This window comes from Phytobacter palmae, assembly GCF_039409775.1.
Classification (GTDB): Bacteria; Pseudomonadota; Gammaproteobacteria; order Enterobacterales; family Enterobacteriaceae; genus Phytobacter; species Phytobacter palmae.
In genome coordinates this window covers 115,343-173,013 of record NZ_JBCIVJ010000007.1, presented here as the reverse complement: position 1 = coordinate 173,013, position 57,671 = coordinate 115,343, and the positions used below count along the sequence as shown (strand labels likewise).

54 protein-coding genes (2 of these 54 running past the window's edge) are annotated in these 57,671 nt (G+C 53.1%); 26 read left to right on the top strand and 28 right to left on the bottom strand.

The features are described from left to right. Together AAIG39_RS11135 and AAIG39_RS11130 are read left to right on the top strand one after the other, a co-directional pair. Positions 1-534, top strand: the final stretch of a protein-coding gene (locus AAIG39_RS11135) for a cobalamin-independent methionine synthase II family protein (protein ID WP_090084157.1). The gene continues 570 nt to the left of window position 1, outside the view; only the last 534 of its 1,104 coding nucleotides appear in the window; its start codon lies off the left edge, out of view; the stop codon is at positions 532-534. Positions 535-688: 154 nt separating this feature from the next. Continuing rightward, entirely contained in the window at positions 689-1,924 is a 1,236-nt protein-coding gene (locus AAIG39_RS11130; protein ID WP_343193895.1) for an MFS transporter, read from the top strand. Between the two features lie 6 nt (positions 1,925-1,930). Here AAIG39_RS11130 and ydeE read toward each other — a convergent pair whose 3' ends face one another. Next, a complete protein-coding gene (gene ydeE / locus AAIG39_RS11125) occupies positions 1,931-3,118 on the bottom strand; it encodes an efflux MFS transporter YdeE (RefSeq protein ID WP_090084159.1) in 1,188 nt (395 codons plus the stop codon). Between the two features lie 195 nt (positions 3,119-3,313). Between ydeE and eamA the strand changes: the two genes are divergently transcribed. Beyond that, entirely contained in the window at positions 3,314-4,207 is an 894-nt protein-coding gene (gene eamA, locus AAIG39_RS11120) for an O-acetylserine/cysteine exporter (RefSeq protein WP_090084160.1), read from the top strand. 36 nt (positions 4,208-4,243) lie between these two features. Here eamA and marB read toward each other — a convergent pair whose 3' ends face one another. The 3 genes from marB to marR are packed head-to-tail and all read right to left on the bottom strand — an operon-like array spanning position 4,244 to position 5,328. Further along, positions 4,244-4,459 (bottom strand): multiple antibiotic resistance protein MarB, encoded by a 216-nt coding sequence (gene marB / locus AAIG39_RS11115; protein WP_047370225.1) that lies wholly within the window; start codon positions 4,457-4,459, stop codon positions 4,244-4,246. Positions 4,460-4,490: 31 nt separating this feature from the next. After that, positions 4,491-4,874: an MDR efflux pump AcrAB transcriptional activator MarA gene (marA, locus tag AAIG39_RS11110; protein WP_139153698.1), complete on the bottom strand. Its 384-nt coding sequence runs from the start codon at positions 4,872-4,874 to the stop codon at positions 4,491-4,493. A gap of 19 nt (positions 4,875-4,893) precedes the next feature. Continuing rightward, positions 4,894-5,328, bottom strand: coding sequence for a multiple antibiotic resistance transcriptional regulator MarR (gene marR, locus AAIG39_RS11105; RefSeq protein ID WP_039078921.1), 435 nt, complete (start codon positions 5,326-5,328; stop codon positions 4,894-4,896). A 239-nt stretch (positions 5,329-5,567) separates the two neighbouring features. Here marR and AAIG39_RS11100 point away from each other — a divergent pair, with 239 nt between their 5' ends. Continuing rightward, on the top strand, positions 5,568-6,242 hold the full coding sequence (locus tag AAIG39_RS11100; protein WP_090084162.1) for a MarC family NAAT transporter: 675 nt from the start codon (positions 5,568-5,570) through the stop codon (positions 6,240-6,242). Between the two features lie 115 nt (positions 6,243-6,357). Here AAIG39_RS11100 and AAIG39_RS11095 read toward each other — a convergent pair whose 3' ends face one another. Then, the gene (locus tag AAIG39_RS11095) at positions 6,358-7,560 is read right to left on the bottom strand and encodes a sugar transporter (protein WP_090084164.1); all 1,203 of its coding nucleotides are present in this window, start codon (positions 7,558-7,560) and stop codon (positions 6,358-6,360) included. A gap of 170 nt (positions 7,561-7,730) precedes the next feature. On the opposite strand from AAIG39_RS11095, the gene AAIG39_RS11090 reads away from it, so the two are divergent. Then, positions 7,731-8,522: a PhzF family phenazine biosynthesis protein gene (locus AAIG39_RS11090; RefSeq protein ID WP_343193862.1), complete on the top strand. Its 792-nt coding sequence runs from the start codon at positions 7,731-7,733 to the stop codon at positions 8,520-8,522. Between the two features lie 49 nt (positions 8,523-8,571). On the opposite strand, the gene AAIG39_RS11085 is transcribed toward AAIG39_RS11090, so the two are convergent. The 4 genes from AAIG39_RS11085 to AAIG39_RS11070 all read right to left on the bottom strand — a co-directional run bounded on the left by AAIG39_RS11085 (position 8,572) and on the right by AAIG39_RS11070 (position 12,998). Further along, positions 8,572-9,888, bottom strand: a complete 1,317-nt coding sequence (locus AAIG39_RS11085; RefSeq protein WP_343193861.1) for an MFS transporter — start codon at positions 9,886-9,888, stop codon at positions 8,572-8,574. 63 nt (positions 9,889-9,951) lie between these two features. Continuing rightward, a complete protein-coding gene (locus AAIG39_RS11080) occupies positions 9,952-10,902 on the bottom strand; it encodes a phosphoglycerate dehydrogenase (RefSeq protein ID WP_249572275.1) in 951 nt (316 codons plus the stop codon). Positions 10,903-10,950: 48 nt separating this feature from the next. Continuing rightward, the gene (locus tag AAIG39_RS11075; protein ID WP_249572274.1) at positions 10,951-11,835 is read right to left on the bottom strand and encodes a dihydrodipicolinate synthase family protein; all 885 of its coding nucleotides are present in this window, start codon (positions 11,833-11,835) and stop codon (positions 10,951-10,953) included. 17 nt (positions 11,836-11,852) lie between these two features. Beyond that, positions 11,853-12,998, bottom strand: coding sequence for an iron-containing alcohol dehydrogenase (locus AAIG39_RS11070; RefSeq protein ID WP_249572273.1), 1,146 nt, complete (start codon positions 12,996-12,998; stop codon positions 11,853-11,855). Between the two features lie 176 nt (positions 12,999-13,174). Here AAIG39_RS11070 and dtnK point away from each other — a divergent pair, with 176 nt between their 5' ends. The 3 genes from dtnK to AAIG39_RS11055 are packed head-to-tail and all read left to right on the top strand — an operon-like array spanning position 13,175 to position 16,152. Continuing rightward, positions 13,175-14,410 (top strand): D-threonate kinase, encoded by a 1,236-nt coding sequence (gene dtnK, locus AAIG39_RS11065; RefSeq protein WP_249572272.1) that lies wholly within the window; start codon positions 13,175-13,177, stop codon positions 14,408-14,410. Beyond that, positions 14,403-15,389: a D-threonate 4-phosphate dehydrogenase gene (locus AAIG39_RS11060; RefSeq protein WP_343193860.1), complete on the top strand. Its 987-nt coding sequence runs from the start codon at positions 14,403-14,405 to the stop codon at positions 15,387-15,389. Before dtnK ends, AAIG39_RS11060 begins: the two co-directional genes overlap by 8 nt. Before the next feature lies 1 nt (position 15,390). After that, entirely contained in the window at positions 15,391-16,152 is a 762-nt protein-coding gene (locus AAIG39_RS11055) for a DeoR/GlpR family DNA-binding transcription regulator (protein WP_343193859.1), read from the top strand. Between the two features lie 392 nt (positions 16,153-16,544). Here AAIG39_RS11055 and AAIG39_RS11050 read toward each other — a convergent pair whose 3' ends face one another. Next, the gene (locus tag AAIG39_RS11050) at positions 16,545-17,489 is read right to left on the bottom strand and encodes an L-lactate dehydrogenase (protein WP_090084169.1); all 945 of its coding nucleotides are present in this window, start codon (positions 17,487-17,489) and stop codon (positions 16,545-16,547) included. A gap of 147 nt (positions 17,490-17,636) precedes the next feature. Here AAIG39_RS11050 and AAIG39_RS11045 point away from each other — a divergent pair, with 147 nt between their 5' ends. Further along, the gene (locus tag AAIG39_RS11045) at positions 17,637-18,119 is read left to right on the top strand and encodes a GNAT family N-acetyltransferase (RefSeq protein ID WP_343193858.1); all 483 of its coding nucleotides are present in this window, start codon (positions 17,637-17,639) and stop codon (positions 18,117-18,119) included. On the opposite strand, the gene ptrR is transcribed toward AAIG39_RS11045, so the two are convergent. Then, positions 18,073-18,951 (bottom strand): putrescine utilization regulator PtrR, encoded by an 879-nt coding sequence (gene ptrR / locus AAIG39_RS11040; protein ID WP_047370239.1) that lies wholly within the window; start codon positions 18,949-18,951, stop codon positions 18,073-18,075. The two genes, AAIG39_RS11045 and ptrR, sit on opposite strands and share 47 nt — an antisense overlap. 104 nt (positions 18,952-19,055) lie before the next feature. On the opposite strand from ptrR, the gene sad reads away from it, so the two are divergent. From sad to AAIG39_RS11000, 8 genes are all read left to right on the top strand, one after another. Beyond that, the gene (sad, locus tag AAIG39_RS11035) at positions 19,056-20,444 is read left to right on the top strand and encodes a succinate-semialdehyde dehydrogenase (protein ID WP_090084172.1); all 1,389 of its coding nucleotides are present in this window, start codon (positions 19,056-19,058) and stop codon (positions 20,442-20,444) included. A gap of 101 nt (positions 20,445-20,545) precedes the next feature. Further along, the gene (locus AAIG39_RS11030) at positions 20,546-22,135 is read left to right on the top strand and encodes a methyl-accepting chemotaxis protein (protein ID WP_343193857.1); all 1,590 of its coding nucleotides are present in this window, start codon (positions 20,546-20,548) and stop codon (positions 22,133-22,135) included. A 49-nt stretch (positions 22,136-22,184) separates the two neighbouring features. Beyond that, positions 22,185-23,111, top strand: coding sequence for a glutaminase B (glsB, locus tag AAIG39_RS11025; protein WP_343193856.1), 927 nt, complete (start codon positions 22,185-22,187; stop codon positions 23,109-23,111). After that, on the top strand, positions 23,111-23,467 hold the full coding sequence (locus AAIG39_RS11020; RefSeq protein ID WP_090084177.1) for a DUF4186 domain-containing protein: 357 nt from the start codon (positions 23,111-23,113) through the stop codon (positions 23,465-23,467). Before glsB ends, AAIG39_RS11020 begins: the two co-directional genes overlap by 1 nt. A 124-nt stretch (positions 23,468-23,591) precedes the next feature. Next, a complete protein-coding gene (locus AAIG39_RS11015) occupies positions 23,592-25,037 on the top strand; it encodes a GGDEF domain-containing protein (RefSeq protein WP_343193855.1) in 1,446 nt (481 codons plus the stop codon). A gap of 212 nt (positions 25,038-25,249) precedes the next feature. After that, positions 25,250-26,242: a sensor domain-containing diguanylate cyclase gene (locus AAIG39_RS11010; RefSeq protein WP_090084180.1), complete on the top strand. Its 993-nt coding sequence runs from the start codon at positions 25,250-25,252 to the stop codon at positions 26,240-26,242. A 110-nt stretch (positions 26,243-26,352) separates the two neighbouring features. Continuing rightward, positions 26,353-27,321, top strand: coding sequence for a sensor domain-containing diguanylate cyclase (locus tag AAIG39_RS11005; protein ID WP_090084182.1), 969 nt, complete (start codon positions 26,353-26,355; stop codon positions 27,319-27,321). Positions 27,322-27,716: 395 nt separating this feature from the next. Then, on the top strand, positions 27,717-29,168 hold the full coding sequence (locus tag AAIG39_RS11000) for a tagaturonate reductase (RefSeq protein ID WP_343193854.1): 1,452 nt from the start codon (positions 27,717-27,719) through the stop codon (positions 29,166-29,168). A 384-nt stretch (positions 29,169-29,552) separates the two neighbouring features. Here the strand turns inward: AAIG39_RS11000 and pdxR are convergent, their stop codons facing one another. Beyond that, complete coding sequence (gene pdxR, locus AAIG39_RS10995) at positions 29,553-30,950, bottom strand: MocR-like pyridoxine biosynthesis transcription factor PdxR (RefSeq protein WP_343193853.1); 1,398 nt, start codon at positions 30,948-30,950, stop codon at positions 29,553-29,555. Between the two features lie 92 nt (positions 30,951-31,042). Between pdxR and AAIG39_RS10990 the strand changes: the two genes are divergently transcribed. Next, positions 31,043-31,522: a carboxymuconolactone decarboxylase family protein gene (locus AAIG39_RS10990; RefSeq protein ID WP_343193852.1), complete on the top strand. Its 480-nt coding sequence runs from the start codon at positions 31,043-31,045 to the stop codon at positions 31,520-31,522. Here the strand turns inward: AAIG39_RS10990 and AAIG39_RS10985 are convergent. Further along, positions 31,514-32,416, bottom strand: coding sequence for a LysR family transcriptional regulator (locus AAIG39_RS10985; RefSeq protein ID WP_343193851.1), 903 nt, complete (start codon positions 32,414-32,416; stop codon positions 31,514-31,516). The two genes, AAIG39_RS10990 and AAIG39_RS10985, sit on opposite strands and share 9 nt — an antisense overlap. Before the next feature lie 98 nt (positions 32,417-32,514). Between AAIG39_RS10985 and AAIG39_RS10980 the strand changes: the two genes are divergently transcribed. Then, entirely contained in the window at positions 32,515-33,930 is a 1,416-nt protein-coding gene (locus tag AAIG39_RS10980) for an aldehyde dehydrogenase family protein (protein WP_343193850.1), read from the top strand. A 34-nt stretch (positions 33,931-33,964) separates the two neighbouring features. Here the strand turns inward: AAIG39_RS10980 and AAIG39_RS10975 are convergent, their stop codons facing one another. The 6 genes from AAIG39_RS10975 to nifL all read right to left on the bottom strand — a co-directional run bounded on the left by AAIG39_RS10975 (position 33,965) and on the right by nifL (position 42,375). Beyond that, positions 33,965-35,542 carry a methyl-accepting chemotaxis protein gene (locus AAIG39_RS10975; protein ID WP_343193849.1) on the bottom strand — a complete coding sequence of 526 codons (1,578 nt, stop codon included), beginning with the start codon at positions 35,540-35,542 and terminating at the stop codon, positions 33,965-33,967. Between the two features lie 265 nt (positions 35,543-35,807). Continuing rightward, entirely contained in the window at positions 35,808-36,965 is a 1,158-nt protein-coding gene (locus AAIG39_RS10970; protein ID WP_343193848.1) for an EAL and HDOD domain-containing protein, read from the bottom strand. A gap of 274 nt (positions 36,966-37,239) precedes the next feature. Next, a complete protein-coding gene (locus AAIG39_RS10965; RefSeq protein WP_343193847.1) occupies positions 37,240-37,755 on the bottom strand; it encodes a nitrogen fixation protein NifQ in 516 nt (171 codons plus the stop codon). Further along, on the bottom strand, positions 37,752-39,152 hold the full coding sequence (gene nifB, locus AAIG39_RS10960; RefSeq protein ID WP_343193846.1) for a nitrogenase cofactor biosynthesis protein NifB: 1,401 nt from the start codon (positions 39,150-39,152) through the stop codon (positions 37,752-37,754). Before nifB ends, AAIG39_RS10965 begins: the two co-directional genes overlap by 4 nt. A 167-nt stretch (positions 39,153-39,319) precedes the next feature. Beyond that, a complete protein-coding gene (gene nifA, locus AAIG39_RS10955) occupies positions 39,320-40,891 on the bottom strand; it encodes a nif-specific transcriptional activator NifA (RefSeq protein ID WP_343193845.1) in 1,572 nt (523 codons plus the stop codon). Beyond that, entirely contained in the window at positions 40,888-42,375 is a 1,488-nt protein-coding gene (nifL, locus tag AAIG39_RS10950) for a nitrogen fixation negative regulator NifL (RefSeq protein WP_343193844.1), read from the bottom strand. The genes nifA and nifL overlap by 4 nt, the downstream gene beginning before the upstream one ends. A gap of 358 nt (positions 42,376-42,733) precedes the next feature. Here nifL and AAIG39_RS10945 point away from each other — a divergent pair, with 358 nt between their 5' ends. Beyond that, on the top strand, positions 42,734-43,264 hold the full coding sequence (locus AAIG39_RS10945; RefSeq protein WP_343193843.1) for a flavodoxin: 531 nt from the start codon (positions 42,734-42,736) through the stop codon (positions 43,262-43,264). 76 nt (positions 43,265-43,340) lie between these two features. Here the strand turns inward: AAIG39_RS10945 and AAIG39_RS10940 are convergent, their stop codons facing one another. From AAIG39_RS10940 to AAIG39_RS10920, 5 genes are read right to left on the bottom strand one after another with little or no spacing between them, the layout of a single operon-like run. After that, on the bottom strand, positions 43,341-44,000 hold the full coding sequence (locus tag AAIG39_RS10940) for an O-methyltransferase (RefSeq protein ID WP_343193842.1): 660 nt from the start codon (positions 43,998-44,000) through the stop codon (positions 43,341-43,343). Positions 44,001-44,015: 15 nt separating this feature from the next. Then, positions 44,016-45,404, bottom strand: a complete 1,389-nt coding sequence (locus tag AAIG39_RS10935) for an efflux transporter outer membrane subunit (protein WP_343193841.1) — start codon at positions 45,402-45,404, stop codon at positions 44,016-44,018. After that, on the bottom strand, positions 45,401-46,483 hold the full coding sequence (locus AAIG39_RS10930; RefSeq protein ID WP_343193840.1) for an HlyD family secretion protein: 1,083 nt from the start codon (positions 46,481-46,483) through the stop codon (positions 45,401-45,403). Before AAIG39_RS10930 ends, AAIG39_RS10935 begins: the two co-directional genes overlap by 4 nt. Positions 46,484-46,508: 25 nt before the next feature. Then, positions 46,509-48,164 (bottom strand): MFS transporter, encoded by a 1,656-nt coding sequence (locus tag AAIG39_RS10925; protein WP_090084205.1) that lies wholly within the window; start codon positions 48,162-48,164, stop codon positions 46,509-46,511. Continuing rightward, complete coding sequence (locus AAIG39_RS10920; protein WP_090084207.1) at positions 48,164-48,595, bottom strand: MarR family winged helix-turn-helix transcriptional regulator; 432 nt, start codon at positions 48,593-48,595, stop codon at positions 48,164-48,166. The genes AAIG39_RS10925 and AAIG39_RS10920 overlap by 1 nt, the downstream gene beginning before the upstream one ends. Positions 48,596-48,810: 215 nt before the next feature. On the opposite strand from AAIG39_RS10920, the gene AAIG39_RS10915 reads away from it, so the two are divergent. Next, positions 48,811-49,608 carry a YdcF family protein gene (locus tag AAIG39_RS10915; protein ID WP_343193839.1) on the top strand — a complete coding sequence of 266 codons (798 nt, stop codon included), beginning with the start codon at positions 48,811-48,813 and terminating at the stop codon, positions 49,606-49,608. A 198-nt stretch (positions 49,609-49,806) separates the two neighbouring features. Beyond that, complete coding sequence (aldA, locus tag AAIG39_RS10910) at positions 49,807-51,246, top strand: aldehyde dehydrogenase (RefSeq protein ID WP_343193838.1); 1,440 nt, start codon at positions 49,807-49,809, stop codon at positions 51,244-51,246. Between the two features lie 135 nt (positions 51,247-51,381). On the opposite strand, the gene AAIG39_RS10905 is transcribed toward aldA, so the two are convergent. Continuing rightward, positions 51,382-52,272: an alpha/beta hydrolase gene (locus AAIG39_RS10905; protein WP_425503302.1), complete on the bottom strand. Its 891-nt coding sequence runs from the start codon at positions 52,270-52,272 to the stop codon at positions 51,382-51,384. Between the two features lie 139 nt (positions 52,273-52,411). Beyond that, positions 52,412-53,413 carry a type I glyceraldehyde-3-phosphate dehydrogenase gene (gene gap / locus AAIG39_RS10900; RefSeq protein ID WP_090084213.1) on the bottom strand — a complete coding sequence of 334 codons (1,002 nt, stop codon included), beginning with the start codon at positions 53,411-53,413 and terminating at the stop codon, positions 52,412-52,414. A gap of 181 nt (positions 53,414-53,594) precedes the next feature. Here gap and cybB point away from each other — a divergent pair, with 181 nt between their 5' ends. The 3 genes from cybB to AAIG39_RS10885 all read left to right on the top strand — a co-directional run bounded on the left by cybB (position 53,595) and on the right by AAIG39_RS10885 (position 56,266). Beyond that, the gene (gene cybB / locus AAIG39_RS10895) at positions 53,595-54,125 is read left to right on the top strand and encodes a cytochrome b561 (RefSeq protein WP_343193835.1); all 531 of its coding nucleotides are present in this window, start codon (positions 53,595-53,597) and stop codon (positions 54,123-54,125) included. 214 nt (positions 54,126-54,339) lie between these two features. Further along, complete coding sequence (locus tag AAIG39_RS10890; protein ID WP_090084217.1) at positions 54,340-55,665, top strand: MFS transporter; 1,326 nt, start codon at positions 54,340-54,342, stop codon at positions 55,663-55,665. Between the two features lie 364 nt (positions 55,666-56,029). After that, positions 56,030-56,266, top strand: a complete 237-nt coding sequence (locus AAIG39_RS10885) for a DUF1272 domain-containing protein (protein ID WP_090084218.1) — start codon at positions 56,030-56,032, stop codon at positions 56,264-56,266. Between the two features lie 4 nt (positions 56,267-56,270). On the opposite strand, the gene AAIG39_RS10880 is transcribed toward AAIG39_RS10885, so the two are convergent. Then, positions 56,271-56,750, bottom strand: coding sequence for a tetratricopeptide repeat protein (locus tag AAIG39_RS10880; protein WP_343193834.1), 480 nt, complete (start codon positions 56,748-56,750; stop codon positions 56,271-56,273). A 173-nt stretch (positions 56,751-56,923) separates the two neighbouring features. Here AAIG39_RS10880 and AAIG39_RS10875 point away from each other — a divergent pair, with 173 nt between their 5' ends. Beyond that, positions 56,924-57,580 carry an MgtC/SapB family protein gene (locus AAIG39_RS10875; RefSeq protein ID WP_343193833.1) on the top strand — a complete coding sequence of 219 codons (657 nt, stop codon included), beginning with the start codon at positions 56,924-56,926 and terminating at the stop codon, positions 57,578-57,580. Positions 57,581-57,646: 66 nt separating this feature from the next. On the opposite strand, the gene AAIG39_RS10870 is transcribed toward AAIG39_RS10875, so the two are convergent. After that, on the bottom strand, positions 57,647-57,671 hold the end of the coding sequence (locus tag AAIG39_RS10870; RefSeq protein ID WP_343193832.1) for a methyl-accepting chemotaxis protein. Its footprint extends 1,601 nt past the window's final position; 25 of the gene's 1,626 nt are visible here — the last part of the coding sequence; the start codon falls outside the window, past its right edge; the stop codon is at positions 57,647-57,649.

Here is a 57,671-nt window from a genome sequence, read left to right as displayed (position 1 = left end):
ACCGTCTGGGCCTACCTGTGCTCTGACGATCAGCGCCGCCAAATTATTGAACGTGGTGAAGATCCGGATGAGCTGGCGCGCATCTATGCCCGCGTGCTGAATAAAGCGCTGGAAGGCAAACCGGCGGACTTAACGATTGGTTTGCATGTTTGCCGGGGTAATTTCCGCTCCACATGGATTTCCGAAGGCGGCTATGAGCCGGTAGCGGAAGTGCTGTTTGGCAGCGTGAATGTCGATGCGTTCTACCTTGAATATGATAATGATCGCTCTGGTGATTTCGCGCCACTGCGCTTTATTCGCCCGGGCAAACAGCAGGTTGTGTTAGGGCTTATCACCACCAAAAATGGTGAGCTGGAAAATCCGGAAGGTATCAAAGCGCGCTTACAGGAAGCAGCGAAATATGTCGATTTGCGCCAGCTTTGTCTGAGCCCGCAGTGTGGTTTTGCCTCAACGGAGGAGGGGAACACGCTGACAGCAGAGCAACAATGGGATAAAGTGCGCCTCGTTACACAGATTGCGCAAGAGGTATGGTAATCCGTAAGTCGTAACAATAAACAAGTGCGATGGACATGCAGGCCCCCTGCATGTCCTTTCTTTATTTATTCGGGTGGGCCTTAATCAGACACAATGGAGTCATTCATGACGGCAAGAAGGGATGAACGGGAGCAGCCTCGTGGATAGTGAGGTAATGACATCACGCGGCCAGCGGGCCTTTCACTCTACCTCTTTTCGTTATCTGTTTTTCGGCCGCCTGCTGACCGTTCTGGGAAACGGTATTGCCCCGATTGCGCTGGCATTCGCGGTGCTGGATATCGGCGGCTCCGCAACGGACTTAGGTCTTGTCGTGGCGGCCCGTTCGCTCTTTAACGTTATCTTCCTGCTACTCGGGGGCGTGCTGGCCGACCGTTACTCACGAAGCCTGGTGTTGGTCTCCTCGTCGCTGGTAGCGGCAGTGGCTCAGGGGATGGTGGCATGGCTGGTGCTGGACGGCAGCGCAACCATCATGCTGCTGGCTGTGCTCGGGGCGCTTAACGGTGCGGCGGCGGGCATTGCGCTACCCGCCTCTTCGGCGATGGTGCCGCAGACGGTACCGGTACGTACCCTGCGCGAAGCCAATGCCTTTATTCAACTGGGTGTTTATGGCGGCACGGTAATTGGCGCGTCGCTTGGCGGTATGCTCACCAGCACTATCGGTCCCGGATGGGGGCTGGCGATTGATGCGCTTGGTTTTGCGGCGTCGGCTCCGCTCTACTTGCTGATTCGTGTCGGGGCAATCGTATCGCATGATACGCAATCAAATATTCTGCAGGATTTGCGTGATGGCTGGAAAGAGTTCATCGCCCGCACGTGGGTCTGGGCCATTGTGGTGCAGTTTACCATCGTCAATGCGGCCTTTAGTGGCATGGCGATGGTGCTTGGACCTGTCGTCGCGGATGAGGCATTCGGCCGCACCGGCTGGGGATTTGCCGTGGCGGCGCAAAGCATTGGCCTGATTGCAGGTTCGCTGCTTGCGCTGCGCTGGCGACCCCGACGCGATCTCTTTATTGGCGTGGTGCTGGTTAACTTTTGTGCGCTCCCTTTGCTCGCCCTGGGTATTTATCCCACCACAACAGCGCTAATGGCAGGTTTCTTCCTGGCAGGGGTGAGCTTTGGTCTGTTTGGCGTGGTATGGGCGCAGTCTCTGCAAACACATATCCCGCCTGAAAAACTTGCACGGGTTTATGCTTATGATGCGCTTGGCTCGTTTGTTGCGATTCCGGTCGGCGAAATTGCCGCCGGTCAGCTGGCGCAGCACTATGGCAGCACCGATGTCCTGCTGGCCTGCGCGCTGGCGGTGGTTCTGGCGACGGTGGCGGCCTGTTTTGTTCCCGCTATCCGTTTACTCGACAACACGCCGCAGCTTCGCGCAAACCACGAAAGGTAAGGCAGGCTAGCCTGCCTGCAACACGCCCAGCGGTTTTGCCTGCATACCTCTGAGCATCATCAGCCAGGCCAGGATGATGGTCACCATCATAATGATAAAGAGTGTCCATGCCGGCAGGGTGGTCAGGATAATCCCGGTTAACAGCGGGTTCATGGCCGCCCCCAGCCAGCCCAGCGCCTGGGCAGAGAAATAGCTCGCTTTCATTCCCGGCGGCGCAATATTATCAATCAGCATGTACTCGCCGGGCGCATAAATAACTTCGCCAAGGGTAAAGACGGCGGCCGACGCGCCCCACAACCAGAGATTGTCCCCGGAAAACATAAACCCGCCCAGCCCCAGGACAAAACAGAGGGTGCCGAAAGCCATTAATGGACGCAGGTTCTTTGCCGTGAGCTTACTTCCCAGCCCATATTGCAGCGTTACTACGACGGCGGCATTAACCGGCAGTACCACGGCCACCACTTTTTCGGCAAAGTCACCGTCTGCGATTGACATGACATACTGAGCAATGCAAGACGCAAACGATCCGGCGACAAAGGATGCCAGCAGTCCCGATAAGGTAAACCAGCGTAGCGCACGATCACGCAACAATACCGACGGCGACCAGGCCACGCTGTTTTCGCTGTTCTGCGCCGCACTGACGCGGCGAACGAATAGTTGGATAAATACCAGCGGTACTGCGGAACAGAAGGCCGCGAGCCAGAAGGGCAGATTGATGCTGTACATGACCAGCATCGTGCCAATCGGTGGCCCGACGGTCCAGCCGATATTAATAAACGTGTAGTTGAGAGAGAAAATCCGCGCTTTTGCCGCCGCACCCAGCGTATCGGAAAAATAGGCTTTCAGAACGGTCGAAAATACCGAGTAAGCGCAGTTAATGAGCGAGAAAAAGAGCACCACCAGACCTGCATGGCTCACCAGGGGAATGGCGCTAAAACCCAACAAAAAAACGGCGATCGCCAGCAACATATAGCGTTTTTTATCGAACTTATCCGCCAGAATACCGAAGCCAAGACTAAAGACCACGCCAATAGTTAACGCCGTCGTCATCGCGTACCCCACCTGGTCTACAGACATGGCGTACTGGCGATTGAGATAGATAGTCATAAATGGCAGCGTTGCGCCGCGCCCGATGGTTAACAGTAACGACGACGCCAGTAGCGCGGCGGTAGAACGCTTTTGTGTTGAGATCATTTTCCTGCCCGACAATGCCTGTTGTTATATTTTTTTGTGATGTCTAACAGCAATAACATGCATAAAGCGTGATGTACATCGGTTGATTTATCACGGGATGCCAAAACTGACCTGCCAAAAATAATGATCTGTCTCTGGACTAATTTTTGCGTTAACGTAAATTTTTTACAAAAGTTTAAAAAACAGAGGCAAAGAATGACGCGTAAAGATGGACTGCTGGCGCTGTTGGTTGTGGTGGTATGGGGCCTGAATTTTGTGGTGATCAAAGTTGGGCTGCACAATATGCCTCCACTTATGCTGGCGGGTTTACGCTTCATGCTGGTGGCATTTCCGGCATTGCTGGCGGTTGCGCGACCTAAAGTGCCACTGCGTTTACTGCTGGGCTACGGGCTGACCATCAGCTTTGGGCAGTTTGCTTTCTTGTTTTGCGCCATCAAATTCGGCATGCCTGCCGGCCTCGCGTCGCTGGTTTTGCAGGCACAGGCCTTTTTCACCATCATTCTTGGTGCCGGTGTGTTCGGTGAACGGTTGCAGGGGAAACAAGTGGCGGGCATTGCGCTGGCGGTGTTGGGTGTGCTGGTGTTGATTGAGGCCAGCCTGACCGGGCAACATATCCCGATGATCGGCTTTGTCCTGACGCTTGCGGCGGCGTTCAGTTGGGCCTGCGGCAATATCTTCAATAAAAAAATCATGAGCCATACCTCGCGCCCGCCGGTGATGTCGCTGGTGGTCTGGAGTGCGTTGATCCCCATCATTCCCTTTATGGTGGCATCGCTGATATTTGAAGGTCCGGCGTTGATGTTGCAAAGCCTGGTCAGTATTGACCTGACGACTATTCTGTCGCTGGTCTATCTGGCGTTTGTGGCGACAATTATTGGTTATGGCATCTGGGGTTCGCTACTTGGCCGTTATGAAACCTGGCGCGTTGCGCCGCTATCGTTGCTGGTGCCTGTGGTAGGAATGGCAAGTGCCGCGCTGCTTCTGGGTGAGTCGTTGTCGATATTGCAGTTGGGCGGAGCGGTGCTGATTATGGCGGGTTTGTATATTAATGTGTTTGGATTTCGCTTACGTCGGGCTGTTCAGGCGTAGGAGAAAAAAAGCCCCGCCGAAGGCGGGGCAAAACGATTAGGTGCGCGCGTTGTAATAAGGCACGCCCAACTCGTCGGATTTATCACTCCCGGCTCCCATGTGGTTAAAGTCGAAAGGCGACTGTTCATGGGAGGTGGGCATAACCATTGTGTCACGTGGGTTCTGTTTCGCAGGGTGTGCGAATTGTTCCGCATAACTCTGGCCGGTCAGTAACACCATCACGGTGAGGGCGGCACAGGCAATACGTTTCATGATTTCCTCGATACGTCTTTAAAACAGGCGATTAGCAATTACAGTGATTTAACGGAAATAGATAGCGAGACTCGCCGGGAATTTCGGTCACACGATACTTGTGTGGTGGCACGTCAAAGTAGTTTTTGAACGTGCGCGTCAGGGTTTGTTGCGATTCAAACCCATAGCGCTCCGCGAGATACAGGATCGGTTCATTACTGCCTTTCAGCTTCTGTGCGATTTCAGTCAGCTTACGGCTGCGAATGTACTGCCCCAGCGAGTGTCCCGTCTCTTTTTTAAACATCCGTTGCAGGTGCCATTTGGAGTAACCCGAACGCTCTGACACTTTTTCCAGTGAGAGCGGCGATTCCAGGTTATCTTCAATCCAGTCCAAAATGCTATGAATAGTGATGGCGTCAGTATTGCGTCTGGACATCGTCATACCTCTTTTTTCGTTACGGCAGGATTTTCTTGAGCAAGTGCTCCAGAGTTGCCACTTCTTCTGCCGTTAAGTTTTTTGTTAATTCCTGATGCAGGTTTTGCCCTACTAATTGATGACATTGCTCACATAGCGCGGCGCCGTCGGTGGTTAATTGCACCAGCACGCCGCGTTTGTCATGCGGATTAGGATTTCTTTCGATCCAGCCTTTACAGACCAGTCGGTCAAGCATGCGCGTCAGCGCACCAAGGTCGACGGAGAGGATCTTTTTTAATTCGACCGGGGTGATACATCCCTGGCAGCGGATAGAACAGAGCACCTTAAACTGCGTGGCGGTGACATCCAGCGGCGCAAGATAGTCGTTAAGTAAGCGATCTTTTTTTTGGTTAACCATATGGATCAAGCGACCAAGTGGAATGATTTCGTTAAACAGATCACTTGTGCTTTTCACAGTGGTTGCCCCGGCAAGTATATTAGTCACGGCAGATATTATTGCTCAGGCAAGTATAAGTCAACCGAATGAATTAGCTTATGCCACGATTTGCTAAAACAGGGTTATGTCCGTTTTATGTCTCAGTTATGTGTATGTTTTTATGAGCTTAATTAATAGATAAGCAAAGCCAGTGCTGGTCAGGTTACGATGAAGATATACTTTCCGGTACGTTTGTTGGCCCAGGAGAACCTTATTAGATGATGGATTTATTGAAAGCCATAGGCCTTGGACTGGTGGTGATACTGCCACTGGCGAACCCGCTTACCACCGTTGCGCTCTTTTTAGGGCTTGCGGGCAATATGAACAGCGCCCAGCGCAACCAGCAGTCGCTGATGGCCTCTGTTTATGTCTTTGCCATCATGATGGTGGCGTATTATGCCGGGCAAGTGGTGATGAATACCTTCGGGATTTCGATTCCGGGGTTGCGTATCGCCGGTGGGCTTATCGTAGCCTTTATCGGTTTTCGCATGCTCTTCCCGCCGCAGAAAATGCATGAGGCGCCGGAGATAAAAACCAAATCGGAAGAGCTGGAAGAGGAGCCGACGGCCAATATCGCTTTCGTTCCGCTGGCCATGCCAAGTACTGCCGGGCCGGGAACGATTGCCATGATCATCAGTTCCGCGTCGACCGTGCGCGAAAGCAATACTTTCCCTGAATGGGTGTTATGGCTTGCGCCGCCGCTGATTTTCGCCGCCGTGGCAGTGATCCTCTGGGGATGTTTGCGCAGCTCCGGTGCGATAATGCGGCTGGTGGGTAAGGGGGGGATTGAGGCTATCTCCCGTCTGATGGGCTTTTTGCTGGTCTGTATGGGTGTGCAATTTATCATTAATGGGGTGCTGGAAATCATTACGACCTACCACGCGGCGGTCTGATGCGACTCGCTACCAGCAGCCCGCCGCCTGTGCAGACGCAGATGGTGACTGAGAAGCGGCGGGGACGTTAACCCCTCAGCGGGTTGCGCTACGGCGACCCGCTGACGGTGAGGTATTACAGGTGGTGCGCTTGCTGCCTTTCTTCAGACGATACAGGCCAGCGGCGGAAAATCATAATCGACCAGACCAGCGCGGCCAGTGCCGGAATGGCGCCCGCATAGCCAATGGCTGACATCGACCACTGCAGACTGATTTGGTTACCGACCAGCGCGCCCGCGCCAATTCCGATATTGAAAATTCCTGAGAATAGCGCCATGGCCACATCGGTCGCATCTGGTGCCAGCGCCAGGACTTTCACCTGCATACCGAGGCCGATAATCATAATTGCGATACCCCAGAAGACGCTCAACACGGCCAGGTTTATCTCACTTCCAGCCGCAGGGCGTAGCAACAACAGAGAAATAACCAGCAGGCCAATTGCGCCGCTTATAAGACCGGAGGCATGTTTATTGCCCAGCTTACCAAACAGCACGCTACCGAGGATCCCCGCACCGCCGAGTATCAGCAGCAACAAGGTAGCGAAATTACCGCTAAAGCCCGCCACATTCTGTACGAACGGTTCGATATAGCTGTAGGCGGTGTAGTGGGCGGTAACCACAATGACCGTCAGCAGGTAAATGGACAACAGCGCCGGACGACGGAATAGCTCAGGCAGGCTACGCAGTGAACCGGAGTGCTCGCTGGGTAGCTTCGGCAAGAGTTTTATCAGGCACATCAGGGTGACCAGCGCGCCAAAGCCGATGGCGAAGAAGGTTGTACGCCAGCCAAAATATTGCCCGACGACGCGGCCAATCGGAATACCCAGCACCATAGCCAGCGCTGTACCGGTAGCGATAAGGCTCAGCGCCTGTGCGCGTTTGCCCGCCGGGGCCAGTCGAATGGCGAGGGATGCGGTGATGGACCAGAAAATAGCATGGGCGAAAGCGATACCGATGCGGCTTATCACCAGCACATGGAAATTCCACGCCAGGAAGGAGAGAACATGGCTGGCGATAAAGAGAATGAACAGACCAATCAGCAACTTACGACGCTCCACCTGGCTGGTCAGCAGCATAAACGGCAGTGACATCAGCGCCACAACCCAGGCGTAGATCGTCAGCATAATACCGACCTGCGGCGTTTCCATGTCAAAACTTTGCGCGATGTCCGACAGCAGCCCCACGGGCACGAACTCTGTGGTATTGAAAATGAACGCCGCAATGGCAAGCGTAACCACCCGGAGCCACGCGACTTTTCGTGAAACCATTTGTGTTGTCATATCTTTTGGGACCGGTAGCAGGTGAAGAAGATGTGCAGATCTTAGATCCAATATTGCTCAAAATACAAACTTTTTGTGATCAGCGTCTCATTTTTCGCTGGGGGACGATGATGCCAGTTGAAACAAAAAGCAATACAAGGGAAAAACAAAGTAAAACAAGAGGAAAGGCTATGCACACAATCGATTTCTACATGGTGGACGCATTCAGCGACCGTACGTTTGGCGGCAACGCCGCCGCAGTTTGTCCGCTAACAGAATGGTTGCCTGATGAGGTGCTGTTGAAAATGGCGCAGCAGCACAACCAGTCTGAAACCGCGTTTTTTGTTCGTAACGATGACGGTTTTGAGCTGCGCTGGTTTACCACGCAGTATGAAATCAACCTTTGCGGCCATGCCACGCTTGCCGCGGCACATGTGATTTTCGAGTATCTGGACTACCCCGATACGCATATTAACTTTGCTACCCGTTTTGTTGGCCCGCTCACCGTAAGCCGTAAAGGCGACTGGCTGACCCTGGACTTCCCGGCCTGGCTGACAGAACGAGTAGAAGCACCGCCTGCGTTGCTGTTTGAAACACTGGGCATCGCCCAGGCCAAAGAGGTGCGCGTGGCGCGCGATTATATGGTTGTGCTGGAAAATCAGCAGCAGGTTGAAGCCGTCACCCCGAACATCGCCGCGATGATCCCCTTAAAGAAAATGGTCTGTATTACCGCCCCTGGTGATGAACACGATTTTGTCAGCCGCTTTTTCTGTCCCGGTGAAGCGGTAGCGGAAGATCCGGTAACCGGTTCGACCCACAGCATGTTGATCCCCTACTGGGCGGATAAACTGGGCAAAACCGTTATGCAGGCACGTCAGCTATCGGCCCGTGGCGGTGAACTGCGCTGCGAAGCGCGTGGCGAAAGGGTACTGATTGGCGGTCAGGCCACCACCTATCTGATTGGTAAAGTCTATTTGCGTTAAGCAAGAACCCGGCAGGCGTGCCGGGTTCTTGCTTACTCGCTTTTGTGTATTAATGTTGTTTAACCGTATTCAGTTGCGTCAACGTCTCGCTATCAATAATGGGTTCCACTTTCCCCATCAGAAACAGGTAGTTTACGATCCCCAGTACAACCAGCACGGCTGAGAACACCAGCGCCCAGGTAAAAGATCCTGTCGCAGCAACGATAGCACCCGTAATAATGGGGCCAACCGCACCACCGAGATTGGAAACGGTATTCTGTAAACCTGCAACAATAGACACGCTATTTTTCGGCGCAACGTCACCTGGCAATGCCCAAACCTGTGATGCCGCAACGGTCGTACCTGATTTTGCCACGCAAAGCAGGAATACAGTCATAAAAACGGAGTCGGTAAAAGGAGCAAAACCTATACACAACGCCATTAACAGACCAATCGTGAGGAAAAGTTTACGCGTAGCCGTTAATGACAATACTTTTTTATGGACCATTCGATCCGAGGCCCAGCCCGCTACAACTTCAATGATCATTCCACATAATAATGGCAGGGCAGCGACCATTCCCATCTTAATAAAATCCATACCTTTATCTTTTACCAGGTATGTTGGTAACCAGGTAATAAAGAAATAGGAAGTGTAATTGATGGTGAAAAAACCCAGGCACATTGCCCATATGTTGCGATAGCGCAGTAATTTATACCATTTCATAGGCAGCACAGATTTATCGCCATGTTTCTGTACCTGACCATCGCGAATCAGGCGAACTTCTTCCTGACTAATTTTCTTATGATCTTCCGGATTCTCGGAATAAATGAAATACCATGCAATCACCCACAATAAGCCGACGCCACCAATGATAAGAAAAGTCAGACGCCAGTCGAAGGTATAGATCATCCATACAATAAGCGGCATGGCAACGGCACCACCAAACTTGGATGCACTGTCGAAGAGGCCGGATACAGTGGCTCGTTCTTTATCCGGGAACCAACGTGCGGTTATACCAGCATTGCTGGGATAGGCTGCTGCCTCACCAACACCTAATGCCAGACGCAGGGCGAGAAGCGATTTAAAACCGGTGGCTACACCCATTAATGAAGTGGCTATCGACCACCATGCAACGGCAATTCCCAGCCCTTTTTTCTGTCCAAAGCGGTCAGCAAACCAGCCCGCTGGAATTTGCAATAATGAGTAGGACCAAAAAAACGCAGCCATGATAAAACCCATCATTTCAGGATCAAGTTTTAATTCGTCGATCAGATGGGGGGCGGCGGCAGACAATACAGTACGGTCAATATAGTTAATGGCAATCGCCAACCACATTAAACCAGCTATCCACCAGCGAATACGTGTTTTAGCGGCAATATTATTCATATGTCGGCTCATAATCAGATGTTCAGAAAAAAGTGGAAATGAACAGGCTTTTCCACGTAAATATTATAATGAATTCATGATATTACTTGGGCGTTGCTCGTTAATGACATACGCAATAATATTATTAACACAACGCATGCTTATACCACTGATCGCGCCGTCGGTATAACCCGCAATGTGCGATGTAGGTAAAAAATTATTGAGAGTAAATAATGGATGCTTGTCACAAGGCTCGGTATCGAATACATCCGCTGCAGCGCCTGCGATAATCTGATTTTGTAATGCGCTAAATAGCGCATCTTCATTGACTACGCCACCACGAGAGACATTAATCAAAAATGCGCTTTTCCTCATTTTTGCAAGGCGGTCAGCATCGAATAAATTACGTGTCTGCGGTGTTAACGGTGTGTGTAAAGTAATGAAATCACTTTCCTGGGTCAGCGTATCTAACGACACATACTCAATATTATTCGCAGACGCAAATTCAGGATCTTGCCATTCATCATATGCCAGAACGCGCATATTAAATCCGCGAGCACGCAATGCAACCTGTTTGCCAATATTACCAAGCCCCACAATACCAATTGTTTTTCCATAGACATCGGTAGCAAAAATACGTGGCCATTTGCCTGCACGGGTTTCATTTATTGCAGTGGTTAATTGTCGGGCGCTGCTCAGGATCAAAGAAAAAGCAAAATCGGCAACCGCATGTTTGTTAGCATCCGGTACGTTGGTTACGAAGATTCCTCTTTGCTTCGTCGCGTTAAGGTCAATGTTGTCAACACCCACCCCGTGCTTGCAGACGATCTTCAGATTCGGCGCTTTTGCCAGCATGGCGGCATCTACTTCCGTAAAGGCGACAATCATGGCGACCGTGTCGGCGAGATGGGGTTCAAGCGCGCTGACAGGGGCATCCGCGGGTAATGAAACCAACTCAAGATTGGCCTGGCGAAGCATTTCGATTGGTTTCGCGTCATATTTAGCGAATGACGGAGATGTACATATTACTTTCATGGCAAGTTCCTGTCACAGAGCGGCGCGAAGCGCCGCTATCAAAAAATATCACTGCAGATAGGTATAAATGACTTTTTCGATCTGCTCGATTTGCTGTGGGTTGAACTCCACGGCGTAGCGACTTTCCCCGACGTCCTGTCCTAAAATTTGCAATGCTTTTTTCACTGCGGCAGGAGAAAAAGCCACTTTATAGAGGTCGGTACGCAGACCGGTGACACTTTCTTGCGCCAGGCGTGAACCTTCGATATCACCTTTCTGGAAGTGGGACCAGATTGCATTAATTTCTTTTGGTGCGACGTTTGCCAGCCCAGAAATACAGGCAGAACAACCATCAACAAAACCCTGATGGATAAGGGAGTCCGGTCCATTCAGAACATCGAAATTATCGATATCTTTTACGGCATTCAGAAATCCGCTCAGGCTTTCATAACTACCCGCGCTGTCTTTAATGCCAATAATGTTTGGATGTTCCGCCAACACGCGAACGGTTTGCGGTTCAAGAGTATTCCCGGTGCGGGCAGGTATGTTATAGAGAAATACCGGTACGCTGAGTGCATCAGCAATCGCGGTATAATGGGTAATTAATTCGTTTTGTTTTAAGGGAACAAAATAAGGTGTGATCACAGAAACCGCGTCGACGCCCAGTTTTTCAATTTGTTTACCCAGGCGGATGGTTTCGCGGGTAGAGATCTCACCAATATGTGCCACCACGCTGGCGCGACCAGCCACTTCATCAACACAGGTTGCTGTTACTGCAATTTTTTCTTGCTCGTTCAGAACGAAAAACTCACCATTAGTGCCACCACAAAAAATACCGTTGCCTGCATCCAACTGGCGATTAATTTGATGGCGTAACGCGGCCGCATTAAGTGCCCCTTCATTATCGAAGGGGGTAACGATTGCGGTCAAAACCCCTGCAATTCTCGTGCTCATTTTGTTCTCCTTCACTCTTAATTTATTTGAAACAATGTCTGGTAAATCGCTTGCACGGCGGCGTGATCAACAGTGCAAGGGGCATTATTCATCAAGCGCTTAACATTCAGGGCGGCATCGGCCAACGACGGGATATCCGCGCGCGGTACCCCAAGCGACTCCAGGTTATCCGGCAGGTTGAGGCGTTTTACCAGCGCGGCAAAGTAATCCACCAGCGCGTGAGATTTATCCTCATCGCTGAGCGTGGTATCAGCGCCCGGAACCAGATCCCAGACCTGTGCAAATTTTTCGACGGCATACGGGCGCACCACTTTCATGCAGGGGGCCAGCAGAATGGCATTGGCGACACCGTGCGGCAGGTGGTATGTGCCACCCAACGGGTAGGAGAGTGCGTGCACCAGATGGGTTCCCGCATGCGTGATCGCCGCCCCACCGTAATAAGAGGCCCATAACATTTCGAGGCGCGCGGTCAGATTATGTGGCTCACTGACGGCGGTTTCGATGTTGTGCAGAAGTTTACGCAGACCAGTCAGGGCGACGTTATCGCTCACCGGGTTGGCGATCGTGGCGGTAAAGCATTCGATCAGATGGCACAGGGCATCAATACCGGTCGAAGAGGCAATATGTGCAGGCATGCTGGTGGTCAGTTCCGGCAGCAGGGCGACATAATCCGGCAGCAACACCGGGGAGATGATGCCCACTTTGGTGCTCTGTTCCGGGATAGCCAGAATTGCATTCGGTGTGGCTTCGGAGCCGGTCCCGGCGGTGGCCGGAATCAGTAAAGAAGGCACGCGTGCGGTCGGTTTTTCCCCGGACAGCAGGGCGTCCAGACCCGGTGAGAGCGGATGACAGAGTACCGATAACAGTTTGGTGACGTCGAGAACGCTGCCGCCGCCGATACCCACAACCAGGTCAAATGTCGCGTCTGGCGTGTCGGCGAGAATACCGGAGACATCATGCTGGCTGGGTTCTGGCGGTACGTTGTCAATAACTTGCACCAGTCGGCCTTCTTCCTGCAATAACCTCAGAATTTGCTGCGTCGCGGCAAGCTTGATGACGTTGCCATCACTGACCAGTAAGAGTTTCTTTTTACCCGTAAGCAAAGGCGCGATAGCGGGAATCGCCCCTGCGCCGCTTATAAGGGTGCTGTTTATTGTTACCACAACCTTCTCCTGTCTCTCTTTGTGGTGATTGAACTCAATCATTGTTTTTCCAATCACGGTCACTGTATGGCATGAATTTATAATTTATTCGCAAATTAAATAAGTTGATCTTGCTCACATATAATCAATTATGATTGAATATAATCATATCCAGAACGTAACGACGCGGAGTAGGGATGAACAAACAAAGCGCGGTCCAACAAATGGTGATTCTGGCCGATGACTTCACAGGTGCGAACGATGCGGGCGTAAGCTTTGCGCAGGCAGGAATGCACGTAGAAGTGGCGCTGGAAGCGACATATCAAAGTGATGCACAGGTGCTCATTTATAACAGTGACAGCCGGGCGCTGACGGCTGAGGCGGCGTATGAGAAAGTCGCCGCGCTGACTAAAAGCGTACTGCGTCACTCTTCACCGGCATGGCTGGTGAAAAAGATAGATTCCACGCTGCGCGGTAATCCGGGGGCGGAAGTTATGGCCATGCAGCAGGTCACGGGCGCGAAGAGGGTGATTATCGCCCCGGCGTTTCCGGCGGCAGGGCGCATTACCCGCGAGGGGAAATGCCTGGTAAACGGTGTGCTGCTTACCGACACCGAGTTTGCCAGCGATCCGAAAACACCGATCACGCGTGCGGATGTAGTGGCGCTCTTTAGCGGGCATACCCAGAACATTACGCCATCGCAGTTGCCCGTCGCGCTCATGAGTGGCAGCGCGGAAGCTCCAACGCTGCTGGTGGTTGATGCGCAAACAGACGCCGATCTGGATGAGATCGTTACTCATGCTATGCAGGCGAGTGAAAGGCCGCTGCTGGTCGGTTCCGCCGGGTTATGCGATGCCCTGTCACGCCGTCTGGCGCCGCAAAAACAGTCGGTGGTACTGGCGGTTGTCGGATCAATGAGTGAAATCGCTCAAAAACAGGTGAGCATCGCCGCGCAGCATCCACGCTGCGAACCGATTTTTATTGATATCAATGATGTTTTTCAGCCATCTGCCACCGATTATCGCGCAGCGATCGTCGCCGCACTTAACGATGGCCGTCATTGCCTGGTTCATACCTGCCCGGATGAACAGGCGCGCCATCAGGTGATAGCGCTGTGCGAGCGTTGGGGGATAAGTCGCTCTGAGTGCGGTGAGAGGATTTGTGATTATTTAGGCGCAATTACCCGGGATGTGCTGCAACACAGCACGCCTGACGGCCTCTATCTTTCGGGTGGGGATGTGGCGATAGCGGTCGCAAGGGCGCTCGGGGCAAAAGGGTTTCAGATTCATGGGCGCGCCGCAGGCTGTGTGCCCTGGGGATATTTTTCAGGTTGCGAATGGCAACGACCAGTGATGACCAAAGCGGGTGGTTTTGGTGACGAAACCACGTTGCGCAAGGTTTTGCATTTTATTGAGGAGAAGTCGAGTGACTAATATTATTGCCGTAACGATGGGCGATCCTGCGGGGATAGGCCCGGAAATTATTATTAAATCGCTGGTCGAAGGAGAACTGTCCGGGGCACCGGTTGTGGTTGTCGGCTGTGCCCAAACGTTTAACCGTATCCTGGCGCTGCATATCACACCACATGCGGAGCTGCGCATTATCAACAAGGTCAGCGACGCCTATTTCGCCCCCGGCGTGATTAACGTGCTGGATGAGCCGCTGGCGGATCCGCAGGCGCTGGAACCCGGCAAAGTACAAGCCCAGGCGGGCGATCTGGCCTATCGCTGCGTGCGTCGTGCAACCGAACTGGCGATGTCCGGCGCAGTAAAAGCCATTGCTACCGCACCGCTGAATAAAGAAGCGCTGCACTCAGGTGGTCACCACTATCCAGGGCATACCGAGCTGCTGGCGAAACTGACCAATATTAATGACTACGCGATGGTGCTCTATACTGAGAAGCTCAAAGTGATTCATGTCACCACCCATATCGCGCTGCGTAAATTTCTTGATACCCTGAATCAGGATCGTATCAAGACGGTTATTCGAGTGGCAGATATTTTCCTCAAACGCGTTGGCTTCGCAAATCCGCGTATCGCGGTTGCCGGGGTGAACCCGCATGCCGGAGAAAATGGTCTGTTTGGCGATGAAGAGATCACTACCGTCGGTCCAGCGGTGGAGGCGATGAAAGCCGAAGGGCTGAATGTATTCGGCCCATGCCCGCCGGACACGGTCTTTATGCAATGTAATGAAGGAATGTATGACATGGTGGTGGCGATGTATCACGATCAGGGGCATATTCCATTAAAATTGCTGGGTTTTTACGATGGGGTTAATATCACAGCTGGTTTGCCCTTTATCCGTACTTCTGCGGATCATGGCACCGCCTTTGATATCGCCTGGACCGGAAAAGCGAAACCGGAAAGCATGGCGGTTTCCATCCAGTTAGCTATGCAAATCATACGGGAATAATATGAAGGGATATAACCGGTTAGAACAGATTATGGATTATCTGAAAGGACATAATCTGGTAACGGTAGATCAATTGGTGACCATAACCAATGCGTCTCCTGCCACCATTCGCCGCGATTTGATCAAACTCGATCAGGAAGGGGTGATAAGCCGTTCACACGGCGGCGTTACCCTTAACCGGTTTATCCCCTCGCAGCCGACGACGCTTGAGAAAATGCAGCGTAACCTGTCGGAAAAACATGCCATCGCTTGTGCCGCCGCGTCACTGGTGAAGGCGGGTGATGCGATTGTACTTGATGCTGGCACCACTATGCTTGAACTTGCTCGCCAGCTGACGCACCTGCCGCTGCGGGTAATCACCAGCGATTTGCACATCGCGCTGTTTCTCTCTGAGTTTAAGCAAATCGAAGTGACCATCATTGGCGGGCGAATTGATGATACCAGCCAGTCGTGCATCGGCGATCACGGTCGCAAGCTATTGCAGGGGATTTGGCCGGATCTGGCCTTCGTTAGCTGTAACGGTTGGGATCTGGAAAAAGGCATCACTTCGCCAACCGAAGAGAAAGCGGCGCTGAAACGAGCATTGATTGATAATGCGCAGCGCCGGATATTGCTGGCCGATAGCAGTAAATACGGGGCATGGTCGCTGTTTAATGTAGCCCGTCTCGATTCACTGACGGATATTGTTACCGACAGCCATCTGGGGGACGATATTCGCCAGAAACTTGCCGTATTGCCAGCCCGGTTAACCATTGCCAGCTAGTGGCCACCCAGTTGATGGCTCCTGGATAAACAGACGGCGGGCTCGTTGCCACACCGTCTGTTTATTTTCAGCTCATCCGCATGGTGTCAGTATCAATCAATAACGCCACTTTCAGCATTTTTCCTGCTATCAATAACCGGAATTCCTTTCTCATCAACAAAAGTGTATTCGTTGTTATCTTCACTGGTCATAAAAATCCCTTAATACGTTTCACGGACCTGGATAAATCTAATAGTGATGTTATCAAACCTTCTTTTGTACGACTTGTGAGATGAGGTTGGGTATGAAAATCAAGGTTATCTGTCATTAATTTGTCTTTCGGAAAAATAAAAAGCTGACCGGGAGAGATAAAAATGCCTGCACAGGCGCAGGCATTTTTTTTAAGCGGCGTATTACGGCAGGCGAGAGATATTCTCCTTAATCACCGAAACGGAATGGTTGAATTTTGCCACTTCGTCCGCTTCCAGCTGTAATTCAATAATTTGCTGTACGCCGCTCTGGGTCAGGACCGCAGGCACGCCGATGGCGACATCGCTCACGCCATACTCACCGTCAAGCACGCAGGAGATCGCCAGCGCACGGTGACTTCCGGTAAAAATATTACGGCAGATTTCAGCAATCGTCCCGGCAATACCGTACTCGGTGCAGCCTTTGCGGGCGTAAATTTCAAAACCGTGTTTGCGCACACTCTCCGCCAGTCCGTCAAAATCAATAGGTTGTCCGGTACGGCGCTTCCAGACATCGGCAATCGGTGAACCGTAAACGGAGGAGTGCGACCACACCGGAAACTGGGTGTCACCATGCTCACCCAGGATAAAGGCGTCAATACTTTGTGCGCCGATATCTAGCGTCTGCGCCAGCGCGCGCCGTAACCGGGTGGTATCGAGCCATACGCCGGTACCAATGACCTGGCTGCGTGGCAGGCCAGAGAGTTTCCATACCTGCCAGGTGATGATGTCGCAGGGGTTGGTGGCAATCAGAAAGATGCCATTGAAGCCGTTTTCCATCATCTGCGGCACGATGTTTTTGACGATCCGCGCGGTATTTTGTAGTTCGTCCAGGCGGGTCTGCCCTGGTTTTAGCGGGCCGCCGGAGACCGTGATGACTGCAATGTCCACATCGGCACAGTCGGTAGCATCGCGGCTGGTAATATGCATCATGCCTGGCATATATGCGGCGGCGTCCGCCAGATCCTGCACATGACCTTCAACGCGATCGCGGTTCAAATCAACAAGGATCAACTCTTCGGCGATGTTCTGATTCAGTAGGGCGTAAGCGGCTGATGCGCCAACATTGCCAGTACCGATGATCATCACTTTGCGGGCTCTGGTATTCATTTCTCTTCCGTTATCACGATTACGCGTGAGCGTAAATTACCGCCGCAGGCGCGTTTTATGCAATCCGGACAGGGATATATAAGTTAATTGTATGGCGAAGTGAGCAGGGTTTACGCGTAATTTAACAGAACAATAACAGGAGGAGCTATGTATACCTTTATTCCTGCCTCGGCGAGTCAGCCGGGCATTCGCGCCCTGATTGCCGCCCTTGATGCATACCAGACTGAACTCTACCCGGCTGAAAGCAATCATCTGCTGGATCTGGCATCGCTGCCATCTGAGAGCGTAATCATGCATGCCGTGGTGAATGCGTCCGGTGCGATGGTCGGTTGTGGCGCCATCGTGCTTAATGACGACGGTACTGGCGAGATGAAAAGGGTCTACATTGATGCGCGCCATCGCGGTCAGCAACTGGGGGAGAAGCTGCTGGATGCCCTGGAGAATGCGGCTCTTCTGCGCGAGTGTCATACGCTGCGCCTGGAAACGGGTATCAAACAACAGGCCGCGGTCCGTCTTTATACACGCTGCGGATATCAGCAGCGGGGGGCTTTTGCCCCCTATGCAGAAGATCCGCTCAGCATTTTTATGGAAAAACGGCTGACTGCGGATCGGCATTTAGCAACTCAATAAAGGCGTCCAGGTGACGGGTTTTTGCGCCGCGTCGCCACACCAGCCAGGTATTCAGCCAGCGCCAGTTTTCCGCCAGCGGCCAGGCGCCAACCTGGTGGTGACCGGGCATGCTCTCCAGCATACTGCGGGGAATAAGCGCCAGTCCGGCCCCGGCAATCACACAGGCCAGCATCCCGTGATAGGACTCCATTTCATGGATTTTACCGGGGGTAGCCTGGTCGGCGTGAAACCAGCTCTCAAAATGGCGTCGATAAGAACAGTTGGCGCGAAACGCATAAATACTGGAACCGTTCACCTGAGCCGCCCGGGTGATGGGTTCGTGGCCGTGCGGGGCGACAATCATCATCTCTTCACGGTAGACCGGAATCCCTTCAAGCCCTGGATGCATCACCGGCCCGTCGACAAAGGCGGCGCTCAGGGTGCCATCAAGGATGCCGTCAATCATGGTGCCGGAAGGGCCGGTTGCCAGATCGAACTGAATACGCGGATAGCGCTGGTTATATTTGGCAAGCGTTGCCGGAATGCGCACCGCTGCGGTGCTCTCCAGCGATCCGAGTGAGAATAATCCCTGCGGCTCATCCCCGGCCACGACCATTCGGGCTTCATCAACCAGCGCGAGGATCTGCTGGCTGTAGCGCAAAAAACTGTGTCCGGCGGGGGACAGACGCAAACGCTGGTTTTCACGAATAAAGAGGTCCACCCCCAGGTCGGCCTCCAGCTGGCGAATGCGGGTAGTAAGGTTCGATGGCACCCGATGCACTTTTTGCGCGGCCTGGGTAATGCTGCCGGTCTGCGCCACGGCGTTAAACATCTCAAGCTGCGTTAAATCCATGGTGTTCTCCATTCGTGAATAGTGAAGTTAATATTATTCAGTTTTCAGAAATAACAAATTCAGCGACGATAGCGCAATACCTGAACAGCGAAAGCGAGAGAATTATGTCAATTTCATCTGCCACCCATGCTATTTCTGTCAACCCCGCAACCGGGGAAACCTTGTCTGCTACCCCCTGGGCCAGCCGGGAAGAGGTAGACGCTGCACTGGAACTTGCCGCCAGGGGCTATCGCCAGTGGCGACAAAAAAGCGTTCATGAGCGTGCGCAGAGTTTGCGTGCTGTCGGTGCAGTGTTACGCCGTCACGGTGAAGCGATGGCGCAGTTGATTTCTCAGGAGATGGGCAAACCGATAGCCCAGGCGCGCGGCGAAGTCACCAAATCAGCCAACCTGTGCGACTGGTACGCCGAACACGGCCCGGCGATGCTGGGTTCAGAAGCCACCCTGGTTGAAAACAATCGGGCGACGATTGAATACCGCCCGATGGGGCCGATTCTGGCGGTGATGCCATGGAACTTTCCGTTATGGCAGGTGATGCGCGGCGCGGTACCGATTCTGCTGGCGGGCAACAGTTATCTGCTTAAGCATGCGCCTAATGTGCTGGGCTGCGCGGATCTGATCGGCAATATCTTTGCCGAAGCCGGCGTACCGCAGGGTGTGTTTGGCTGGGTGAATGCCACCAACGATGGCGTGAGCCAGGCGATAAACGATCCGCGCATTGCGGCGGTAACCGTCACCGGAAGTGTGCGTGCCGGTGCGGCGATAGGCGCCCAGGCCGGTGCTGCGCTGAAAAAATGTGTGCTGGAACTGGGGGGCTCCGACCCGTTTATCGTTCTCGGTGATGCGGATCTTGAACTGGCGGTGAAAGCGGCAGTGGCCGGACGTTATCAGAATACCGGGCAGGTTTGCGCGGCGGCAAAGCGCTTTATTGTTGAAGCCAGCATTGCCGATGCCTTCACGGAGAAATTTATTGCGGCGGCGGCTGCCTTAGCGCAGGGTGAGCCTCTGGATGAGAAAACCTACCTTGGCCCCATGGCGCGTTACGACCTGCGTGATGAGTTGCACGCACAGGTACTGGCGACCCTCAGTGAAGGGGCAACGCTGGCTCTCGGCGGTGAAAAACCGTCAGGGGCAGGGAACTACTACCCGGCAACTGTACTGACTCATGTGACGCCAGGAATGACTGCTTTTCGTCAGGAGATGTTTGGCCCGGTGGCAGCCATCACCGTGGCGCGCGATGCGGAACATGCCCTTGAACTGGCCAATGACAGTGATTTCGGTCTGTCGGCGACGGTATTTACCGCAGACAGGGCGCTGGCAGAGGATTTTGCCGCTCGCCTGGAGTGTGGCGGGGTCTTTATCAACGGATACAGTGCCAGCGATGCCCGCGTGGCGTTCGGCGGTGTGAAGAAAAGCGGATTTGGCCGTGAGTTGTCGCATTTTGGCCTGCATGAGTTTTGTAACGTGCAAACCGTATGGAAAGATCGTCTGTGATTTTCTGCGCCCCTCCCGGGGGCGCGCCGTCTGTGGATGTCATGGTTTCGTCATACTTCTTTCGTAAACTCGCGGGCATCGTGAGGTTATAGAAGAATATCATGAACTTAAAGCAAATTTTCCGCCGAATTTTTCGGCAACTGACACCACGGCAGTTCGGCTTACTGGCAGGTATCTTCTGGATAATCGGACTTTTTTCCGCGCTGCAGATTGCCTCCTCTTTCGTTCTCACCCTGTCGTTACGTGATGCCCAGCATAATGAGCAACTCAATCAACAGGCCCACCTGCAACAAGTTAAAGTCGATGAAGCCCGCGTGGCGTTACTGGCGGCAAGCGATCTGCTTAACCGCGCGGGCGTCTATTTTATGCAGGATAAAGAGACCGGTTCTGATGGTAGCTGGCATAGCCTGATGGATGAGGCGCAGACTGCGCTTGCGACCTCACAGAAATCCTGGCAGGCCTGGCTTGCGATGAACCCACCAAAAGATGACGGGCTGGTCAAGAGCTACCAGCTTTTCTACGGGGCCATCAAAGAGCAGGCCGACGGGCTGGTGAAAACCAATTCGATCGATGCCTTCTTCGCCGTTCCGGCTCAGGCATTTCAGGCCGATTTTAATGAGAACTACGCGCGCTTCCGGCAGGTCAGTGAAAAGCGGGCCGATGAAGGTCGCCTGACCTTAATGGGCGGATTAGCGCGCCTGCAGCAGGTATTTGTGCTGGTGCCTGTATTACTGGTGATTATCGCGATTGCAGTCTGGTTTGCCATGTCGCGCTGGGTCATTACACCGCTGCGTCGGCTCATTTTCCATATCAACACGCTGGCGGCAGGCGACCTTTCCGCGCCACTGCCGGACGTCAAACGTTTCAGCCGTGAAATTGACCAGATTGCTCTGAGCGTTGACACCATGCAGCACGGGCTGCAACAACTGGTCAGCCAGGTGAGTCATGCCACCCGTTCGATGGTAAACAACATTGATAGCCTGGCGCAGGGCAACCAGAAGTTGTATCAGCAATCGACCCGTCAGGCACAAGAACTGGAGGATGTGACGACTCATATCGCGACCCTCGAATCCCATGTTGAAGGTAATACCGGCTATGCCCGGCTTGCCAGCGAACGTGCTGATGAAGCGCGACAGGTTGCGGCGGGAGGCGACAGTATGATGGAGACGGTTAACCAGTCGATGCAGGCGATTGTGGGCCGTGCTTCTGAAATGCGCGGTATCGTTGAGTTGATAGAAGGGGTGGCTTTCCAGACCAATATTCTGGCGCTTAATGCCGCCATTGAGGCGGCGCATGCGGGTAACCACGGCCGAGGTTTTGCTGTAGTGGCAAAAGAAGTTGGGCTGCTGGCGCGTAAGAGCAGTCATTCGACACAAACCATCCAGCAACTGATTAACCACTCCTTGCAGGGCATTAACGACGGCACTCACGCGGTAAGCAAACTGGAAGATAACCTGCAACAGGTTACCGGCCTGGTCGGTCATCTGAGCGGATTACTGAATGAAATCTCCACGGCTACCCTAAGCCAGGGTGAGAGCATCCACCATATGACCCGTCGTCTGCATTCGTTGAATAATGTGGCACGCCGCACCGGGGAACTGGTTACGGATGCCACCGAAGCTTCCGTGCAGCTGCATAATGATTCTCACGCGCTGATGCAGGCTGTTTCCCGCTTTCGTCTCCCGGCCTGATTTTTGCTATACTCGCAGCCCCTTTTACGGCTGCGAGTAAGGATTGGGTGTGGCGACAGTCATGGATAATGACGTACTTGAGGCACTGCTTGAGCAGGTACGTCCGCTGAAAGGTCAGGGGAAAGTGGCAGACTATATTCCCGCGCTGGTCACTGTTAGCGGGGATAAACTGGGCATCGCTATTTGTACCGTCAGTGGTGAACAGTTCCAGGCAGGTGATGCCGACGAACGTTTTTCAATTCAGTCCCTTTCAAAAGTCCTCAGCCTTGTGGTGGCGATGAACCATTACGAAGAGGATGAAATCTGGACGCGTGTTGGCAAAGACCCCTCCGGCCAGCCGTTTAACTCACTTTTACAGCTGGAGATAGAACAGGGAAAACCGCGTAATCCGTTTATTAATGCGGGTGCGCTGGTCGTCTGCGATATGTTGCAAAGTCGCCTTAGCGCCCCGCGCCAGCGGATGCTGGAAATCGTGCGCAAACTTTCCGCCACGCCGGATATTGCTTTCGACAGCGTGGTAGCCCGTTCAGAGTTCGAACATTCCGCACGCAACGCGGCGATTGCCTGGCTGATGAAATCCTTTGGGAACTTCAATAATGATGTTGCCACGGTACTGCAAAACTACTTTCACTACTGTGCGCTGAAAATGAGCTGTGTCGAGCTGGCGCGTACTTTTCTCTTTCTGGCCGATAAAGGTACGGCACCGCATCTTGCAGAGCCGGTGTTAACGCCGCAACAAACACGCCAGGTCAACGCGCTGATGGCGACCAGCGGGATGTATCAAAATGCCGGGGAGTTCGCCTGGCGCGTTGGATTACCCGCAAAATCGGGCGTGGGGGGTGGGATTGTGGCGATTGTCCCGCAAGAGATGGCCATTGCGGTCTGGAGCCCGGAACTGGACGAGGCCGGAAATTCACTGGCGGGGATTGCCTTACTGGAGGCGCTCACCCAACAACTGGGGCGTTCGGTGTACTGATGTCTGAGCTCGATTCTCTGTTTGCGCGGCTTGCCCGCTCCACTTTTCGTTCCCGCTTTCGTCTGGGGGCGAAAGAGCGCCAGTACTGTATGGAAAAAGGGGCAGAGGTGATCGCGACGCATGCGGCTGACTTTGTTGCCCGGCGTCTGGCCCCGGCGTTACCGCACAATGATGGCAAACAGACGCCCATGCGCGGTCATCCGGTCTTTATTGCTCAGCATGCCACTGCCACCTGTTGTCGGGGGTGCCTGGCAAAATGGCACGCCATTCCTGCAGGTGTTGAGCTCACCGAGGCGCAACAGCGCTATATTGTCGGCGTTATTTACCACTGGCTGGTCCTGCAAATGAATTCATAACACTAATGAATCAGGCGATAAACGCGTGTTACAAGGCTGTTATATATGCATTACATGTTAAGCTATACGCAATTTTTGCCGCGTCGAAATGACCAGCTACATCCTTACCTGGGGTTGATATGTAATGCGTGCTCTTTTTTCGCCCACCTTTCGTCTGCTGCGAAATGATCAGCCATTCATCAACGCGGCGGTGATTTTTTTCATCACCACGCTTTTTTATTCTGTTGGGGCGATGTTGCGTCTGGTCGAGGCGCTTTCGCTCTTCTGGCCGCTAAACGCAGTGATGGCAGGGATTTTTGCCCGTTACGCTTTTTTACAGCGCTGGCCTTACTATCTGATAAGTTTTCTGGCAATGCTCATCTACGATGGCTTCACCACATCGTGGGGCTGGTCATCGGTGGTGATTAACCTTTCCAATATGGTTTTTATCGTGACCACGGCGCAACTGGTGCAGCGCGAACAGCGGCTTATGCGTCATGCGCCACAACCCATAAACGCACTTAATCTTTTTGTTTACTGCCTGGTAGCGGCGATGCTCTGCGCTCTTTTCGGCGCTTTTGGATCGATGGGAGTGGTTATCAACCAGGATTTTCTGATGGCGTTTGGCGACTGGTTCAGCGAGCAGTTCTCGACAGGGGTACTGATCCTGCCTTGCATCCTGACGGCTGTCTGGCCGTCAAGGGAGCCTGCTTTTAATAGCAAAACGCTGCTGCCCGTAGTTGCGTTGATGGTCTCCGTTCTGGGCTCGGTGTTGGTCGGTGGCGCGGGCAGCTTGGCATTGCCCCTGCCGGCGCTTATCTGGTGCGCCGTCACCTTCTCCTTGCCGGTGACCTGTCTGTTGACATTAATAACCGGCGGGCTGGAAATTATTCTGATAGCCAACGGAATGATCAATATTTTCGTCGCCTCGCCGTTGCAGATGTCGCGCATGTTTTCAGCCCGGCTGGGAATAGCCACTATGGCAATTTGCCCGGTCATTGTCTCTGTCAGCATGGAGACCATCAACCGTCTGATGCGTCATGTCTCCCTGCGCGCGGATTACGATTTCCTGACCCGTGTTTACTCCCGTTCCGGCCTGTACGAAGCGCTCAACCGCGACAGTAATAGCTTTGCTGATAAACACCTGACCGTCATGCTACTGGATATCGATTACTTCAAAAGCATCAACGATAACTACGGGCACGAGTGTGGCGACCAGGTGCTCGCCTCATTTGCGCAGAAGGTACGCCAGGAGTTGGGTGAGAAGGGCGTGGTTGCCCGCATGGGGGGGGAAGAGTTCGCGGTGGTGGCCGTCACCGCCGGTCCACAAGCGGGTCTGTTACTGGCTGAACGGCTGCGTAAGTCGGTTGAGGAACACCTTTTTCACTGGCATGCCCGGACACTGCACCTGACGGTCAGTATTGGCGTCAGTAACGGGTCGGTGGTTTCCGGTTCGCTGACGGAGGTCTTTAATAAATTACTCGCTGAGGCGGATGAGTATCTTTATCGTTCCAAAAAGGCGGGGCGAAATCGCTCCAGCATGCGTCAGTCGTCAATGGAAGAAACCTTAAACCCTTCCGTCGGTTTCTAAGACCGATCGATTGCTGAACTACCTGATTCGACAGACCGTGTTTGTGGTGTTATAAGGCAATGCGATAGATATAAGTTATTAAAATACTTGCTACAAATTTTCATCGTCAATACTATAACCGAGTATATGTATCGGAAATAATTTGCGCCATGAATGGATCTGACAATTTGAAGAAAAGCGAGCGGATCACTGGCGGCAGGTTTGTCAGGCGCATGTACCTGATGCGTATTCTTGGGACATTTCTCTGTTTTTTTCCCATTCTTTCAGTATTGCTTGAACTACATCGCCCCCTCTGGCTGATACTTTTGCTGTGCGCAAACGCCTTTATCTGGCCGACGCTGGCCTTTTTGCGAGCCCGTCGCTCCGATACGCCTCTGACCCTGGAACATCAAAACCTGATCTTAGACGCCGGTGCCGGGGGATTCTGGATAGCGATGATGGCGGTTAACCCACTGCCTTCTGTGGTCATCGCTACGATCCTGTTATCCGACAGACTCTCGGCGGGCGGCATTGACCTGATGCGTAAAGCCGGTCTGTTAATGCTGTCAGCATTTGCAGCAGGTTGGGTTGCGCAGGGGATGAATGTTGATGTGCAAGTGACCCAGCGAACCATGTTCGCTACGCTGCCGTTGATTGCTATTTATATGGTGGCGCTGAGCGTACTGACCGACAACATTGCCGTAAAGCTGCGTAATAAAAGCCGCGAGCTGGAACGTATTGCAATGATGGACCCCCTGCTGGATATTGCTAACCGCCGCCTGCTGGAAAAACGTATCCAGTATGAACTCGATAAATTGCGCGAATCGCCACGTAATTCGATGCTGATGTTCATCGATATTGATAATTTTAAAGAGGTTAACGACCGGTTTGGCCATAAAGTGGGCGATGCGCTGCTGGTTACGGTGTCGAAGATTTTGCATGCCGCTACGCGAAAAACGGATACGCCGGCCCGTCTTGGGGGGGATGAGTTCGTCATTTTGCTTCCTGATACCCCACAGGAAGAGGCGCTTACCGTTGCGAGGCGAATTATGGATTCTGCCGCCGTGATGAGCGTAAGCCAGGAGTATGCCTTCCATTGTACCCTCAGTATTGGTATTGCCAGTGCAACCCAGGAAATGCAAAACGTCACCGACTGGCTGAAAGCGGCTGATGACGCCCTCTATAAAGCAAAACGCCGCGGCAAAAATCAAATCTATTCACACTGACAAACGTGCTGAATACGCTAAGCTTTATCCTGTACACCGCGACTCGATCGCTCGATCACGTCTTATTTACGCGGACACCTGCCGATACTGACTAGCGAGATAGGTTCTTTATGAAAACTCCTGCAATTCCCATTGATGAGGAAAAACGCCTGGCGTCGTTACGCGAATCCGGGCTGCTTGATACAGGAACCAGCGAACGTTTCGACCGACTAACAAGGCTGGCAAAGCGGTTATTCAATGTGCCAATCGCGCTGGTGACGCTGGTGGGTGAAAAGACCCTGCATTTCAAAACCAGCGACGGCGCTGCCCACGAAAACCTGCCGCGCCATCTCTCTTTTTGCGGGCATACCATCCTTAGCGCAACACCGCTTATCATCAACGATGCCGGTTGCGACGAGCGCTTTTGTGATAACCCGCTGGTAACCGGAGAATCCCATCTGCGTTTTTATGCAGGCTATCCACTGCGCCTGCCTGATGGTGCGCTGGTAGGCTCATTTTGCCTGCTCGATCGCAACCCGCGCGGTTTCTCGTCCGCCGAGGTGGATATTCTGAAAGATTTTGCACTGATCGTGGAAAATGAGTTTGCGGTGATGAGCGCGGCTACCACCGATGAACTCACCGGGTTATTTAACCGCCGCGCTTTTGATAACCTGGTAAAATTTGCTATTAAGAGCGCCCGTCGTCGCGCTGAGCCGCTTGCGCTGGCATGGCTGGATCTCGACGGCTTTAAGCAGATTAATGATAACTGGGGCCATAACGAGGGTGATGAAGCCCTGCGTTCGATGGCGAAAGTCATGCGTGAAAGCTTTCGTGAAGCGGATCTGTTAGTGCGTTATGGCGGAGATGAGTTCGCGGTTCTTTTCTCTGACACGCATGAACAGGGAGCCTGGATTGCCGTTGAGTACCTGGTTGAGCAGACCGAAGCCTGGAACCAGGCTTCCGGCAAACCCTGGAAGCTCGCCTTCTCCTGGGGGGTAAGTGAGTTCGATCATAACGGTAATGGCGATATAAAAAGCTGGCTGGAAGATGCGGACGCCAGGATGTACGCCATGAAGACCAAAAACCATCGCGAACGCTGATGCCATAGCTAAATCTCTGACAGTGGATGTTGTGTTTAAAATCTGTTGCTCGCCTGGTGGTTGCTTTTAAGGATTAAAAAGCACCACTTCCTCTTCTTTCGCCTTTTTTGCACCCGCGAAATTCGTGCCCGTAACACTGGCTGCAGGACGTAATCTTTTTATACCCGCAGTGGCTGGCAGAAAGCCGGCAATAGCCCGCAATTGTCTTGACGCCGGATGGCACAAGGTCTGCGGCGAGCGTTTTTATACGTTTTTGTGACGGGTGTTGCATTTTTGGGGCTGCCGCTGGAAATGTTGTCTCGCTTTGATCAAAACAGGGGTTCATGGTCGAAAAGTTTGATAAGTTATTAGACCAATCTTCACAGGTTGTATGACTAATCAAAAAGGAACCCATTGTGAACACTGTTAACCGTCGCGATTTTCCCGGCGCTTCTTACCCTGAGCGTGTGATTCAGTTTGGCGAAGGCAACTTTCTGCGAGCCTTTGTTGACTGGCAGATCGATTTACTGAATGAGCACACTGACCTGGATGCGGGAGTGGTGATTGTTCGTCCAATCGACAGCGACTTCCCGCCCTCGCTGAGCACCCAGGACGGTTTGTATACCACTATCATCCGTGGCCTGAATGAGCAGGGCGAAGCGGTCAGCGACTCGCGCCTGATCCGCTGCGTGAATCGTGAAATCAGTGTTTACGGGCAGTACGATGAGTTCCTGAAACTTGCGCATAACCCACAGATGCGTTTTGTCTTCTCCAACACCACCGAAGCCGGTATCAGCTACCACGCTGGTGATAAATTCGATGATGCGCCCGCTGTTAGCTATCCGGCTAAACTGACCCGTCTGTTATTCGAACGTTTCAGCCATTTTAACGGCGCGGCAGACAAAGGCTGGGTCATCATCCCGTGTGAACTGATCGATTATAACGGTGACGCGCTGCGTGAACTGGTGCTGCGTTATGCGCAGGACTGGGCGCTGGGCGACGCGTTCGTGGCATGGCTCAACACCGCAAACACCTTCTGCTCCACGCTGGTTGACCGTATCGTAACGGGCTATCCGCGCGATGAAGTGGCAAAAATTGAAGCGGAGCTGGGCTACCATGACAACTTCCTCGACACTGCAGAACACTTCTATCTGTTTGTGATTCAGGGCGCGCAGTCTCTGGCCGCCGAGTTGCGTCTGGACAAATACCCGCTGAACGTGCTGATCGTCGATGACATCAAGCCGTATAAAGAGCGCAAAGTCGCTATTCTGAATGGCGCGCATACCGCACTGGTTCCTGTCGCCTTCCAGGCTGGTCTCGATACCGTGGGCGAAGCCATGAACGACAGCGAAATCTGTGCCTTTGTTGAGAAGGCGATTTATGAGGAGATCATCCCGGTTCTTGACCTGCCGCGTGATGAGCTGGAATCCTTTGCCAGCGCGGTGACCGGACGTTTCCGTAACCCGTACATTAAACACCAGTTGCTCTCTATTGCCTTAAACGGCATGACCAAATTCCGTACCCGCATTCTGCCGCAATTGCTGGCAGGGCAGAAAGCCACCGGTAAATTGCCTGCGCGCCTGACCTTCGCGCTGGCCGCGCTGATTGCTTTCTACCGCGCAGACCGCAATGGCGAAGCTTATCCGGTACAGGACGATGCACACTGGATCACCCGTTATCAGCAGCTGTGGGGCCAGCATGGCGACCATCAGATTAGCACCAGCGATCTGGTGAAAGCGGTGCTGTCGGTAAGCGACCACTGGGAGCAGGATCTGACTCAGGTAAACGGACTGGTAGAACAGGTTTCTCTGGATCTCGACGCTATCCTGCTGCAGGGCATGCGTCAGGCTGTAAAACCGCTGTGCTGATAGTCTTCTGCATTGAGTTTGACAACCCGGCATCAGCCGGGTTTTCTTTTTTATGAATTTAGTTACAACATACTATTTATTACGCCAACAACACACGCATCAGAATCGGCGGAAAAAAACAAAAAGGTCTGTCAGGATGGAAGATCTTTTCTATACTTTACTGTGCCACACCAGTGCCGATACGTTCGGCTAGGGAAATCCGTTGTTGCCGCAGCCTAGCGCAACAAGAACGAAAGAGAGGGACAAGCAATGGAAAAGCTGGAAAGAGCGGTGCCTGTAGTCATGGGTCTGGTCGTCAGTATTTCGCTTATTGCCACGGCATGGGATATCTCATTCGTCAGTACGTTACCCTGAGTAGTTGCCTGAAAGGGGACTCGTTCCCCTTCAGGCCTTAAGCCATTCCCGCGTCTCTTTTGCTACCCGCTGTAATAATCCCACCGCCTCTTTGCTGCTATGAACATTGGTGAATCCCATAATTAACCCATAGCGTTTTTCAGAGCTGTTATACCACTCTGAAAGCGGACTGACTTTTAGCTGCTGTTTTTGCCAGATTTGCGCCAGATGAACATCTCCTGCGCCATGGCGCAGAAACGCGATAATATGCATGCCGCCATCATTAACCTCCACATCGAACAGATCCGGAAAAACCTGGTTTAACGCATCGATCACCAACTGACGACGCTGCTGATAAAGGTTGCGCATCTTCTTTAAATGGCGAAAGAAATAGCCTTCGCTAAGAAAGCTTGCGACGATTTTTTGTGTCAGCACGGGTTGTGCGCTCTCGGTTATCTCACCGGTCTCATGAAATGCGCTGAGAGTACTGCGCGGCATGACCAGGTAGCTGATACGCAGGGCAGGCATAATCGTTTTACTGAATGTGCCTATATAAATGACCCGATCATCAGTATCGAGGCTCTTCAGGGCAGGCAGTACCTTGCGGGTGTAATGGAACTCGCCATCATAATCATCTTCTACGATCCACGCGTTATTAGCCGTGGCCCACTCCAGTAACTGGCGTTTACGGGCCAGAGAAAGGGTGACCGCAAGCGGGCTGTGGTGTGAAGGGGTAATACAGACAAAGCGGGCATCCGCATGGTTTTTCAGCAGGTAGTCAACATCGAGTCCTTGCTTGTCTACTGGCGCGTAATGGAGGTTTTCTACCTCCTTTTTCAGTAATTGCTGACCAAAGATATAGCCCGGGTTTTCAATGACGACTTTATCGCCGCGTACCGCCAGCGCATTGAGGATCAGCGTAAGATTATTACGATAACCGCCTGTAATATAAATCTGCTGTGCCGTGCAGGTCAGCCCGCGCGAAATAGTCAAATAACGGGCGATGGTCTCCCGCAGCGGCGGATACCCCATCAGTGGGGGATTGGTCATCTCAGCGGGGGACATGGCGCGTACGGCTTTGCCTGACAGAAGCAACCATTTCTTATAAGGAAAAGCATCCAGCGCGGGGATGCCCAGACGGAAGTAACCCTGCTGGTCGCGAATATCCACCATTGATTTGAGCTGTGTGTCAGCCGTCCAGGTCTGGATAGGGGATTCCGTCTTTTCAGGGACCCGCAGATCAGGATTAACCCGCGTGCCCTTCGCGCCCTGACTTACCAGATAACCTTCGCCTGTCAGAATGGCATAGGCAGTTTCCACCGTTTTACGCGCAACCCCAAGTTCGTCTGCCAGCACACGCACCGAAGGAACTTTGTCACCGGGTTTGAGCTGCCCGCTGAGAATGTTATGCCGGTAGCGCGTGTAAATGTCGCGATAGCCCGTTTTCATGTCCTACCTTGTTTGTCTGTTTTTGTACCTTTTTAGTACGTCATAAGCCTCTAATATAGCGCTTGTCTAATTAATTGATGAGGAAAATGACAATGACCACTCGCGCTAACCACTTCCGGACCATACCTGCTCTTATCAATACGCTGGTCGAAGCCAGCATGGCATCACACAAAAGCTCACTGGATGGGGCAATCAAAAACCTGGTGGATATTCGCGCCTCTCAGCTTAACGGCTGCGCGTTTTGTCTGGATATGCACGTAAAGCAGGGCAAGTTGCGCGGCGAGCGCGAACTGCGTCTTTACCATGTGGCTATCTGGCGGGAATCTCCGTTATTTAGCGCCAAAGAAAAAGCGGCGCTGGCGTTAACCGAAGCCTTGACACATATCGGGCCGGATGGGGTGACGGATGCGGTTTATCGCCACGTGCGGGAACATTTTAGCGAAGTAGAGATTTCCGAACTGGCGTTTGCCATTGCCACCATCAACGCCTGGAACCGCCTGCAGATTCTGGCACAAATGGCACCCGGCTCGCAGGATGCGGCCTATGGTCTGGATCGTGCCGGGTTACAGTGAGTGCTGTCTGTACTCGCGGATAAAGGCGATAAACGCCTGCAAACCGGCCGGAATATGGCGATGACCGGGGTAATACAAACACAGCCCTTTAAAGGGCTGTGTCCACTCATTGAGCACACTGACCAGCCGGCCTGAACGTAAATCGTCTGCAATATACAATTCCGGTAAAAAACCGATGCCGAGTCCTGCGCGTACTGCGGCAATGGAGGTAAACAGATCGGTGGTGGCAAGCCTTGGCTGCACAGCAATGGCAAACTGTTCACCGTGGCGTGCAAACTCCCAGCGATAAATCCCGCCGTGAGACATCCGCATGCAGATACCTTGTTGGCGGGTGAGGGCTTCCGGTGTCTGCGGTGTGCCGAATTGAGCAAACCACTGCGGCGTGGCGACCACCCGCATATGAATATCCGGCGTCAGCGGCACCGCAATCATATCCTGTGGAACGGACTCTGCCAGGCGAATCCCGGCGTCATACCCCTCGGCAACGATATCGATCATGCGGGCATCGCTGGCGGTTTCCATGCGTATTTGCGGATAGCGCGCCAGAAAAGAAATCACCAGTTCATCGAGAAAAAGCTGTCCGATAGCCTGCGGTACATTAATGCGTAACGTGCCGGACGGCTCATCAGGCTGGCTGTGAATTTCGTCAGCGGCCTGCTGGATCTCTTGCAGCGCCGGACCGATGCGGGCGACAAAACGCTGTCCGGCTTCGGTGAGCGCGACGCTACGTGTCGTGCGGTTAAAGAGTCTGGCATCAAGACGCGTTTCCAGTCCGGCAATCGCGTTGCTGACCGCTGTTGCCGACATACCCAATTCCTGGGCCGCAGCACGAAAACTTCCGCGACGCAGCACCGCCATCACCACTTCCAGCTCAATCAAACCTGAACGATGCATAGATTATCCTGATAATCGAAACAACCCTTGCAGGATAACCCGGATTATCGGCGCGATAAAGCTATGCCAGACTGGCTGCATCAATCGTGGAGGACACTATGCAACAGCTTGAACATCTCTGGATCAATGGCGAATTTACCCAGGCCCTGGGAGAAGACTATTTCGACTTATACAACCCTTCTACCGCTGAGGTGACAGGGCGGATTCGCATGGCAAATACCGATGACGCCGTGCGGGCAATTGCGGCGGCTAAAGCGGCGTTTGTTGACTGGTCTCAAACAAGCGTTGAAGAGCGGCTGGCGGTTTTACAACGAATGCGGGATGCCATGGCAGCCTGTCAGGATGAACTGCTGCATGCCATTGTCCAGGAATACGGAGCCCCGGCGTCGCGTTCCGCCTGGATGGCCAGTTATCCGGTGGCGGTGATTGACCAGGTCATGCATGACTTGCGGCAATTTGAATTTTCCACCTCCGTCGGCAAAGCCCTGGTGAAGATGACGCCGCTTGGGGTGGCCGGGCTGATTACACCCTGGAACAGCAACGCCGGGTTTATCTGCGGCAAACTCGCGGCAGCGCTGGCGGCTGGCTGTACGGCGGTGATCAAACCAAGCGAGATGAGCGGATTACAGACCCATGTGGTAATGAAGGCCCTGCATGCAGCCGCGCTACCGCCAGGGGTGTGCAATATCATTACTGGCTATGGTGCTGTGGTGGGTGAGGCCATCAGCCGCCACCCGGACGTTGCCAAAATCTCCTTTACCGGCTCGACGCAGACCGGGAGAGCGATTTTGCGTAATGCCGCCGACAGCTTTAAACGTGTCACGCTGGAGCTTGGCGGTAAATCACCGACGCTGATTCTCGACGATGCCGATCTGGCGACAGCGATACCGCTTGCCATCCAGGCCGGGTTTATGAATAGCGGCCAGGCGTGTATTGCCGGTACGCGAATTCTGGTACCACAATCACGCAAAAGCGAGTGTGAAGAGGCGCTACGCAAGGCGGTTGAAGCGGTGAAATCCGGTGACCCGCTTGATTCGCAAACGGAAATTGGCCCGATGGTCAGCGACAAACAGTGGCAGCGGGTACAAGGCTATATTCGCCTGGGTCTGCAAGAGGGCGCACGTTTGCTGGCCGGGGGAGAAGGGCGTCCGGAAAATAGCGGGCAGGGGTGGTTTGTGAAGCCGACACTTTTTACCGATGTGGACAATAGTATGCGTATCGCCCGTGAAGAGATTTTTGGCCCGGTACTGTCAATAATTACCTATCGCGACGATGACGACGCCGTGGCGATCGCTAACGACACGGATTACGGTCTTAGCGCGCTGGTATTAGGTGCAGATATGCAGCGGGCAGAGCGTATCGGCGAGCGTATTACCTCCGGTCGGGTGCAAATCAATACTCTGGCACACGAAGCGGGGGCACCGTTTGGCGGTTTTAAACACTCGGGGATCGGTCGCGAAATGGGGCGCTGGGGGATCGCGGCGTTTATGGAGCCGAAGGCGGTGGTCAGGTAGTAAAGAGACGCCGGTTTCCCGGCGTCACGTTTTCTTAGCGGGCGTCTTGCATTTTTAACTGGAAGAAACGCACGGAGTTACGCAGTTGTTCGCTTTGCTCAGACATGGAGTGGGCGGCGACGGCGGCCTGTTCCACCAGCGTGGCGTTCTGCTGGGTAACCTGATCCATCTGGTCGATAGCGACGCTGATTTCACGAATCCCCTGATGCTGCTCGGTCGAGGCGGCGGAAATCTCTGCAACGATATCTGTCACTTTATTAACGGAGGTGACGATCTGCTCCATCGCCCGGCTGGCGGTGTCCGCATAACGAGAGCCGTCGGTAATTTTATGGACGGTCCCTTCGATAAGTTGCTTAATTTCTTTGGCGGCGTTGGCACTTTTTTGCGCCAGGGTACGCACTTCGCCGGCGACCACCGCAAAGCCTTTACCCTGTTCACCGGCGCGGGCGGCTTCAACGGCAGCGTTGAGCGCCAGAATGTTGGTCTGGAAGGCAATCCCTTCAATTACCGAAATGATATCGACGATTTTCTGCGAGCTATCGGAGATTTCATGCATCCGCTTGAGCATATCGTCCACTTCTTTGCCGCCTTTAACGGCGGTTTGCGACGTTTCGCGCGCCAGTTCGCTGGCCCGGCGGGCATTGTCGGCGTTACTTTTTACGTTTTCTGTAATCTGCTGCATGTTCGACGAGGTTTGTACCAGCGAGGCGGCTTGTTCCTCTGTACGCTGGGACAAATCATTGTTGCCCTGTGAAATTTCGCTGGCGGCAAGAGATATAGCCTCACTGCCATGGATGATCCCATCGATAATATCGGCCAGTTTGCCATTCATAAATTTGATGGTTGCCAGCAGACTCTGGGTATCGTTGTCTTTCAGTTTGACGTCGGCTTTCAGATTACCCGACGCAATTTCATTCATGATCTCCACGGCATAGGAGGGTTCGCCACCCAACTGGCGGGAGAGGCTACGGGAGATGAGAAGTGCGATGAACCCGGTGGCAATCAGCGCCAGCAGCAACAACCCACAGAAGGTATAGAGCGCTTTGTCGTAGCCGGACTGCGCAATCGCCCCCGCTTCTTCTCCGCTGGCTACCTCTTTATCCACCAGCGTGGCCAGATCTTTCATCAACTGGGTACGGTATTTGGATGACACCGCGCCGCTGATTTTGGACGCTTCCTCCAGTCTGCCTGCGCTGACGGCCTCGATAACTTTGGCATTAACGTCGACAAAATTACGGAAGTTATCGACAACCGTATTAAACAGGGTACGCGTCTCTTCCGGCGCATCAGCGGAAATTTTAGCGAACTGGCGCTGGGCATTTAAAAATGTCGCCTGATTTTGCAGCAGCTCGCCACGATGTTGTTCCCGCTCAGCAGGGGTGACGGAACCGATATACTGAATTTGCTGTAAGCGCATTTCTGATAATACCCCGCGCATTTCCAGGGTATATCGCACGCCCGGCATACGATTATCACGAAATTTATCAATATGAGATTTACTGACGTGCAACTGATAAATGGAGACAAGGCCGAGTACTAACATCATGACTATAAGAATGGAAAAGCCGGTCAGCAATTTTGCTAATACGGATGCCTGAGAAAATTTTTTCATAGTGGTCATTTTTTTAATGAAAGGTAATAGCTATATCGGTAATAAAAGCGGAAAGGTTGATTTTTTTTAATTGATCTTAATCACATATTTTTATTTTTATGAAGTCAGCCTGATAATGGTTAAAAAAAGGCTGTGGTCGAAGCGGTGAATGTATTGGAAATGTAAATAAAATGAAAATAATATGATTGTGACTAAAGTGAAATAATGTTTCAGCGAAGAATAATTTAGCAACGGAAATAACTGTTGACGAAATGATTTCAGTTATTCATTTTGCAAAACTTACTGGTAACTCATCGGCCCATTTCGTTGCTTTATTCATCATCTCACTTACTGCATACTCCGGCAGACCTATCTCTTTCGCCTTATCGCTGGCTTCTTCCCACAGGCGTTGTTCATAGAGCATAGCGAGGCAGACATACTGATAGAGCGCGCCGTTCTGGTGTTGCAGGGCTGCAATTACCTCTTGCGATACCGCAATTTGCGCCATCAGATCTTCCAGAGGCATTTCGAGGATCACATCCAGTAACGAAAATAATCCAACCATAAAGGCTTCGTTGGATAACGTATGCGACGGTGTACGGGCCGCTGCCAGTTCACAGAATTTGGCGCGAATCAGGCTTAAATAATAGATTTCAGTGGTCTTAACGGTTTCGAATGAAGTTAAACAGGCCACCAGCACAAAGCGACGTAGCTCATTAATCCCAAGATAAACGACAATATCCTTCAGCGATTGATTACGTAAACCGGTAATACCCCTTTTATTGTAGAGGATATTTTGTGCGTAACGCATAATCTTGAATGACAGCGATACATCGCGCTTGAGCAAATCTTCAATACGATTCAAATTTGGCGATTCGACGTTAACCTCATGCATGAGTTTTAAGGCAAATGCGCGGTTATGTAACAACTTGTTTCTTTTGTGTACTACGGGTTTGCTGAAGAAATAGCCCTGAAAGAGGTGGAACCCCATTTTTTTATAGACCTCAAACTCGTCATAACTTTCGACTTTCTCGGCCAGGAAAACGGCGTGACGTAACATCTCATGCCGATTGTCTATATAAGCAGCAATTTCTTCGCGTGAATTTTTCTGAATATCGAATTTAATAATATTAATATAGGGAATAAACGCATCCCAATCTGCACTTAACGAAAAATCATCCAGTGCGATACGAAAGCCCTGGGTTTGCATCCGTTTTACGGTTTCCAGCAAGCGCTGATCGGGGCTGGAGGTTTCGAGAATTTCGATAACGACACGATCTTTTGGCAGAGTTTCGGCAAGGCCATCCACCAATAACTGATGCGGAAAATTAACGTAAACGGAAGTATGCTCGTCCTTGCGACCAACTGGCGCACCAAAAAACTGTTCTTCGATCAGTTGTGTGGTTGCCTGTTCCGATGAAACATCAGGGAAACGATTTACCATGCTATCCCTGAAAAGCAGTTCATAACCGACAGTGTTTAATTTGTTATCGAAAATTGCCTGTCTGGCCACAAAAGAAAACATTCATTACCTCACAAATCCGCACGCCTCACATCATTCTCGATAATACAAGGTACATTAACGCCGCAGGTAAATGAACACGCTTGCGTAGCATAATCATCTCTGATGATTGTTAAAATATAGGCTTAAATCCGTGATTTAACAATTTATGAAAGGTAAAGAGTAAAGGCCCTGCACGCGGGCAGGGCCAGAAGAGTTAATGCGTCTCGAAACAGAGCTGCCGTTCGCAACATGCGTCGCAACTGGGCGAGCGACAAATGAGTTCTCCCTCTGTCTGTAAGCAGCGCTGACGATAGAAAAATTTCTTCCAGCGCATATTTTTGCTATTCATCTCTACCAGTTGCGGAAAGCAGTCGGTCATAAGTTCGCGCAATTCCTGGCGTGAACTCAGTCCGAGATCCTGCCACAGATGGTTAAATGCCAGCGAGACGCTGGCGATGATCTGATGCATCGGCTCCGCCGTCGGCAACATATGACACGCCAGCCAGTCTGCCAGCTGCGTGCGTTCCTCTTCACGACTGGCAATCAGTTCAGACATTAATTTACGCCGCAAAACCACATCCGACGGCGTGGCATGCAGCGGCTCGTTTTGCAGGGTGAGCGTCAGCCAGCAGTTATCCGAAAGTCCCATCTGCAAGGGATAACAACCTTCGCCCTGCGCGTAGAGATGGAGCAGGCGGTGAAGCCAGTAGTGCTGCGCGAAGGCGCTCATGCCACCCCCTTATGACGATCGGCCTGTTGCCACTGCCGACGCGCCTTTTCCCACCAGCGCGCCAGCGTCGGGACAACCGGTTGCCACGCGTCATCGACACAGGGCTGAATACCTTGCGCCTCCAGTTGCTGCCAGGGGCCATAGCCAATACGCGAACAAAAAACGGCTTTCACATCCGCCAGAAGCGCCATGATCGCCGCCATACGCGCTTCACTCTCCTGAGGCTCGCATTCGTCGCTCCCCTGGCAGAATTTAGGGGTAAAACGCTCATTCACCAGCACAACGCCTGCGGCGGAAAGGCTGTATATACGAAAACGATCCGCGTGACCAAAATGGCAGTCAATTACATCTCCCCGAGTGGAGGCGACTGCGACCAGACAGGCATCCGCCTCGTCTGACTCGCCCTGAGTGGCGATACTGGCGTGTAACCTGGCGCGTTTTTGTAGTGTCGGCAGCCAGGGCGCAGGCGCGGTTTCCGCCGGGGTAAACAGAAATTGCTGGCTGCGATCTTCACCGAGCATCCCTATCGCATCGGCGCGGCACTGCTGGCAGTGGGTCATTTGCGGCATCACCTCGCCACACTGCTCGCGGGTGGCGGCAAGCATCGCCGCGTCCGGTTCGGGTTGACCATTGAGGCCGAAGACGGTGCCATGTTCTGGTCGGGCAATCAGCGGCATAATGTTATGAATAAACGCGCCGTATTGCCGCAATGTCCGGCTGACATCGACCAGAGAATGGTCGTTGATGCCGGGAATTAGCACCGAGTTGATCTTCACAAGCACGCCTTTCTCCGTCAGCTTACGCACCCCTTCCAGCTGGCGGGCCACCAGGATATGTCCGGCTTCGCGACCGCTGTAGCGTTCGCCATCCAGCCACAGCCAGGCATAGATCTGGGCGGCGATATCCGGATCAAGGGTGTTAATGGTCACGGTGACGTGGTCAACGCCGACTTCCAGCAAGCGATCAACAGCATCGGGCAGCATCAGGCCGTTCGTCGACAGACACAGTTTCATATCCGGCAGTTGCTCGCGGATCAGTTCCAGCGTTTTGAAGGAGCGGCCAATGTTAGCCAGCGGGTCACCGGGTCCGGCGATACCCACCGCCGACAGTTGAGGAATTGCCGTCGCGACCTGGCGAACTTTCGCCACCGCCTGTTCGGGGGTAAGCAATGACGAGGAGACGCCGGGGCGGGATTCATTACTGCAATCGAATTTTCGGTTGCAGTAGTTACACTGCAAATTGCAGGCGGGCGCAACCGGCAGGTGCATACGGGCGAAACGGTGGTGGCCGCTACGGGAGTAGCAGGGGTGTGACGCCACTTTTCCGGCGATAAAATCGCTCAAAGGTTCATCAGGTGCCTGGCAACCCTTGCCAGTGGTGGAAGAGCAGGAAGTCATGATCGCTCCTTAATTTGCGTAGTCATGTCTTCCTGCTGCAAAACCCGTACCGCTCACAAAAAAGTTAATTCATTGAAAAATAAAACATTATAAAAGTCCTGTTCGCCGTTGTTTGTCGTAAATGTGGCGTTTAGCTGACAATGTGCTGAATGCCACAAAGTAAAACGTCACATCCTGGGCATGCTGATATCCATTATTTGTATCCGATAAGCGACCTGGCGGGGTGTCATCCCCAGAAGGCGTGCCGCTTTGGCCTGCACCCAGCCGGCTTTTTCCAGCGCGGCAATAAGCCGCTGACGCTCATCCAGCGATTGATCAAGCCAGCTATCCTCTTTGGGTGTGGCGGCAATCGCGAGCTTAGGCGTGTTTTCACGGTGGTTAAACAGCACTACATCCCGGTCGATCAGGCCGCTTTCTGACATTACCGCCGAACGTTCCAGACAATTTTCCAGTTCGCGCACATTACCGGGCCAGTTGTAGCCCATCAGCAGACGAATGGCGCCATCACTGATCCGTAGGGTGCGCCCCTGGTTCTGGGCGATTTTGCGCACCAGAAAGTGTGCCAGCTCGGCAATGTCCTCCTGACGTTCACGCAGCGGAGGCAGGGAGATGGGCATTACGTTGAGGCGATAATAAAGATCCTCGCGGAAATTGCCCATCCGCACCTCTTCTTCCAGATTGCGGTTGGTGGCGGCAATGATACGCACATTGACGCGCAGGGTTTCATCACCGCCGACGCGCTCCATTTCGCCCTCTTGCAATATGCGCAGCAGCTTTGCCTGAAAAGAGGCGCTACTTTCGCCAATTTCATCCAGAAACAGCGTGCCGCCGTCCGCCAGTTCAAAACGCCCTTTCCGCTGGCGAACTGCGCCGGTAAAAGCCCCTTTTTCATGGCCGAACAATTCGCTCTCCAGCAGCGTATCCGGCAGTGCGGCGCAGTTAAATTTCACAAACGGCGCAGCGGCGCGGGGGGAGTTATGATGAATAGCATTGGCGATAAGTTCTTTCCCGGTGCCGCTTTCGCCACGCACCAGTACCGTGGTGTCCCAGCGTGATACCTGGCGGATAATCTCCATTGTCTGCTGCATGGCCGGGCTTTTGCCCACCATATTCTCAAAGCCGAAGGGACGAGGCGACGCACAACTACGCTGGCGCTCAGTCTGGGCAATCGCCGCCCGCGGCGTGGGGGCGGGTGGCGGAGTCATCAACCTGACCGTCTGAGCAACCAGGTTGGCGACGGTTTCCAGGAAGCGTGTACAGGACGGAAGCCGCTCCTCCAGACGCGCCATCGGCTGAGCGGCGAGCACGCCAATCGGCTGAGCGCGCGGCCCCATTAACGGGACAGCGATAAACGGCAGGTTATAGTCGTAGATACCCAGCCGGTCGAGAAAGCGTTGATCGTCGGCGACACGCGGCAGCACGAGCGATTGCCCCTGGGAAAGCACCGCGCCCACCAGTCCTTCCCCCGGACGATAGCGAATTTGCGAACTGCCGGGGATCAGATGTTGGTCTGCCTCCTGCAAGGCTTCAATACTCAGGATTTCCTGTTGGTTGTCATACAGACACAGCATGCCGTGTTGCATAAACGCGTCATTATGCAGGACGCACAGCACTTCCTGCAGCGTCTGGCTTATCTCCGTTGCGCGACTCAACACCACGCTGATGCGCTGCATGGCGGTAAATTGCTGGGAGAGATCAAAACGCCAGACGGTGGTGCCCGACTCGGGTCGCTGGGTCATCGTGGGCCTCCGGTCAGTGAATGAAATAACGGGAATCGCAGGGTCAGGCAGGTACCGCCCTCAGGACGGGTGGTCAGTTCTATTGCGCCGCGGTGATGGGCGACCAGGGTTTGAATCAGTCGCAGTTCCATTCCTTTGCCGGGGGCGTTCAGGGCATCGGGAGAGTGGGCGTATCGCACATGGATTAGCGGCACATTATCCGTCAGCCAGATGGACAGCCAGCCATCCTCTTCACGGGCGTAAAGCTGGGTATGCAGCACTCTGTCCGGTAGCGCTGCGGCAAGGGCCAGGGTGCGGTCCAGCCACAAACTGAGACAGGCAAGGATCTGCGTGCGTTGACCAAATCCCGCCAGATGAGGAGAGGCCATTTCAACGTGCAGATTTTCGCCATTGTTAAAACGGGTATGGTAAAGCGCGCGCAGGTCGTCAAACAGCGGTTGCAGGGGCCACAGCGCACTCTCTTCCAGATCGAGAGAAGGGCGGCAGCGTTGCAGACGGGCCAGCGCCTCTTCCCCTTCGCGCCACGCCGCATCCAGCGCCACGTTGTGGCTATCTTCACCGTTAAGCCTGCGCGCCGCCGCCAGCATATTGATAGGGCAATTTAGCTGGACCAGTGCGGCATCCAGTGATTCGCGGATCGCCGCCAGCAGTTTCCCGGTGGTCATCTCCTGTTTGAGCCGATCGAGGCGGCCCTGCTCGGCCTGTTGCTGTTGCTGGGTGCAATCGGTGATCACCACCAGGGTGCGGGGAAGCGCGCTATCTATAAAGTAACGACTGGCTTCTTCGCTCACACCGGGCAATGGCCAACAGGTGACGGAGAGCCAGCGCACAGCGCCGCGCAGCACCACAGGCAGTATTTGCCCGGCACAGAGATCGCTTTTGCGGCGGGAGAAATCAAGCTCGGTGAGCAACTCCTTGCCGCCGCAGTCGGCGCAAAAGGTTTTGTAAGCGAGGTTATCGAGTATGACCTGGTCCTGCTCGTTAACCACTACCACGGCGGCAGGAATGTTATTCAATACCGCCTCGCTCATGGTGGTGTGATTGCGTAATCGCTGTTCGAGCGCATAGCTGGCGCTGATATCACGCTGCATGGCGAGGTAGTGTTCCAGTTCGCCGTGTTGGTTGATGACTGGCGTGATGTCAACCTCTGCAAGATAAAGGCTGCCATCGCGACGGCGATTGATGAGCTGACCGCGCCAGGGCATCTGTTGCAGCAGAGTTTGCCACAGTTCCTGATAAATGCTGTGCGGTGTCTGTTGGCTTGCCAGTATGCGATGGTTCTGGTTGAGCAATTCCGCCAGGCTGTAACCGGTCTGGCGACAAAAGGCCGGATTGGCATACAGAATCCTCGCCTGGGGGTCGGTCAGTGAAATCGCGATCGGCGCCTGTTCAACCATCGTGGAAAACAGTCCGGGATGTTGAAGTGAGAGGTTACCCGCAATCTCCTGCGGTGCGCGGGTCTCCAGCATCATATTAAAGGTCATCACACACTCCTGATTTCAGGCCCGGCTGTGTCGCATTTACAACATTTTGTGTTGTGAAACGGCCGACATCCGCAGCCCTGATTGGGTGTGATAAACCATGCAAAGAGTGCACCTTTAGAGCAGGTAACGCGCCGAAACATTGATCCTGATCCGTATTTTGCCCCTGATTTGGCCTGCATAGGCCTTCTGGTCAGCCCCGGGAGCCGGGCCGCAGATGTGGGCTGCACAAAAAAGAGTCACCTTTTCACCCATTTCAGTGCAAAAAAGCGACTCAAAAAACCTGGCACAGCCTTCGCAACAGGAGAAGGGATACCCGCCGTTTGCAGGCGGCCTTATTCTTTCTCAACAGGAGCGCGACATGGCTAACATTGGTATTTTTTTTGGCAGCGACACGGGAAAAACCCGCAAAATCGCCAAACTGATCCAGCAAAAACTGGGGGATGTGGCGGATGCGCCGGTCAATATTAATCGCACGTCGCTGGAGACGTTTTTGTCGTACCCGGTGCTGGTACTCGGTACGCCAACCCTGGGGGACGGGCAGTTACCGGGGATTGCCGCCGGATGTGAAAATGAATCCTGGGGGGAATTTATCGACCAACTGGCGGACGCAAACCTGAGCGGTAAAATTGTCGCCTTGTTTGGGCTTGGCGATCAGCAGGGTTATCCGGATAACTTCGCCAGTGCGTTACGCCCCCTCTATGATGCGGTGGTGGGCCGTGGTGCGCAGGTTGTCGGTGAGTGGCCAGGGGATGGGTATGATTTTTCCTTTTCCGCCGCGCTGGAAGACGGGAAATTCGTCGGGCTGGTGCTGGATCAGGATAATCAGTTCGATTTAACGGACGAGCGGGTGGAATCCTGGCTTGATCAGATTAAGCCGCAGATTTTGTAAGAATTTTTTCCCGGATGCGGCGCCAGTGCGCCTTATCCGGGCTACGGTACGGTGTTGCGGAATATGTTGTCCCGACTCAGGCATTGACCCACGCAAGGGTAAATCCGTCCCAGCCTTTGATACCGACGGTCTGTATCGCTGTTGCGGTGATCCGCGGGTCTTCGCCCATCATCTCAATAAACGTTCTGACGCCCTGAACCCTTTCGTCTTCGCTCTGCGGGTTGGTCACCTCACCGTCGCGAACCACATTATCACCAATGATTAGCGTACCGGGGCGGGAATAACGCAGCGCCTGGCGGAGATAGGCCGGATTGTTTGGTTTGTCGGCATCAATAAAAATCAGATCAAACGGCGGGTGGTCGCCCAGTTTTTCGAGGGACGCCAGCGCGGGGCCTTCAACAACGCTGACTTTCTCGTCCAGCCCTGCCAGTTGCAGATTCTGTCGGGCAATTCTGGCATGCAACGGATCGGCTTCCAGCGTTAACAGTTCGCCGTCGTCCGGTAATTCGCGGGCCATCCAGATAGTACTGTAACCGCCGAGCGTACCGATTTCCAGGATACGTTTGGCCCCGATCATACGCACAAACAGGGCCAGTAGCTGACCCTGATTGGCCGCCACATCAATGGCGGGAAGCCCTGCTTGTTGGTTATTGATCAGCACTTGCTCAAGAATGTCATCTTTGGGGATAAGCTTTTCAATCAGATAGTTATCGACACCTGACCACTGTTTTTGCATAGCATAACTCCCTGGTTAATCGCTCACTGCTGGCAAGGACCATCCTCCCCCCAGTGCGCGATATAAATCGATTTGCGCCAGTAACAGATTACTTTTGGCCTGAACGATGCTGAGCTGCGTGGAGAACAACGTGCGCTGGGCATCGAGCTCATCAAGGTAGGATGAGTACCCGTTGCGATAGCGGTTTTGCGCAATGCGTAACGCCTCCTGAGCCACCAGAGTCTGCGCCTGCAATTCCGCCAGTTGTTCCTGCAAATGCGTTATCGCGTCCAGACTGTCGTTGACCTCTTTAAAAGCATTTCGCACTGTTTTTTCATAGGCATACAGCGCCTGGTTACGTTGTGACGCTGTCACGTCAACCTGAGCATTCAGCGCCTGACGATTAAGCAACGGAGCCAGAATACTCCCACCCACACTCCATAGCTGAAGCGGGTTATCCAGCAAACCGGGCAGGGTTCTGTCCTGAATGCTGCCCGTGGCGGTAAGGTTGATAGATGGCAACAAACTGGCGCGAGCAGAAGCCAGCGTGGCATCAGCGGCGATCAACTGTTGTTCCGCCTGGGCAATATCCGGACGGCGGTTAAGCAATGACGATGGTAAGTTTGATGGGATCTGCAGTGGCGTAAGTTGATCGAGTTCATTTTGCCGGGCGATGCTGCCAGGGTTGGCACCGATGAGCAGACTGAGCGCATTTTCCTGCTGGGCGATTTGATGGCGCAGGCCCGGAATCTGCGCTCGCGTCGCGCGCATCTCAGAATCTGACTGCATCAGTTCCAGCCGCGAACTGTATCCCGTTTCATACTGGCGCTGCGCCAGCCTGAATGCTTCTTCCCGGGCCTTTAAGGTCGATTCGGTGACCCGCAGTTGGTTATCAAGCGAAAGCAGACTGACGTAACCGGATGCAACTGAGGAGGCAACGGTTAAATCAGCGGCAGCGGCAGCGGCTTTTTGTGCCGCCAGCGAGGCCTGTGCGGCATCGGTGGTATTACGATGAACGCCCCAGATATCCACATCATAACTGGCCGTTAGCGTGCCTTTATATAAGGTGCTGTAGATGGGCAACCCTGTGGCCGCAGACTGGGTACGGGCGCGTGTACCGTTAACGCCTGCGCTGAGCGAAGGAAAAAGAGAGCCCTCTGCGCCGTAAACCCGTGCCTGGTACTCATTGACCCGCTCACGGGCAATCAGTACGTCACTGTTATAGCGAAGCGCCTGATCTACATAACCGTTTAGCGCATTATCGTGAAAATTGCGCCACCAGACCTTCTCGACTGTACTCGATGGGCCAACGGCGCTGCGCCAGGTCGCAGGGATCTGTAATGAAGGCTTCGCCGGTTTTACATCAACAGATTGACACGCCGTAAGCAGCAGGCAGGTGAGAGCAATGAGAGGACGAACGGTCATTGTTTCGTCTCCCGGGTATCAATATGGACCTGTACCGACATGCCAGGACGCAGGCGGGCAATCTCTTCCTCTTTGCCTTTCACTTCAATACGCACCGGAATGCGCTGGGCAATTTTCACAAAGTTACCCGTTGCGTTGTCAGGTGAAATAGCGCTGAATTCCACACCGGTCGCCGGCGAGATACTCTCAACACGACCTTCAAACGCTTTGCCGTCCAGCGCATCGACAGTGAATCGTACCGGCTGTCCGGGGTGAACGTTCGCCAGTTGCGTCTCTTTAAGGTTGGCGATAACCCAGTGCTGGGCGGGAACCAGCGACGTCAAATGTGTACCGGCGGTGACGTACGCTCCCAGTCTGACGCTAATTTGTCCGAGCTGGCCGTCACGCGGGGCGACAATGTGGGTGTTTTGCAGATCGATCTCTGCCAGCTCCAGGGCCGCTTTGGCATTTTCCACATCCGCTTCCAGGGCGCCGCGATTAACGATAGTCGTTCGGAGATCCTGGCGTGAAACGTCGAGGGTGGCCTGTGCCTGAGCAATACTGGCATTGCCCTGCGCCGCGCTGGCAAGGGCCGCGTCGCGCTCACGAACAGAGAGTGAACCATCGGCGCTCAGGGCTTTTACGCGTTTAAGGTTTGCCTGAGACTGGATATTCTGCGCCTTCGCACTGGCCAGCGCCGCCTCGTTACGCTGGATAACCGCCTCGGCACTTTTCCGTTGTTGAATATTGTTATTCAGCGCGGCGATTTTCATTGCCAGTTGCGCCTGTGCCTGATGGACGCGCTGACGATAAATACGATCGTCAATCTGCATCAGCAGATCGCCTTTTTTGACCCGGGCGAAATCCTGGACATTCACCTGCGTGATATAGCCATTCACCTGCGGACTAATGAAGGTCGTCAGACCGCGCACATAGGCGTTATCTGTAAACTGGGTTTGCCGGGTAAAAGGGGGCAATTGCCAGGCGTAAAGAATCACCAGTACGCCAACAATACCAATAGCGGCAGCGGCGAAAATTGACACAATACGCAGGTTACTGCGGGTATTTGCCCGCTCTTTGGCGGCATCCTGCTGACTCATAGATACTCCAGTAAAGTTAACACTCTTATTTTTTGGTTCCGGTTGCCTGTCTTAATACGATACGCGCGGTGATACGCAGGCGTATCAGTCGCCAGAATATCCACACCAGCGTGGCGGCGGCGATAGAGGCGGTTAACAGATAAGTATCGTTGTAAGCGAGAATATTCGCTTCCAGAGTTGAGACGTTCTGCAACTGCGTGGCGGCCTGAGCGCTCAGTAATGTGCTGTCACTGATCATGCTCTGGTACATCTGGCTGTAGAGTTGCAGCCGCTCGTTGACCAGCGGGTTAAGGGTAGTGAGCTGGTCGGCAAGCAGGCTGGAATGGTATTTTTCACGCCAGGTCTGGAAGGTGCCGAGAATGGCAGAACCCAGTAGCCCGCCGATGTTCTGGCTCATTCCAAACAGCACCGAGAAGCTAACCAGATTGCGCGGCTCGGCGACCACGCCGCCGATTCCGGCCAGCATGGCGGGCGCGAGGAAGAAGGCGCTGCCAAAACCGAGTAAAAACTGGCTTATCATGAGCTGGTCAGGGCGCGTAAGCGTGGTTGACTGACTGTCCATCAGCGAGGCAATGATCATCAAGACCAGCGAGGTAACAATAGGCCAGGACAGGCGTTGAGGTTTTATCGTCAGACAACTGGCGATGATGCCGCAGATAATCCCGGCGAGAATAGACCACGCAAGGTTGGTCATCTGTTCATTCTGCAAACCAACATACTGCAACCAGCCAAACACACCGGTGTTTTGCTCTGCCAGCACGATGCGGATTAACAGCATGATTAAACCGAGCCGTACTATGCTGCCGCTGGAGAGCCAGCGTGTATTTAAGAGTGGGTTGCTGCGGTTATGTTCAAACACAATGGCACTCACGATCAGTACCACTGCCAGCGCCAGTGACCAGCCAATCCACGGGGCTTCAAACCACCAGTCCAGACGGCCAAGCGACAGCACCGCACAAACCAGAGCCATGCCGGGCGCAAGCAAAAAGAAGGTAATAAAGTCCTTCTTTTCAAAAACTTTTTTGCGATCGCCGGGGGGAAGTTTGAGCATCATTACGCAGGCGAGGGAGATCAGCGCCAGACCCAGCTCGAAAAAGTACAGGCCACGCCATTCATCAAGTTGCAGGAGTTCTGTGGAAAACAGCCTGGCAATGGGAATGGCCAGCGACGAACCGGTTATGCCGATTGTCAGGGCTTTCAGGCGATGGCGGGCAGGCCAGGCCTGGATTTGATAATAGATCCCAAGCGAACTGAGCGCCGCAGCAACCATGCCATGAGCGGCGCGCACCAGTAACGCTGAACTGAGATCGTTGACGAACAGGTGAAAGAAGGTCACCAGCACGTACAGCACCAAAAATCCCTCGGTAAAGGCGCGCAACCCAAACTGCTGGCGGAACTTTACCAGCAGCAGGTTGATAGACACGTTCGTCATGACATAAACGGCAGGGAGCCAGGCAATTTCCGTCGACCAGGCGGCAAAAGTCCCTTGCAGGTTTTGCAGATTAGCGGTGACCATCGCATTGCCCAGCGCACCGGTCATGCAGACTAGCAGCCCGACGATGCCATAGGCGATACGTTTGGGTGTGCTGTGAAATGGGGTCGAGGGTGAGCCCAGCAGCATCGGCTTTTCGTGTGGCGCCCATTCCCGTGGCGCGTAGGGATCGCTTTTTGGCAAGCGCATTACTTCTTCCCGACCTCAACGAGCAGCTTTTCCAGCACCCGGCGGGTTTGTGCCTGCTCCTCAGGACTGATGACCGATAAAATTTCTTCACGCAGGTCATCGGCTACGGTCTTTACCTGGTGATAAAGCGCCATCCCTTGATCTGTAGCAACCAGCAGGCGTTTGCGTTTGTCCTGATCGGTCAGTACGCGCTGTACCAGTTGTTGTTCGACCAGGCGATTAATCAGCGGCACCAGCGTGGCGTTCTCAATGCCTAACTCCTGTGCGAGCTCACTTTGCGATAACGGGGTTTGATTGCGGGCGATAGCGGCGACTGCAAGCCAACTGGCCTGACTCATGCCCAGCCCACGCAGGCGACGATCGACTGCCAGGCGCCAGTGATGGGCCGTGAGATAGAGCAGATGAGAAAAAGTGAGGTCGCGGTTATCCATATCGTTTTCTGATAATTAGTTAGATATCTAATGAGTTTATCGTTAGCTGCGTGAATATTTCAAGTGTATTAGAAAGCTCAGGTTTTGTAGGGGAGCGTGTAGAGATGGCAAAAGATATCAACCTCCCTGCATACTGGATGGGTTTTCAGGGTGCTTTACGCTGTAGTCTCGCTTCACTAAGCTGTACTGAGGCTTAAAAATGGAGGGCTCTTTCCATGACGATGTTTCCCTGCTTACCTGAACCTACGCTTGCGGCTGCGAATACACTGGGGCAGTGGCTGGCACAAAATGACTTTGCCAGCAAACCGACGCCAGTCCATGCCGATGCGGTAATCATCCCCGGGCATTCGGTTATCCCAGTGATTGATGCGGCATGCGCGATAGCGTCGGGTCAGCATATTCCGTTGATCATTAGTGGCGGTATCGGGCATTCCACACCATTCCTTTACGCCGCGGTTTCCCGGCACTCTGCGTACAATTTAATCCCCACTACGGGACGCAAAGAAGCGGAAGTCATTGCGGATATCGCAGAGAAATTCTGGAAGATTAAGCGCAAAAATATTTTTATAGAAAAACAGTCAACGAATTGTGGCGAAAATGCCCGATTTTCGATCGACATGATGCTATCGCACGGTATGAACGTTAAAACCGTATTGATTGTGCAAGATCCCGCCCTGCAACGCAGAACGATGGCGACTTTTGCCCGTGTGAGCCAGGGCTGTACCAATGCCCCCCACTGGTTAAGCTACTCAGGGATTACCCCTGAACTGATTAATACCCCTGATGGCCTGGCTTTTTTATCCCCGAAAGAGGGATTATGGCCTGTTGATCGTTACTTATCACTGATTTTGGGTGAAGTGCCGCGCTTAAGAGACGACGAGAAGGGCTATGGCCCGGCAGGACGCGATTTTATTGTTCATGTCGATTTTCCCCCGTCGGTTGAGAAGGCATGGCAGGTTCTTGAGTCCGATGAGGTGCTTTACGAAACGCTGCGCCGCCGTTCGCTGGTTTAAACAGTGCCCGTTTGCGCCGGCGTCGCCGCAAACGGGCAATTAATGTTGGTTCGATGTTATTCCATTGTTGCGTTTATGCTTTTCTTTTATGAGTTGACTCACAAAACTTACTCTCCCCCCTGGGAAACAGACCGCGCACTTGTAGATTTTTAACAATGAGTTCACTTGTTAAAAACAATGTCATTACAGGAGCAGGTCATGACAGCACCCGTACAGCACCCTATGTATATCGATGGTCAATTTGTTACCTGGCAGGGCGATGACTGGATTGATGTCACCAACCCGGCAACGGAAGAGTTGCTCTCACGTATTCCGGACGGGACCGCAGAAGATGCGCGCAAAGCGATTGATGCCGCTGATAAAGCGCAGCCTGCATGGGAAGCCTTGCCCGCCATCGAACGTGCCGGATGGTTACGCAAAATCGCCGCCGGTATCCGTGCCAGAGCGAGCGAAATCAGTGCGCTGATCGTTGCCGAAGGCGGGAAAATCCAGCAACTGGCCGAAGTGGAAGTTAATTTCACCGCCGACTATATCGATTACATGTCAGAGTGGGCGCGTCGCTATGAAGGTGAAATCTTGCAAAGTGACCGTCCGGGCGAAAATATCTTCGTCTTTAAGCGTCCGCTGGGCGTTACCACCGGGATCCTGCCATGGAACTTCCCGTTCTTCCTGATTGCCCGCAAACTGGCGCCAGCGCTCATTACCGGCAATACCATCGTTATCAAACCGAGTGAATTTACCCCGAATAACGCCATCGCTTTTGCGCAAATAGTGCATGAAGTTGGATTGCCCAAAGGGGTCTTTAACCTGGTACTGGGGCGGGGTGAAACCGTAGGACAGGAGCTGGCGGCTAATCCAAAAGTGGCGATGGTCAGCATGACAGGCAGTGTGGCTGCGGGTGAAAAAATCATGGCCGCGGCGGCCAAAAATATCACCAAAGTATGTCTCGAACTGGGCGGAAAAGCGCCGGCTATCGTCCTTGATGATGCCGATCTGGAGTTGGCAGTGAAAGCGATTGTCGATTCCCGCGTGATTAACACCGGGCAGGTCTGTAACTGTGCCGAACGCGTCTACGTGCAGAAAGGCATCTATGACCGTTTTGTTAATCGTCTGGGCGAGGCGATGAAAGCGGTGAAATTTGGTAATCCGGGCCAGCGAAATGACATCGCGATGGGGCCACTTATCAACGCCGCCGCCCTTGAACGCGTGGAAGCCAAAGTCGCCCGCGCGGTGTCGGAAGGGGCACGAGTGGTGCTGGGCGGCAAAGCAGTAGAAGGCAAAGGCTATTTCTATCCGCCAACGTTGCTGCTGGATGTGCGTCAGGAGATGTCTGTTATGCATGAAGAGACGTTTGGACCGGTTCTGCCGGTTGTGGCATTCGAAACGCTGGATGAGGCGCTGGCGATGGCCAATGACAGCGATTATGGCCTGACGTCCTCGGTCTATACGCAAAACCTGAATACCGCGATGAAAGCCATTAAAGGGCTTAAGTTCGGTGAAACGTACATCAATCGCGAGAATTTTGAAGCGATGCAGGGATTCCATGCCGGCTGGCGCAAGTCAGGAATAGGCGGTGCCGATGGCCGTCATGGTCTGGAAGAGTATCTGCAAACCCAGATGGTTTATCTGCAGGCATAATGCGTTACGTGGTATCGGATAGCGCGTTGCGTATCCGCACTACGGTGTTCTGTAACCCCGCAGCCACCAGCACTTAGCGGGGTCACTATCGGTAATCCCTATCCCGGATAAGGCGGTTTTATCGCCGCATCCGGGTTATACCTTCGTTTCAATCCAGTTCATCATCAGTTCCGGCCAGAGTGCGGCAGGTAATCCCTGCGCATCGCGAATACCAAAGCCATGTGCGCCTTGTTCGAAGAGATGCATCTCTACCGGGACGCCCAGACGACGTAGTGCGGTAAACAGCACGACACTGTTTTCCACCTTTACCGCCGGATCATCCACCGCGTGGAGTAAAAAAGTCGGCGGGGTATTGCTGTCCGCCCGTTCCTCTAACGAATAGTGATGAATCTGCTGCTCCGCAGGCGAATCGCCAATGAGCTCATGGCGGGAGCCGGGATGGTCAATCTCTTTGCGCATGGTGATAACCGGATAAACCAGTGCCATAAACGCCGGGCGGGCGCTCAGTACATCGATATCATCAAGCACCGGAGAAACCTTTTCGGCATAACGAGTACCAAGGCTGGCAGCGGCATGGCCCCCGGCGGAAAACCCCATCACGCCCAGACGATCCGGGGCAAGCTGCCATTCCCGCGCCCGTGCCCGCAGGGTACGCATAGCGCGCTGAACATCGGCTAGCGGGGCGTTGGCGCCTTCGGTATGACCATCACCCGGAAGTCGATAGGTCATGACAAATAATGTGTAACCTCTGGCATTGAAGAACGGAGCCAGCGCACTGCCTTCTTTATCGAGTACCACGCGGCGATACGAGCCGCCAGGCGTGACCAGAATTCCGACCCCATTGGGGTTTTGCGGCGCGTAGACGGTGATTTGTGGCGAGCGAACGCCCGTTACAGAACGGTCAAACGCTGAAGGGCCAGTCAGTTTTTCTTCCAGTTGAAAGACCACCGGACTGGCAATGGCACCGGGCGCTTCGCCCTGAGGCCAGACCGGAAATGTCGCGGAACGGTCTACCGCGTCTTGCATAAGGGCAACTAACTCTTGCGTACTGATGTGCTTCACGCCGTATCTCCACAAATTGAAACGGTGGTTTATATCACAGGCATCAGCCAGAAAGTGTGGGCGAGGTGGGAAAAGCGAGTGGCAAAACCACCCGCTTCATAGCTTAGAGTTGGCGGTATTTTTCGAGAACGCGAACCAGCTGAGTAACGAAGCCATATTCGTTATCGTACCAGGACACGGTTTTGACTAATTGCAGATCGCCAACTTCGGTAATTTCAGTTTGCGTGGCGTCAAACACCGAACCGAAATGGCTACCAATGACATCAGAAGAGACAATCTCTTCGTCGGTATAACCAAAGGACTCGTTATTTTCAGTGGCTTTCTTGAGCGCCTGATTAACTTCATCCGCCGTAACTTTTTTGCCGAGAACGGAGACGAGCTCTGTGACGGAACCGGTTTTTACCGGCACGCGTTGAGCATGACCTTTCAGCTTACCGCTCAGGTCCGGTATGACCAGGCCAATCGCTTTGGCTGCCCCTGTTGTATGCGGGATAATGTTTTCCGCAGCCGCACGTGAGGCGCGAAGATCTTTCCCGCGTGGCCCATCAACCAGTGCCTGGGTACCCGTATAGGCATGGATAGTTGTCATCGTGCCGACCTTGATACCAAAGCTGTCATGCAGCGCTTTTGCCATTGGGGCAAGGCAGTTGGTGGTGCAGGAGGCGACCGAAATAATGGTGTCTTGTGGTGTGATCGTGTCGTCGTTAACGTTAAATACGATAGTTTTCATCTCGCCGGCAGGGGCAGAGATCAACACTTTTTTCGCCCCAGCTTCCAGATGCGCCTGTGATTTTTCACTGGAGGTATAGAAACCGGTACACTCCACGATGATCTCGGCTCCTGCACTTCGCCATGGAATGTGTTTCGCCTCTTTTTCCGCATAAACGGTGATTTTTTTACCGTCCACGATCAACGAATCTTCCGTGAAGTCTACGCTCCAGGGGAACGGGCCATAGTTTGAATCATGCTTTAACAGGTAAGCCAGTACTTTGGGGGAGGTCAGGTCGTTGATAGCCACCACTTGCGCATCGCTGCCCACTTCCAGCAAACGGCGCAATACCAGACGACCAATACGCCCGAAACCATTAATGCCAATTTTACTCATCGCTCTTCTCCATCGGGTTCAAAAATTCACATCACCAGGCATAGCCTGGGTTAAAGACAACGGCAAATGACAGCTTCTCATCCAGGCGTAAGCGATTGATAATTGATAAAGAAAAGTTAATGAATTTTTAAGAAAAGCTCAGTATGTTGGCTTTACTTCTGTTTCGTTTCAGGATTCTCATATGCGTAACAACTATTCCGGACTTCAGATTGCTATACACTGGCTGGTGTTTCTTCTGGTCATTGTCACGTACTGCGCCATGGAGTTCCGTGGTTTTGCGCCGCGCGACTGGCGTCCCTATTTCAATATTGTTCATGTCTCGTGCGGCATCACCATTTTGGTATTAATGGTTGCGCGCCTGCTGATCCGTCTGAAAAGCCCGACACCGCCCATCGTGCCGAAACCATCACCTGTGCTGACGGCACTGGCCCATCTTGGCCATCTGGTTATCTATCTGCTGTTTATCGCGCTGCCGATTCTGGGACTATTAATGATGTATAACCGAGGTGGTAACTGGATAGCCTTCGGTTTGTCGATGCCGCATACGGCGGAAGCCAATTTTGATCTGGTGGATATGCTTAAGGAATATCATGAGACGCTGGCGATGTTTGGTTATTATGTCATCGCTTTGCATGCTTTGGCCGCACTTGCACACCATTATTTCTTCAAAGACAATACGTTATTGCGCATGATGCCGAAGAAACGTGTATAAAGATAAATGCGATAGCGGTGTTATTTGCCGTTATTTTTAAGCCTCGCCTGGAGCGGGGCTTATTTTTTGCTTTAAAGAAATGTGATCGTCTTTGGTTTTTCACGGAGAAAGCAGGGCGGCTATCACATTTTGGGTGTTATCTGCTGTGCGAAATTCGAACTGTCAGTGTAGATAGTATATCTATTATAGAAACACTATCCTACATGGAGGGGCTATGACACAGCCTGCACAGCAATCGCTCGAACGGACGGTTTTGTCGGAGGAGGCCACTACGTCACGCAAATTACGAAAAGTTCTGCTGGCCACCGGCGTCGGTCATTTCGTTGAATGGTTCGATTTTGGTCTCTACGGAACACTTGCCGCCATCATCGGCTTACAGTTCTTCCATGCCGAAAATCCCAGCGTGGCGCTTCTGTCATCCTTCGCAGTCTTTGGCGCGGGTTTTGTCATGCGTCCACTCGGCGGCCTGTTTTTTGGTTCACTTGGCGACAGGAAAGGGCGACAAAAAGTTCTTGCTACCGTCATTCTTCTGACCTCTGGTGCGACCTTTGTGATGGGGTTGCTGCCGACCTATCACCAGATTGGTATCACTGCCACCGTGTTGCTGGTGATGACTCGCCTTATTCAGGGTTTTGCCGCCGGTGGTGAAAGCTCCGGCGCAACGACCTACCTGGCAGAATACGCACCGGTTAACAGACGCGGTTATTTCACCTGCTGGATAGATAACTTCGGCTTTATGGCATTCGTGGCAGGCTCCGGGCTGGTCTTTTTGTTAACGGCCTTTCTGGGCGAAAGTGCCATGAATGACTGGGGCTGGCGGATTCCGTTCCTTATCGCCGGGCCATTAGGCTGGGTTGGCCTTTATCTGCGAACGCATCTGGAAGACTCCCCCGAGTTTCTGGAAGCGAAAAAACAGGGGCAAACAGACGCCACGCCGCTGCGTTCTGCGGTGACCCATGCCTGGGCGGCGCTCCTTTTCTGCGTGGGGTTTGTGGTTATCAAAGCGGTGGGGCACTGGACGCTGCAAACCTTTATGCCAGGTTATCTTTCAACGGAGCTGCACTACTCAAAGCTGGACTCGTATGCGATCACCACGATAGGCCTGTTTTCGGTCGCGGTACTGGTGCCGTTTATGGGCTACTTATCCGATAAATTTGGCCGCAAGCCGTTGATGCTGACCGGATGTGCAGGCTTCATTTTGCTGAGTTACCCGGCCATGATGCTAATGGCCAACGGTGATATGTTCTCAGCAGTGCTGGCGATGATGATGCTCGGCGCGTTTATTGCGGCTTTTGACGGTGCCTGCAGTGCGGCGATGGCTGAGCTTTTTCCAACCAGCGTAAGGTATGGCGGGTTGTCAATTGCCTACAATTTCGCTGTCGCATTCTTTGGCGGTATCACGCCGTGGTTCTCTATCTGGTTGATAACCTCTACGGGAGATAAATTTTCGCCGGCGTATTATGTGATGGCCGCTGCGTTGATAACCTTCCTGACAGTCCTGCGTGCCCGCGAAACGGCCGGGTTGCCACTGAAACGTTAATATGTCGCCCGGTAGCTTTCTTCTGCCGGGCGTTTATCCCTTGTGCCAAAGAAGCGTAAAAAGTGGCCTATTGATCGGTTTGGTCGATCGATAAGATATTTTTATATGATTAATCCTTTCAATGGCATAGACTCGGTGGTGTTCTGCCAGCCAGGCCAACACCAGAAAAGGCAGAACATGTTGCCCTGGCAAGACCTGCGCGGTCTTTCTGCTAACTCAAGGATGGCGTAATAGTTCTTGCCAGGGCGACACCCTGAGATCCAGCCACGATATTGTGTCTCGATCGTGCTTTATTCATTTCGGTATGTTATTGAATTAGCCTGAACAGACCCGACGTTGATAACGCGCTTAAGAGGAACAGGTTATGCTGGAACTGAGGCCCAACTGTGAATGTTGCAATACCGATCTCCCCCCTGACTCCACTCAGGCGCTTATTTGCTCGTTTGAATGCACGTTTTGCGAGGATTGCGCACAGAAAATGGCGATGCGCTGCCCGAACTGCGGCGGAGAACTGGTCAGCCGACCCAAAAGGCCGGCTGCAAAGCTGGTGAACAACCCCGCCTCAACAACACGCATTTTCAAACCGCAAGGGTGCGCTTAATCGCTCACGCTCCGGTAAGATTCCGGGCGTAAAAGTGCAACGCTTTTTGATAGCGTTTAATATTCTCTGTCGGCGGGTGCCGTGCAACGAGTTCCAGCATCACCGACATCGCCTTATCATTTTCGCCAAGGTTATGCAGGCACAGGGCGTAAAAGGGGATAATTTCCGTTGCGTCGGGCCAGGCCGTCAATATTTCGACAAAATGCGCTTTGGCTAAGGTGTATTTTCCAAGACAGCGGTAAGTACAGGCGAGACCAAATAGCGCGTCAAATTGGTCTTCTCCTTCAAGCCCTGCCTCTAAAGCGGCCTGGTAATATATTTCCGCTTTATCCTCAGCGCCCTGGTTGTCCCAGGACCAGGCAATATTGAGCAGGGCGCGTGCTTTTAATTCCGTACTATTGATAAGGCCTTCAAGTAATTCACGGCTTTTTTCATATTCGCCCGCCTTACGCAGAGCAATGGCCGTGTGCAGGTTCTTTTCCATAGGTTCTGTCTTTCATATCCTCAGCCAGATTGACGTGGTTCCCGACAGTAAAATGAATAACGGTAAAGAGGAAGAAGATTTTCGTCGAATCACGCGCTTGCCTTGCGATCGCGCGGTTATGTGCTTTGGTTGAATAAAGCAACCGTCGTGAGGATATATAAAGGAAGCGAAAAATGGTGACTGATTTATTACTACGCGTTGCGCTGGCGGGGTTACTTGGCGGGCTTATTGGTCTTGAACGTCAGCTACGCGCAAAAGACGCTGGATTAAGAACGCATGTTCTTGTCGGGATTGGCAGTGCGCTGTTTATGATTGTCTCCAAATATGGCTTTGAGGATATTTTGCAGGAGAATCATGTTGCTCTGGATCCCAGCAGGGTGGCAGCACAGGTGGTCAGTGGCGTGGGGTTTCTGGGCGCCGGAACCATCATTATTCAAAAACAGATCGTCAAGGGGCTCACCACTGCGGCAGGGATGTGGGTTACATCAGCTATTGGGCTGGTCATTGGCAGCGGAATGTATGCCATTGGCATTTATGGCGCATTTATGACCCTTTTTGTGCTCGAGGTCTTCCGGCAGTTAAGCCACCATTTTTTGAGCAAACATTATGGTGTGCAGATTAAACTGAAACAAGAAAGTGTACCCGTCGTTTTGGCCGCATTACAGGAAAGGTCCGTTAAATTTGCCTTTCGTTCCCTGAAAAATAGCCAGACGGGGGATAAAACAAGTGAACTATTCCTTGTTTTGACGCTACACCCCGGTACGCCAATAAGTGATATTGGCGCGAATTTATCCCGTATTGAGGGGGTGAAATCGCTGACGGTCAAATGAAAATAGTGATGACCTGTGATATGAAACCGTTGCGCGCCAGGATAGCGATCCTGGCGCACGATGAGGTTAAACCACGCGGAATGTCCCAACC

Coding starts and splice junctions, on each gene's coding strand:
- AAIG39_RS11130 (WP_343193895.1), top strand. CDS start 689: ATGACATCACGCGGCCAGCGGGCCTTTCACTCTACCTCTTTTCGTTAT.
- ydeE (WP_090084159.1), bottom strand. CDS start 3,118: ATGATCTCAACACAAAAGCGTTCTACCGCCGCGCTACTGGCGTCGTCG.
- eamA (WP_090084160.1), top strand. CDS start 3,314: ATGACGCGTAAAGATGGACTGCTGGCGCTGTTGGTTGTGGTGGTATGG.
- marB (WP_047370225.1), bottom strand. CDS start 4,459: ATGAAACGTATTGCCTGTGCCGCCCTCACCGTGATGGTGTTACTGACC.
- marA (WP_139153698.1), bottom strand. CDS start 4,874: ATGTCCAGACGCAATACTGACGCCATCACTATTCATAGCATTTTGGAC.
- AAIG39_RS11100 (WP_090084162.1), top strand. CDS start 5,568: ATGATGGATTTATTGAAAGCCATAGGCCTTGGACTGGTGGTGATACTG.
- AAIG39_RS11095 (WP_090084164.1), bottom strand. CDS start 7,560: ATGACAACACAAATGGTTTCACGAAAAGTCGCGTGGCTCCGGGTGGTT.
- AAIG39_RS11090 (WP_343193862.1), top strand. CDS start 7,731: ATGCACACAATCGATTTCTACATGGTGGACGCATTCAGCGACCGTACG.
- AAIG39_RS11085 (WP_343193861.1), bottom strand. CDS start 9,888: ATGAATAATATTGCCGCTAAAACACGTATTCGCTGGTGGATAGCTGGT.
- AAIG39_RS11080 (WP_249572275.1), bottom strand. CDS start 10,902: ATGAAAGTAATATGTACATCTCCGTCATTCGCTAAATATGACGCGAAA.
- AAIG39_RS11075 (WP_249572274.1), bottom strand. CDS start 11,835: ATGAGCACGAGAATTGCAGGGGTTTTGACCGCAATCGTTACCCCCTTC.
- dtnK (WP_249572272.1), top strand. CDS start 13,175: ATGAACAAACAAAGCGCGGTCCAACAAATGGTGATTCTGGCCGATGAC.
- AAIG39_RS11055 (WP_343193859.1), top strand. CDS start 15,391: ATGAAGGGATATAACCGGTTAGAACAGATTATGGATTATCTGAAAGGA.
- AAIG39_RS11050 (WP_090084169.1), bottom strand. CDS start 17,489: ATGAATACCAGAGCCCGCAAAGTGATGATCATCGGTACTGGCAATGTT.
- AAIG39_RS11045 (WP_343193858.1), top strand. CDS start 17,637: ATGTATACCTTTATTCCTGCCTCGGCGAGTCAGCCGGGCATTCGCGCC.
- ptrR (WP_047370239.1), bottom strand. CDS start 18,951: ATGGATTTAACGCAGCTTGAGATGTTTAACGCCGTGGCGCAGACCGGC.
- sad (WP_090084172.1), top strand. CDS start 19,056: ATGTCAATTTCATCTGCCACCCATGCTATTTCTGTCAACCCCGCAACC.
- AAIG39_RS11030 (WP_343193857.1), top strand. CDS start 20,546: ATGAACTTAAAGCAAATTTTCCGCCGAATTTTTCGGCAACTGACACCA.
- AAIG39_RS11020 (WP_090084177.1), top strand. CDS start 23,111: ATGTCTGAGCTCGATTCTCTGTTTGCGCGGCTTGCCCGCTCCACTTTT.
- AAIG39_RS11015 (WP_343193855.1), top strand. CDS start 23,592: ATGCGTGCTCTTTTTTCGCCCACCTTTCGTCTGCTGCGAAATGATCAG.
- AAIG39_RS11010 (WP_090084180.1), top strand. CDS start 25,250: ATGTACCTGATGCGTATTCTTGGGACATTTCTCTGTTTTTTTCCCATT.
- AAIG39_RS11005 (WP_090084182.1), top strand. CDS start 26,353: ATGAAAACTCCTGCAATTCCCATTGATGAGGAAAAACGCCTGGCGTCG.
- pdxR (WP_343193853.1), bottom strand. CDS start 30,950: ATGAAAACGGGCTATCGCGACATTTACACGCGCTACCGGCATAACATT.
- AAIG39_RS10990 (WP_343193852.1), top strand. CDS start 31,043: ATGACCACTCGCGCTAACCACTTCCGGACCATACCTGCTCTTATCAAT.
- AAIG39_RS10985 (WP_343193851.1), bottom strand. CDS start 32,416: ATGCATCGTTCAGGTTTGATTGAGCTGGAAGTGGTGATGGCGGTGCTG.
- AAIG39_RS10980 (WP_343193850.1), top strand. CDS start 32,515: ATGCAACAGCTTGAACATCTCTGGATCAATGGCGAATTTACCCAGGCC.
- AAIG39_RS10975 (WP_343193849.1), bottom strand. CDS start 35,542: ATGAAAAAATTTTCTCAGGCATCCGTATTAGCAAAATTGCTGACCGGC.
- AAIG39_RS10970 (WP_343193848.1), bottom strand. CDS start 36,965: ATGGTAAATCGTTTCCCTGATGTTTCATCGGAACAGGCAACCACACAA.
- AAIG39_RS10965 (WP_343193847.1), bottom strand. CDS start 37,755: ATGAGCGCCTTCGCGCAGCACTACTGGCTTCACCGCCTGCTCCATCTC.
- nifB (WP_343193846.1), bottom strand. CDS start 39,152: ATGACTTCCTGCTCTTCCACCACTGGCAAGGGTTGCCAGGCACCTGAT.
- nifA (WP_343193845.1), bottom strand. CDS start 40,891: ATGACCCAGCGACCCGAGTCGGGCACCACCGTCTGGCGTTTTGATCTC.
- nifL (WP_343193844.1), bottom strand. CDS start 42,375: ATGACCTTTAATATGATGCTGGAGACCCGCGCACCGCAGGAGATTGCG.
- AAIG39_RS10945 (WP_343193843.1), top strand. CDS start 42,734: ATGGCTAACATTGGTATTTTTTTTGGCAGCGACACGGGAAAAACCCGC.
- AAIG39_RS10940 (WP_343193842.1), bottom strand. CDS start 44,000: ATGCAAAAACAGTGGTCAGGTGTCGATAACTATCTGATTGAAAAGCTT.
- AAIG39_RS10935 (WP_343193841.1), bottom strand. CDS start 45,404: ATGACCGTTCGTCCTCTCATTGCTCTCACCTGCCTGCTGCTTACGGCG.
- AAIG39_RS10930 (WP_343193840.1), bottom strand. CDS start 46,483: ATGAGTCAGCAGGATGCCGCCAAAGAGCGGGCAAATACCCGCAGTAAC.
- AAIG39_RS10925 (WP_090084205.1), bottom strand. CDS start 48,164: ATGCGCTTGCCAAAAAGCGATCCCTACGCGCCACGGGAATGGGCGCCA.
- AAIG39_RS10920 (WP_090084207.1), bottom strand. CDS start 48,595: ATGGATAACCGCGACCTCACTTTTTCTCATCTGCTCTATCTCACGGCC.
- AAIG39_RS10915 (WP_343193839.1), top strand. CDS start 48,811: ATGACGATGTTTCCCTGCTTACCTGAACCTACGCTTGCGGCTGCGAAT.
- aldA (WP_343193838.1), top strand. CDS start 49,807: ATGACAGCACCCGTACAGCACCCTATGTATATCGATGGTCAATTTGTT.
- AAIG39_RS10905 (WP_425503302.1), bottom strand. CDS start 52,272: ATGCAAGACGCGGTAGACCGTTCCGCGACATTTCCGGTCTGGCCTCAG.
- gap (WP_090084213.1), bottom strand. CDS start 53,413: ATGAGTAAAATTGGCATTAATGGTTTCGGGCGTATTGGTCGTCTGGTA.
- cybB (WP_343193835.1), top strand. CDS start 53,595: ATGCGTAACAACTATTCCGGACTTCAGATTGCTATACACTGGCTGGTG.
- AAIG39_RS10890 (WP_090084217.1), top strand. CDS start 54,340: ATGACACAGCCTGCACAGCAATCGCTCGAACGGACGGTTTTGTCGGAG.
- AAIG39_RS10885 (WP_090084218.1), top strand. CDS start 56,030: ATGCTGGAACTGAGGCCCAACTGTGAATGTTGCAATACCGATCTCCCC.
- AAIG39_RS10880 (WP_343193834.1), bottom strand. CDS start 56,750: ATGGAAAAGAACCTGCACACGGCCATTGCTCTGCGTAAGGCGGGCGAA.
- AAIG39_RS10875 (WP_343193833.1), top strand. CDS start 56,924: ATGGTGACTGATTTATTACTACGCGTTGCGCTGGCGGGGTTACTTGGC.